Origin of the sequence: Kribbella catacumbae DSM 19601 (genome assembly GCF_000372465.1) — a bacterium.
Taxonomy (GTDB): Bacteria; Actinomycetota; Actinomycetes; order Propionibacteriales; family Kribbellaceae; genus Kribbella; species Kribbella catacumbae.
Map to the genome: position 1 here is coordinate 1 of NZ_AQUZ01000024.1, position 54,866 is coordinate 54,866.

Consider the following 54,866-nt stretch of genomic DNA (forward strand, 5'->3'; position numbering starts at 1 on the left):
ACCGAGGCGTCACCAAGAACGACCAGTGGCTCCACACCCGGATGGCCGGGCTGAACCTGCGCCGCCTGCTCAACCTCGGCCTCACCCGCCACGGCGAAAGCTGGAACCTAGCCTGACCAGCACCCCCCGGGACCTGTCCACAGCCCCCAAGCGCCGCTCACACGCCCCATCACCGCATCCGCGCGAAGAACAACCACGCTACCGACCCCAGCGAACCGACCCACCACCGCACACACAGGCCCCTCCCGCGCTTCCCGCCCCCAAACCTCCCTTGTTCAGCAGGCTCCTAGGCGCTAGTGGCCAGGCGTACGGCGTGCGGCGTGGCTGGTCGGCGTGTTCGAGGACTCGGATTCGGGGGACCTTTAGTTCGCGGCGGGCGTCGAGACCGGCGGAACGGCTCCGACCCAGTGCTTTCCTCAGCTGGGAACTGACGTCTTGAAGACCTCTTCGCCGCGCTGCCATGAGCGGAGCCAGTTGACCCGTGCCGCCTCGCCGGCGGCGGCCGGGTCTCTCGCAGTCAGCGCCTCCAACAGACCACGATGCTCTTCGTGGGCTTCCTCCTGGATACGGACATGTCCCCAGATATGACGTTCGATCCGCCGGAGCTGCTCGTCGATCGACTCGAGGAGCTCGATGAGTACCGGATTCCCGGCCCGGCGGTAGTAAACCAGGTGGAACTCCTCGTCGAGCGCGCTCAGCCGTTCGGGTGAAGAGGTCTGGCTCAGCGAGTCGAGCAGGCTCCGCATCAACTGCAGATCGGCCTCGGTCATCTGCGGGGCCGCGAGCTCGGCGGCCAGCGCATCGAGGCTGGCGCCGACCTGGAACAGATGAGGTGCGCGGTCGAGCGGGAGTCCGGCGACTCGGGTCATCCTGCTCGCGCTCGCCTCCACCAGACCCTCCTGGCCCAGCCGGATCAGCGCCTCCCGCACAGGTGTACGGCTGACGCCCAGCAGTTCGGCGATCTCGACGTCGCGCACCACCTCGTCGGGTTCCAGTACCCCGTTGAGGATCCAGCGGCGCACCTCTTCGTACGCGTACTGCTGGGCGCTGGTGTGGCGGTGGCTGGGCTTCACTCGAGGCAGAGGCACGCCTGAAATATATCGGAAACCTCGCTGCCGTGCGATCTCCGCGCCGCATATGCCACAGGGAATCAACCTCTTGTCAGCAGGCAAGCAACCGATATACTGCGGATCCCACCTCGGGACGGAGAAGGAAGGCGAGACGGTGAAACCTCGGACAACGCTCACCGCACTGGCGCTGGTTGGCCTGCTGACCGCTGGATGTGGCGGAAGCTCGGGCGCAAGCTCCCAAAATAAGGGCAATTCGGGCTCGGTGCTGCGTGTCGGCACCACCTTTACGTGCAACTCGATCAACCCGTTCGCGTCCACCGGGACGACCTGCGCGATGATCTTCCGGTACAACTACCCGTTCCTCGTCCAGTACACCGGTTCAGGTGCCTTCGAGGGTGATCTGGCGACGAAATGGACCACCAGCGGCGACAAGCTGAACTGGACGTTCGACCTGCGCCCGGGCGCCAAGTGGTCCGACGGCAAGCCGCTCACCGCCGCCGATGTGGCGTTCACCATCAACACGATCGTGAAGTTCCGCGAGGGCGCGACCGCCTCCGAGGCGTCCTCGGTGAAGAACGTGAAGAGCGCGACGGCACCAACAGCGAACCAGGTGGTCGTCACCTACCAGAAGCCAACCGCCAACGTCCTGGGCCGGCTGCTGAAGATGCCGGTGCTTCCGGCACACGTCTGGGAGAAGTACGCGACCGGTGACGGGATGCAGCTCAAGCAGACACCGAACCCCGCCCCGCTTGTCGCCGGTGGACCGTATCGGCTCGGTAAGTACACCAAGGACCAGATCGCGCTGATGGAGGCGAACCCCAACTGGTACGGCGAGAAGCCGAAGCTGAGCGGGTTCGGCCTGCAGTTCTTCACCAGCCCCGACGCGATGGTGAACGCGCTGAAGAACAACCAGATCGACTATGCCGCACCGCTGCCGATCACCGCGGCCAAGCCGGTCGAACAAGCCGGCTTCACGGTCTCGCGGCAGCCGGGATTCCGGTTCCACGACCTGATCATCAACCAGAGCCCGCACCAGAAGGCCCATCCTGAGCTGCGGAACGCAGGAGTCCGCGAGGCGTTCGAGCTCGCGGTGGACCGGAAGAAGATCATCGATGTCGCCTATCTCGGGTACGCCACGCCCGGCAGCTCGATCGTGCCGCCCGTCACCGGCGACTGGTACAACCCGGCCGTGAAGCCGATCACCTTCGATCCCGCCAAGGCGGCCAAGCTCCTCGACGAGGCCGGATATCGCCCTGGCCCGGACGGGATCCGGGTCGCCGGCGGGAAGCCGATGTCGTACGAGGTGATCATCCCCGATGTCGAGGGCGGCGAGGGCGAGCGCGCGTTGCAGATCGTCACCGAGGACTTCAAGAAGATCGGAGTGCAGCTCAAACCAAAGCCGGCCGACAACGCCACCGCCTTCGACCAGCTGACCGGTCCGGGCAAGAAGTACGAGCAGTTCACCTTGTCCCAATGGGGCTGGATCGCCCAGCGCGACCCGGACTTCCTGCTCAACGGGATGACGTGTGCGCAGTGGGGCAGCTGGAACGACACGGGCTACTGCGACGAGGAGTACGACAAGCTGTACGACCAGCAGGCCGCCGCGGTCGACGACAAGGCGCGGCAGGCGATCGTCTGGCAGATGCAGAAGATGATCTACGACGCCCGGCCGTACATCGTCACCCACTACGACGACGTGGTCGAAGGGCACTCCACGCGGTGGACCGGTTTCGGTCAGTCCCCGCTCGGCATCCTCGACTCGCAGTCCCGCCAGGGGCTGCTGTCGGCGACAACGACAGGGTCCTGAGGTCCGGATGTCACGCACCGGCCATCTGATCAGGCGCCTGCTGGCGACCATGGTGACCATCTACGTCGTGGTGACGCTGAACTTCCTGCTCTTCCGGGTGCTGCCCGGCGACGCGGTGTCGAACCTGTCCCGTGTCCCGGGCGGCTCGCCGGAACTGAGCGCGGCGCTGCGCCGGCAGTTCGGTCTCGACCAGCCGCTGTGGGAGCAGTATTGGATCTACCTAGGCCGGCTGCTGCACGGCGACCTGGGCGTCTCGTTCACTACTCAGGAGCCGGTCGGCGACCGCCTCATGGTTGCCTTTGGCAACACATTGCCGCTGGTCGCCGCCGGACTCGTCCTGGCCTTGCTGCTCGGCCTGGTCACGGGCACACTCGCGGCCTGGTTCCGGGGTGGCTGGGTCGACCGGCTGAGCACGAGCACGGCGATCGCGTTCTACTCGGTGCCGACGCACTTCCTCGGGTTGCTGCTCATCCTGCTGCTCGGGAACCAGCTGCCCACGCAGGGCATGCACGACGAGTTCCTGATCGACCCGACCTGGGCCGCCCGGACAGCTGACCTGGTCAGGCACATGGTGCTCCCGGTCGTCACGATCGCGCTGATCGTGTTCGGCCAGTACACCCTCGTGGTGCGCTCGTCCATGCTCGAGACACTCGGTGACGACCACGTCCTGACCGCGCGGGCGCTCGGCGCCGGTCCGGTGCGGACGTTGACGAAACACGTGCTGCCGAACGCGATGCTGCCCATCACCACCCTGGTCGCGCTCTCGTTGGGTGGGCTGATCGGCGGTTCGATCCTGGTCGAGACCGTCTTCTCCTGGCCGGGTGCCGGCCGGGCCATGTACGAGTCGGTGGTGCAACGGGACTACCCGATGCTGCAGGGGGTGTTCCTCGTGCTGACGATCTCGGTGGTCACCTTGAACCTGCTCGCCGACCTGCTGTCCGTGCGGCTCGACCCGAGGGTGGCGCAATGACCAGCATCCGCTCGAACCCGCGCGCCGCGGCCGGCCTCGGCGTGCTGGGGTTGCTCGTACTCATCGCGCTCAGCGCCGGGTGGCTGGCGCCGTACGATCCAGCGGCGCAGGTCGGGCAGGTGTTCGGCCGGCCCAGCGGCTCGCACCTGCTTGGCCTGGACGACGGCGGCCACGACGTCTTGAGCCTTCTGCTCTACGGCACTCGGCCGACGCTGTTCATCGGGGCCGCGGCGGCCGTCGTCGCCGTCCTCGTCGGTGGCTGCATCGGCGTGGTCGCCGGCTACTTCGGCGGTTGGATCGACGGGTTGCTGATGCGGATCACCGACTACGCCATCGTGATCCCGGCGCTGCCGCTGGGCATCGTCATGGCAGCCGTCTGGGGAACCAGCATCGGCCAGCTGGTGCTGGTCATTTCGCTACTGCTGTGGACGTCGACGGCCCGGGTCGTCCGCGCCGAGACCGCCTCGCTCAAGAACCGCCCGTACATCCGCCGCATCCGCGGGCTCGGCGCTAGCCACCTCCGGATCATCGGTCGCCACCTGGTGCCGCAGCTCGCTCCCCTGCTGAGCGCGATGGCGGCACTCACTATCGCGCTCGCGATCTTCACCGAGACCGCTCTGACCTTCCTCGGCCTGGGCGATCCGTCCACTGTCACCTGGGGGACCATGATCCGCTTCGCCTTCCAGCGCACGGCGATGTCGCAGGGCGCCTGGTGGGCTTTCGCGCCACCAGGGATCGCCGTCTCGCTGGTCGTGATGTGCTGCTACTGGGTGTCCCAGTCGCTCGAGGACACCCTCAACCCACGGCTCCGGGTCGCCCACCTGGCTCGCCGGTACTTCGAGGTGCGTGGCTCATGAGTCTGCTCAGTGTGCGTGATCTCGAGGTCGGGTTCGACGCGCCCGCCGGCGAGGTCCGGGCGGTGCGTTCGGTCAGCTTCGACCTGGCGCCGGGCGAACGGGTCGCTCTGGTCGGAGAGTCGGGCTGCGGCAAGACCACGACCATGCTCGCCATGATGGGCCTGCTGCCGGCCGGCGCGGTCGTGTCGGGCCAGGTCCTCCTGGACGGCAGGGACATCTTGGCCGGTGGCGAATCGTCGATGCGCCCGCATCGCTGGACGGACATCGCGATGGTCTTCCAGGGCGCGATGAACGCGCTCAACCCGGTCCGTCGGGTGGGCGCCCAGATCGTCGAGGCGGTGCGGATCCACGGTGGCAGCCGCCGGGACGGCCGGAGTCGTACCCGGGAACTGCTGGAACTCGTCGGCCTGCCTGCAGACTTCGCCGCGCGGTATCCGCACGAACTGTCCGGCGGCCAGCGGCAGCGAGCAGTCATCGCACTGGCCCTGGCCTGCGAGCCGCGAGTCCTGCTGGCCGACGAGCCGACCACGGCCCTCGATGTCATCGTGCAGGACCAGATCGTCACGCTGCTCAGGGAGCTGAGCGACACGCTCGGCCTTGCCGTGGTGATGGTGACGCACGATCTGGCCCTGGTGCCGCACCTGTGCGAACGGGCGGCAGTGATGTACGCCGGCTCGATCGTGGAGACTGCAGCATGTGCGGACATCGTGCAGCGCCCGGCCCATCCGTACACCCGCCGCCTGGTGGACGCCACTCCCGACCTGGCCGGTCTGCGGCCGTTGTCGTCGATTCCCGGCGTGCCACCCAGGCTGGACCAGGTCCTGTCTGGTTGCCCTTTCCAGCCACGCTGCACCGACGCCGTCGAGAGTTGCGAGACCACAGCTCCTCCGCTGCTGGATCTCGGCGCGGGCCGATCGTGTGCCTGCCATCTGACCGAGGTGGTCGCATGAGCCTGACAGTCGACAACGTCGTCGTCCGATACCGGGCACGACGCCCCTTCGCCGACGTACTCCTGCGACGACCCGGTTCTGCGCGTCCTGCGGTCGACGGGGTGCGGCTCACGCTGAACAAGGGAGAGGTGGTCGCGCTGGTCGGCGAGTCCGGGTCCGGGAAGAGCACGCTGGCCCGGTGCCTTGCCGGTATGCAGGAGCTGACCAGTGGCCGGGTAACGGCGGACGATATCGACCTGACCACCTTGCGGGGCGGCGAGCTGAAGACCTTCCGCCAACGGGTCCAGATGATCTTCCAGGACCCGTACGAGTCGCTCAGCCCCCGGCAGCGTGTCAAGGACATCGTGGCCGAGGGACTCGCGATCCACGGGGTACCGAAGGCGGCCCGCGAAGCCCGGGTGAACGCTGCCCTGGTCGCCGTCGGGCTCACACCGGTGGAGTCTTTCCTCGACCGTCGACCGTTCGAGCTGTCCGGCGGGCAGCGCCAGCGGGTGGCGATCGCCGGCAGCCTCGTACTGGAACCGGACTACCTGATCGCTGACGAACCAGTCTCGATGCTGGACGTTTCCATCCGCGCCGGCGTTCTCAAACTCCTTCACGAGCTCCGTGAGAGCAGGGAGCTCGGCGTTCTGCTGATTACCCACGACCTCGCTACAGCGGTGCATGTCGCGGACCACATCGCGGTGATGCAGGCAGGTCGGATCGTCGAGCAGGGCCCAGCCGCACAGGTGACTGGTGACCCCGCCCACGAGTACACCCGGGCGCTGCTTGCCGCCACGCCTGACCTCGATCGCGCCATCTCGGCATGAAGGAGCGGACCTCGATGCGAGTCGCCCTGTCCCAGCTGTCCTCCGGCCCCGATCGCGGGGTGAACCTCGACCGGATCGAGGCGATCATCACGCGGGCGTCTGAGGGCAGCGCTGAGCTGGTCCTCCTGCCGGAAGCATGCGCCTATCGGGGCGAGCCGGCGCCGGAGTTGGTGGAGGAACGGTCCGGACCGACCCTCACTCGCCTGAGTGCAGCGGCCGCGAGACACGGTCTGGCGGTGCTGGTCGGAGGGCTCTGGCTGGCCACCGACGATCCAGCTCGACCGCACAACGCGTCGGTCTTCATCGATCCGTCCGGCCGGATCGTCGCGGAGTACCACAAGGTGCACCTGTTCCGGCTCGAGACCACGGACGTCAGCGAGGACGAGGGTACCTACACGACACCTGGCGACCAGTTGGTGATGGTGACCTATCGGGGAATCTCCTTCGCCCTCTCGATCTGCTACGACCTGCGCTTTCCCGAGCTGTATCGAGCTCTGGCGCGGGCCGGCGCCGACGTGCTGTGCGTGCCGTCCAACTTCTCTGCCGTCACGGGTGCGGTCCACTGGGAGCCGCTGCTGCGTGCGCGGGCGATCGAGAACCTCTGCTACGTCCTGGCTCCGGCGCAGGAAGGCATGAGTGACGACGGGTTCGCGACCCATGGGCGATCACTGGCGGTCGATCCGTGGGGCCGAGTGCTCGCCGACCTCGACGACGGTACGGACCTGGTCATGGTCGACCTGGATCCGGCCGTGCTCGCCCGGTCGCGCGCCGCATTGAACGCCCCCGGCGAGGTGGTTCCGGCCGTCTACGACCGGGAGGTACTACGGGTGGTGGCTGGTGGCTGAGGCCGGTACTGCGGTCCGCGTACCGAGAGTTCTCCATGAGTTCGCCTTCGGGGCCAGGGTGGCGCCAGTCCTGGAGGTGGACAGCGGCGCCACGCTGGTGTTCGAAACCCTCGACTGTTTCTCCAACCGGGTCGAGTCTCCTGATCAGCGCTTCGCACACGAGAGCGAACTGCTGGAGCTGATCGGCGCGTTCAACCCGGTGGCGGGGCCGATCGCGATCCGTGGCGCGGTACCCGGCGATGCCTTGGCCGTCACGATCCAGGAGATCCAGCTCGGCCCGGTCGCGCCGTACGCGGTGACGCTGATCCACGCGGACGCCGGGCTCGGTGCGCCGTACGGCGACACGCGGATCTGCCCGATCGCCGGTGAAACGGTGTGGTTCCCCACGTCGCGTGGCGACCTGCCGCTCCCGGTGCGCGCGATGGTCGGCTCGCTCGGGGTCGCCCCGGCCGGGGACGGATTCCCCTCGTTGCTGTCGCATCCACGCTGCGGTGGCAACATGGACTGCCAGGCGTTACGGGTCGGCAGCACGCTCGTCCTGCCTGTCGAGGTCGACGGCGGTCTGCTCTCGTTGGGTGATGTCCATGCCCTGATGGGCGACGCCGAGATCACTGGTACCGCGCTGGAGACCAACGCAGACGTCACCGTGACGGTCGAGCTGCTGCCGGGCGCGGGCCGGCGGATGGCCGGTCCCTACCTCGACGAACCCGATCGCATCGGCACCGTAGGCTGCGCACATGGCGTCGAGATCGGGGACAACCTCCGGGCCGCGATGGGCGAACTCCGCCGGCGGCTCATTGACGACTGCGGCTACTTTCCCGCCGAGGCTCACCACCTGCTCGGGGCGGTTGCGGAGGTCACCGTGAACCAGTGTGTCCACGGTGGCTGGTCCTCCGTCCACACCGCGATCCCGCGCTACGCACTGCCGCACATGCTGGAGCCTTCCTGATGCTGTCCTGCTATGACATCGGCTGCACGCCACTGCGCGCGTCGCAGTACGACCAGAGGTTCTCGTACTGCCTGTACGTGCCGGAGGACTACGAGCAGCAGCCGGATCAGGTCTACTCGCTCGCCGTCGTGGTTCACGGGACCGAGCGAGACGTCCAGCTCTATCGCGACGCGTTCAGTGGCTTCGCCGAGGACAACGACTGCATCATCCTCGCACCGCTGTTCCCCGCCGGAATCCCGTCGCCCGGCGATCTGGACGGGTACAAGTACATCGAGGACGGCGACCTGCGGTACGACGAGTTGCTGCTGGCGATGGTCGACGAGGTGGCGGCGGTCTACCGCGTCGAGACGGGCAGGTTCCTCCTGTTCGGTTTCTCGGGCGGCGGTCATTTCGCCCACCGCTTCCTCTATCTCCATCCCGATAGGTTGCTCGCGGCATCGATCGGTGCGCCTGGAGCGGTCACGCTGCTCGATGACGGACTGCCTTGGCCCGCCGGGATCGCGGACACGGATGAAGTCTTCGGACGGAAGGTCGACCCGGCGGCGCTGCGGGCGATCCCCGTGCAGTTGGTGATTGGAGCGGACGACACCTGCACCGACGCGATCGCCGCCGATTCCGCGCATCCCGCCTGGATCCAGGGCGTCAACGATGCAGGCGTTCCCCGGACCCAGCGGATCGACGCACTCCGGGTCTGCCTCGAAGATCACGGCGTCACCGTCACCCACGACATCGTCCCGGCCGCCCGCCACCATGCCCCAGCCGTGTTCCCCGACGTCCAGGCCTTCTTCACGGCCGTCCTCCATCGCGCCCGTCAGCTGGGTGGCTGAGAGGGCTTGCCGGGTTGGGGCCGCCGTACCAACTCAGGCGGCCAGGGCGTGGAGGTCCTGGAGGGTCATGATCTCGGAGCCGTGGTGGATGAGTTCGCGGTTGAGGCGGAGGATCACGTGGCCGAAAGGTTCGGCGGCGTCGAGCTCCGTGGCCTGGCTGCGGCCGACGGTCATCGCCTCCTCCTCGTCGAGCTCGGCGATCGAGTCGCGCCATGCGTCCACCCAGTGCGCCAGCCACGCGACCGCGTCCTGGGCGTTGCCGTGCAGCGTGATGTCGGCCCGTCCTTGCCGGCTCGCCCCGAAGGTCCACTCCCAGCGCTCGAAGAACGTCTCGGTCAGATGCGCGATCAGCCACGCGATCGTCCGTGGCCCGCGGTGATCGGGCTCGTCCGGCCACTGCGCCACCCACTCACCTGAGCCGAGCGATCTGAAGCGCCCCGCGTACTGCCGCCGGACGACGGTCAGTGCCTCGCTGCTCGGTCGCCAGAAGTACTCCTCGTCCGTCAGCGCCGCCAGGCGCCCCGACAACACCATCCAGCTGAAGCCGAGCTGGCCGCGCACCATCGCCATCGCAGATGGCCGCTGCAAGATCTCCCAGTCGAACGGCTCCGGCATCACAGATCCTCACACTTCCCGATTTGGTCCAGCTCTCGAACGTATGTTCGAATTGTTCATCGAGGAAGCGAGGAAAGTCAACCGGGTCAGCGTGTTGGTCGTGGTGTCGACGGAACGGGTCTGCTAGGCGGCTCGATCTGGGTGTCGGCCGCCGGGCTGGCGAAGCGGCGTTCGAGAAGGGTGAAGGCATCGATCAGTTCAGGGGCTTCATAGACGCGGTTGCGCCGGCCATCGGTGAGTTCGCGGAGGACGGCAGCCTCGGTCAGGCGGGTGAGGGCCTGGTTGGCGGCCTGCTGTGACCTGCCGATGAGCTCGGCGGCCGCCGCGAGCGTGAGTACCGGCGCCGCCGGCAGTGTCTCGATCAGGAGGTCGACTGCCGATCCGGCGCGCACCGGCGCGGCCCGCTCGCGCCAGGCGAGCTTGAGGTCTGCCGCGGTGCGTTCGAACCGGGCAGCCTCGGCCGTCGCGTGGCTGCACGCCGTCGCGAACATGAGCAGCCATTCGTTCGCCGCAGCACGTGCGCGAGCACTCGTCGCCTTGCCGACATGCCGGAAGGCGGTGAGCGCCTCGACGTACTGCGTCGCGTGGGTGGCAAGGGACAGCGACACCGGCGGGACGCTTCGCTCGACGATGCCTTCGGCCCGCAGTACCAGGTGAATCAGTGCGCGCCCGGTGCGGCCGTTGCCATCGGCAAATGGATGGATCGTCTCGAACTGCGCGTGCGCGATCCCGGCCTTCGCCAGCACCGGCAGTCGTGACTCCCGCACGAAGGCCATCAGATCTTCGAGCAACTCGGGAACAACCTGCGCCGGCGGCGGCACGTAGTACGCCTCGGCGGGGGAGCGCCCACCGATCCAGTTCTGCAGATACCGCACCTCGCCCCCGAACTCCGGATTCGGCGAGTGCGCCATCAATCGCCGATGCGCCTCCAGCAGATGCTCGACCTCAAGCTTCTCCCCGGCCTGTACCGACTCGGTCACCCAGACCATCGCATCAACCGCCCCGAGCACCTCCTCGGCGGTCACGTCATGATGCCGAGCGCTATCCCGCAACGCCTCAGCTTTCAGCAACCGCCGAGCCCCCACCACCAGCCCCTCGATCTGCGACGACCCCACAGCCTCAGCCCGCAACAACAACCGAGCCAACGCCTCGCTATTAGTCAGTACGGCAGCAGTCGCATCCAGCCGCGCCAGATCCCCAGCCGCATCCTCCAACGCAGCGAGCACCTCATCACTGAGATCAAAATCGCGCCCAGCAAGCGGGTCCGGGAAGTACAGCTCATAAGACCCACCCAGCCGCTCAGCCCGGGTGAACCCGTCAGGGTGCCCCGGCCACCGATGCAACTCAACCCGCGCCATCTTCTTATTCAAGCTTATCCAACAATCTTGAACAAGAGGTCGCTTAGATCTTTGGTTCCCCGGTCCTCTTCGGCGGACATGCAGGCTTGCCAGGCTGGACCCCGGCGGGGCTACGTTGGCGATAGTGGTCCAGGCCGGAATTGAGGGCTTGTCAGATGAAGGTTGTGTTCGGGTTATACGCCGTGAAGCAGTTGGTCGCAGAGGTTGACGAGTTGCAGGCGGAGAGGGCGAGCGCGGTCGGCGAAGGTGCGCTGAGCGGCGGCGTACTGTGCCTTGCCGGCCGGTGTCTCGATTGGGACCGGTTCGTAGCCCAGCAAAGCGAGGTCGTACGGCGAGGCGCGCATGTCGAGCGTGCGGATGTCGCGGGCCAGTTCGAAGCAGTCCAGGAGCAACGAACTAGGTGCGAAGGGCATCAGTTTCGTCGCCCACTTGTAGAGGTCCATGTTGGCGTGCAGACAACCGCCCTGTTCCAGCAGGGGCTGGGATTCGCGGGTCGGTTGCAAGACGTTCAGCGGACGGGCCGCACCGGTGAAGAAGCGGAAGGCGTCGAAGTGGGAGCAGGCGACCTTGTGGGACTCGACCACCCGGTCGGTCGCCTCCGCGCCGAGCCGTAGCGGCCAGGCGTCGTGGCGGAGCTCAGGAGTCTGGTAGACCATCGCCCATTCATGCAGACCGAAGCAGCCGAATTGAGGTTGCCTACCAGCGGTTGCCGATAGCAACTGAGCGATCCAGGTGATCGAGTCCGAGCGCCGCGAGACCTCGGCCGGGTCCAGCCGCGCCGCGTCTTCGGAGTACAGGTAGCCGCGTTTTCCCCCGTACTGCGTTGCGCCGCGCAGACTGATGCCGGGTCCCGGGTGCCAGACGCGGAGCTGTTTCGGGCGGGTCGGGTAGTAGGTGAAGAGGAAGTCCTCGACCGGATGCTTCTCCCCACGCCGGCGCCGCTCCAGGTGACCCGCGAGCAGTTCGTCCACCCGTACTACGTGGGCCGCCCGCAACGGCTCCCACTCGTCGGGCTCGAGGCAGACGCTCACAGGTCCAGGGAGAAGGCGAACAGGTCGACACCGGGGCGGGGAGACCAGTCGCGTTCGGGAAGACGGGTGAAGCCCAGCCGCTCGTACAGGCGGTGGGCTGTGGCCATGTAGCTGGCGCTGGACAGGACCACTCGGTGGAAGCCCAGTTCACGGCTGCGGTCGATGCAGTGCTGGGACAGCGCAGTACCGGTGCCGAGGCCGCGGGCCTTGGCGGAGACGGCGAGCATGCGGAACTCGCCTTCGCCGTCGCCGCCGAGCTCACCGTAGACCGAGCCGGGCATACAGAAAGTGACTGTGCCGAGCAGTTCCGTGCCGTCGGCGGCGACCCACAGTTCCGCCTTGGCAGCGCGGTCTGCTGCATTGCCAAGGGTCAGTCCGTAGTCGGAGCCCTCGGGGATGAAGTCGTCCGCGGCGTAGGCCTCGACGGTCAGCTCGCCCACCTCGTCGTACTCCGTGGGCAGCGCCAGCCGGATGTCAGTCGTCACCATGTAACTGTCTCACCCCGGCACGGCGGTAGGCTCGGGGCCGTTCATCCAACACTCCCCTGAAGGCCTGACGTGCGCATCGCCAGATTCTCCGTCGACGACGAACCGAAGTACGGCGTCGTCGAGACCGATGACCCCGAGGGGCTCGTCGGTACCGTCGCAGTGCTCGACTCGGACCCGCTCTACCGGCCCGTCCAGTTCACCGGCGAGCAGCTGCAACTGGCTGACGTCCGGTTGCTGGCCCCGGTGATCCCACGCAGCAAGGTGGTCTGCGTCGGGCGCAACTACCGCGCGCACGCCGAGGAGCTGGGCAACGAGGTGCCGACGGAGCCGATGATCTTCTTCAAGCCGAACACCTCGGTGATCGGCCCGCGGGACGGCATCGTCTACCCCGAGCAGACCAACAACCTGCACTTCGAGGGTGAGCTGGCGATCGTGATCGGCCGGATCTGCCGCGATCTGCCCAAGGAACGCGTCAACGAGGTGATCTTCGGCTACACGGTCGCCAACGACGTGACCGCGCGGGACCTGCAGAAGAGCGACGGCCAGTGGGCCCGGGCGAAGGGGTACGACACGTTCTGCCCGCTCGGCCCGTGGATCACCACCGAGCTGGACGTGTCCGACGTCCGCGTGACGACAACCCTGAACGGCGAGCCGAAGCAGGACGGCCGGACCTCGCAGTTCATCTTCGACATTCCCGAGGTGCTGGCCTACATCACCTCGTTCACCACGTTGCTTCCCGGCGACGTGGTGCTCACCGGCACCCCCGCGGGTGTCGGCCCGATGCTGCCCGGCGACGAGGTCGCGATCAGCATCGAAGGACTCGGAACTCTGACGAACAAGGTGATCGTGCGTGACTGACAAGCCCGCCCCGACCGACGACGACGTTCTCGGTGGCTTGGCGCCGAGCCAGGTGCGAGTGCGCTTCCCACCGTCGCCGACCGGTCTGCTGACCGTCGGCAACATCCGCAGCGCGCTGTTCAACTGGGCCTTCGCCCGTCACTACGGCGGCAAGCTGGTACTCCGGATCGAGGACACCGACAGGTCCCGCAACACCCCGGAGGCCTTGCAGTACACGCTGGACTCGCTGCGCTGGCTCGGCCTGAACTGGGACGAGGGCCCTGAGGTCGGCGGCGAGTACGGCCCGTACCTGCAGTCCGAGCGGATGGACACCTACGCCGACGTCGTGGCGAAGCTGCTTGCCGCGGGCAAGGCGTACCACTGCTACTGCTCGCAGGAGGAGCTGGACCAGCGTCGCGAGGCAGCTCGCTCTGCCGGCCAGCACAGCGGCTACGACGGCCACTGCCGCAGCTTGTCGCCCGAGCAGGTGCAGGCCTACCTCGACGAAGGGCGTCGCCCGGTGGTCCGGTTGCGCATGCCGGACCGGCCGATCACCTTCGACGACCTCGTCCGTGGCGAGATCACCTTCCTGCCGGAGAACCTGGGCGACTACGTCCTGGTCCGGGCGAACGGCTACCCGCTCTACCCGCTGGTGAACCCGGTGGACGACGCGTTGATGGAGATTACCCACGTACTGCGTGGCGAGGACCTGCTGCCCTCGACGCCCCGGCAGATCGCGCTCTATGAGGCGCTGGCCGAGATCGGGATCGGCTCCGGCCGGACGCCGCGGTTCGGGCATCTGCCGTTCGTGATGGGTGAGGGCAACAAGAAGCTGTCCAAGCGCGACCCGGGCGCGGGCCTGGGTGAGTACATGGAGCGCGGCTTCCTCCCCGAGGGCCTGCTGAACTATCTCGCCCTGCTCGGCTGGTCGATCGCAGACGACCGCGACGTCTTCACCATGGACGAGATGATCAAGGCGTTCGACATCCGCAAGGTGAACGCGAACGCGGCCCGCTTCGACCCGAAGAAGTGCGAGGCGATCAACGCCTCCCACATGCGCCTGCTGGACCCCGCGGAGTACACGCGCCGTGTGGTGCCGTTCCTCGCCAAGGCCGGCGTACTGCCGGCCGAGCCGTCGGCGGAGCAGTTGGAGTTGCTCAGCGCCGCGGTACCGCTGGTGCAGGAGCGGATGAACACGCTGTCGGAGTCGGTCGAGATGCTCAGCTTCCTGTTCGTGCCGGACGAGGCCTTCTCGATCGACCCGGACTCCGCCGCCAAGGTGCTGACCGGTGACGCCGGCGCAGTACTGGAGGCGACGACCAAGGCGCTGACCGAGGTCGGCGAGTGGAAGACCGAGACGATCGAGCAGGCGCTGCGCGCGTCGCTGATCGAGGGACTCGGGCTGAAGCCGAAGAACGCATTCGGTCCGGTCCGGGTGGCCATCTCCGGTCGCCGGATCTCGCCGCCGCTGTTCGAGTCGCTGGAACTGATCGGGCGGGAGCGTTCGCTGCACCGCATCGAGCAGGCCCGCGCGGCACTTCCGGCAGACTGATGCCGTACGCCGGTACGCCGGGTCCCGGGGTGGCAGTCGACCCCCGGGACGCCGGCCCGCAGCCGTACCACCGGCTGCTGCGCAACGACATCACCCCGCGCGGCTACGTGTTCCTCGGGGCGCTCACCGTCCTGGTCGGATGGTTCGTCGCCAGCCTGGTGATCCTGACGATCCAGCAGTCGATCCGCACGGACCCCAAGGGCACGGTGTCGTGGTTCGGGCTGCTGGCGACGAACCTCTCGCTGATCGTGCTGATCCCGTTGACGATGGTGGTCGCGGCGAAGCTGAACCGGCAGACGCCGGGGTTGCTGTCGTCGGTGATCGGCACGCTGCGCTGGCGACCGCTCGCGGTGTTCGGGGCAGCCGCAGTACTGCTCGAGCTGGTGATGCTGGGGGTCATCCAGCTCGGCGGCGTCGACGTACTGGGTGACGGGCCTGATGGTGTGGCCTCGGATGCGGCCGCTGTGATCGCGGTGACGTTGCTGACCTCGACGTTCCAGGCGGCGGGGGAGGAGTACTTCTTCCGCGGCTATCTGTTGCAGGCGGTCGGGGCGTTGGTGCGCAGCTCGCTGATCGCAGTACTGGTGACGACGGTGCTGTTCACGATGGCGCACGGGATCTGGCCGTGGGAGAGCCCGGCGTTGTTCCTGGACCGGTTCGCGTTCGGGTTGGTGGCGGGGCTGCTCGTCATCCGGACCGGCGGGCTGGAGGCGTCGATCGCGGCGCATGCGGCCAACAACGTGATCACGTTTGTCTATGCGGCTCTGACCGACACCGTGGGCGACAGCCTCGGGGCGACTGACGCGCCGTGGTCGCTGGTTGCGGTCGACGTGGTGAAGTTCGCCGCCTTCGGAGCGATCGCGTTGCTGCTGGCCCGCAAGCAAGGGCTGGCGACACGGTGCGACCTGCCGTTGGCTTCGCATCCGGCGCTGGGATCCGGACCTGGCAAGAGGCTGGTGTGACGCGAGTGACAAGGGCGTACGGGGACCTCGTTTTGGTGTCTGGCGCCATGCTCGGGTAGGCTCAGCGGGCCAGGTTGTGAGGGAGGAAACGAACTCACAATCGCAGTGAAATGCCTTGGGGTATGGGGTAATTGGCAGCCCGTCTGATTCTGGTTCAGTTAGTCTAGGTTCGAGTCCTAGTACCCCAGCGAGCGATTGGACCGCACCGGTGAAAATCGGTAGAGTTCAACCTCGTTGCCCGGCCCGCAAGGACCGAGCAACAACCCTCTGGCCCCGTTGTGTAGCGGCCTAGCACGCCGCCCTCTCAAGGCGGTAGCGCGGGTTCGAATCCCGTCGGGGCTACCAGAGAAAGCGCCTCTCACCTTCTAGGTGAGGGGCGCTTGTTGTTGCGCCCCCATTCCACTTCGTGCATGCCCACCCACCCACACGGCAGTTGCGCGACTTTGGGCACCGGCCAGTCGCCTGGGTGGCGTCGGCGTGACTGATGGGTGCTCAAGGTGCCGCGCCTTGCGGTGGTGCGCGCGACTTTGGGCATGGGCCAGTCGCTTGGGTGGCGTTGGCGCGGCTGGCGGGTGCTCAAGGTGCAATGCGTCGAGGTGGTGCGCGCTGTGGTGCCACGCGCCGCGGCGCTGCTGTGTGCGCGCGACCTTGGGCACGGGGTAGTCGCTTGGGTGCGGTGGGGGTGGCTGGTGGGTGCTCAGGGTGGCGTATGTCGTGGTGGTGTGCGCGACCTTGGGCACCGGCCAGTCGCCTGGGTGGCGTTGGGGTGGCTGGCGGGTGCTCAAGGTCGCGTGGTGGAGGCGACACAGAACAGCCCGCCGCGGGGAGCGACGGGCTGTTCGTAGTACCGGGGGAGTGCTACTCGGAAGCTCGGCGGAGGGCTTCTGAGAGGCGTTCGGCGGCGGCCATGACGGCGGGGGCGTGCATGCGGCCGGGCTGGCGGGAGAGGCGCTCGATCGGGCCGGAGACGGAGACCGCGGCGATCACCTTGCCGGAAGGGGAGCGGACCGGGGCCGACACGGACGCGACGCCTTGCTCGCGTTCGCCGACGGAGTGCGCCCAGCCGCGACGCCGTACGCCGGCCAGGGCCGCGGCGTTGAAGGTGGCGTTGTGGAGGCCGCGGTGCATCCGCTCCGGGTCCTCCCAGGCAAGCAGTATTTGGGCTGCCGACCCGGCCGCCATGGTCAGCTGACTGCCCACGGGAACGGTGTCGCGCAGACCGGACGGGCGCTCGGCGGCCGCGACGCAGACGCGGTACTCACCCTGGCGCCGGAACAGCTGGGCCGACTCACCCGTGATGTCGCGCAGGCGCGCCAGTACCGGGCCGGCCGTCGCGAGCAGCCGGTCCTCGCCGGCCGCGGAGGCCAACTCGCTCAGTCGCGGCCCGAGCACGAAGCGTCCCTGCATGTCGCGCCCGACCAGCCGGTGGTGCTCGAGCGCGACGGCGAGCCGGTGAGCCGTCGGCCGGGCCAGCCCTGTCGCCGCCACGAGTCCGGCCAGGGTCGCCGGTCCGGACTCGAGTGCGGACAGAACGAGAGCTGCTTTGTCGAGAACGCCGACTCCGCTAGAGTTGTCCATGAGACGATATTGCCGTCTCGAATCGTGGAACGCAAGTCGCTTGAGCAGCCTCTTACGGAGCACTGTGAGCGATAGAACAGCTCGCCACAACCCCTGACTGGGGTGGTGGGGCCGGGAAATGTATCAAGAAGGAGAAGTGTGATGTCTAGGACGTTGTCGGAAAAGGTCTGGGATGCGCATGTGGTGCGCCATGCCGACGGTGAGCCCGACCTCCTCTACATCGATCTTCACCTGGTGCACGAGGTGACCAGCCCGCAGGCCTTCGACGGTCTCCGGCTGGCCGGCCGGAAGGTCCGCCGCCCGGATCTGACGATCGCCACCGAGGACCACAACGTCCCGACTCTCGACGTCGACAAGCCGATCGCCGACCTGACCTCGCGGACGCAGGTGGAGACCCTGCGCAAGAACGCCGCGGAGTTCGGCGTCCGGATCCACACCCTCGGCGACCCCGACCAGGGCGTCGTGCACGTGATCGGCCCGCAGCTCGGCCTGACCCAGCCCGGGATGACGGTGGTCTGTGGTGACAGCCACACATCTACTCATGGCGCGTTCGGCGCGATCGCCTTCGGCATCGGGACCAGCGAGGTCGAGCACGTGCTCGCCACCCAGACGCTGATGCAGGCGCGGCCAAAGACGATGGCGGTCACCGTCGACGGCGTACTGCCCGACGGCGTCTCGGCCAAGGACCTGGTGCTCTCGCTGATCGCGCAAGTCGGCACCGGCGGCGGGCAGGGTTACATCGTCGAGTACCGCGGTGAGGCGATCCGCGCGCTGTCGATGGAAGCCCGGATGACGATCTGCAACATGTCGATCGAGTGGGGCGCCAAGGCCGGCATGATCGCGCCGGACGAGACGACGTTCGCGTACCTGAAGGACAAGCCGCACGCGCCGCAGGGCGTCGACTGGGAAGCCGCGGTCGAGTACTGGAAGAGCCTGGCCACCGACGACGACGCCACCTTCGACCGCGAGGTCGTACTGCGCGCCGAGGACGTCGCCCCGTTCGTCACCTGGGGGACCAACCCGGGCCAGGGCGTCCCGCTGTCTGCGAACGTGCCGTCGCCGGACGACTTCGACAACCCGAACGACAAGATCGCCGCCGAGCGCGCACTGGAGTACATGGGCCTCACCGCCGGTACGCCGCTGCGTGAGGTGAAGGTGGACACGGTCTTCCTCGGGTCCTGCACCAACGGCCGGATCGAGGACCTGCGCGCCGCGGCCGGAGTACTGGCCGGGCGGAAGGTTGCCGAGGGCACCCGGATGCTCGTCGTACCGGGATCGGGCCGGGTCCTGCTGCAGGCCGAGTCCGAAGGTTTGGACCAGATCTTCAAGGATGCCGGGGCTGAGTGGCGTGGCGCGGGATGCTCGATGTGCCTGGGCATGAACCCGGACCAGCTGGCTCCGGGCGAGCGCAGCGCCTCCACGTCGAACCGCAACTTCGAAGGCCGGCAGGGCAAGGGTGGGCGCACGCATCTGGTGTCGCCGCTCGTCGCCGCCGCGACCGCAGTCACCGGCACTCTGGCCGCGCCGGCGGATCTAGAGCCGCTGGATGTCGTCGTACCCGAGAACGTCTGAGGACAAAGGAATCATGGACGCCTTCACCCAGCACATCGGCACCGCGGCTCCGCTGCGCCGCAGCAACGTCGACACCGACCAGATCATCCCGGCGGTCTACCTCAAGCGGGTCACCCGGACCGGCTTCGAGGACGGCCTGTTCGCTGCCTGGCGCAACGATCCCGCCTTCGTCCTGAACCAGCCCGAGTACGAGGGCGTCTCGGTGCTCGTCGCCGGGCCGGACTTCGGTACCGGCTCGTCGCGTGAGCACGCCGTCTGGGCGCTGATGGACTACGGCTTCCGGGTCGTCGTGTCGTCGCGGTTCGGCGACATCTTCCGGGGCAACTCGGGCAAGGCCGGACTGCTGGCCGCGCTCGTCGAGCAGGACGTCGTCGAGAAGTTGTGGGCCACGATCGAGAACGACCCGGGTACCAAGGTCACGGTCGACCTGGAGCACAAGACGCTGTCGGCCGGCGACATCTCGGCGCCGTTCGAGATCGACGACTACACCCGCTACCGGCTGCTGAACGGCCTCGACGACGTCGGCATCACCTTGTCCCACGAGGCCGACATCACCGCGTACGAGGCGACCCGGCCGGCCTTCAAGCCGGCCACCCTGCCGGCCAAGGCGTAACGCATCGCACAGTTATCCCGATAACAGCGGTGTTATCCTTGCGAAGTTGTCAGTACAAGGCCACGAGATCCTGGAGGTGGGGCGCCATGAGCAGCGAACCCTCCAGACCTACGGATCTCGCTCGGCCTTGAGGCGCTGAACTCCTTCTAGGTCAGGTCATCCTGGCGTGCGCTCGCGCGCCGGGGTGACCTGCGGCGCGGGGCCGGGCGATTAGTCGCCCGTTGATCCCACACCTCGCACCTGGAGGACTTGTCATGTCCGACCTTCGCCTGCGCACGCTCCGTGCGTTCAGCCGCACCCCATCCCTGCGCGCCGCCGCCCGCCGGTACGCCGGTACGCTCGCCGAGCCCATTCCCGCCGAGCAGCAGCCGGCCCTCCCCATCGGCCCCAAGCCCAAGGGGCACAGCGTCGTCGACAGCGCGATCTACTGCGACGGCGCGCGGGTCGCGTCGCCCGAGTCGCTGGCCGACACCTATCAGGTGCTGCACGAGTCGCCGAAAAGCCTTGCCTGGATCGGCCTGTACCGGCCGGACCGGCGCGAACTGAACTCGCTGGCGCAGGAGTTCGACCTGCACGAGCTGGCGATCGAGGACGCCATCCAGGCCCATCAGCGGCCGAAGCTCGAGCGCTACGGCGACACGTTGTTCGTAGTACTGAAGGCTGCTCGCTACCGGGACGCGACCGAGGAGGTCGAGTTCGGCGAGGTGCACCTGTTCGTCGGCCCGGACTTCGTGGTGACGGTCCGGCATGCCGAGGCGCCGAACCTGGCCGCGGTACGGCGCCGGGTGGAACGCGATCCCGAGTTGCTGCGGCGCGGTACCGAGGCTGTTCTCTACGCGATCATGGACAAGGTCGTCGACGGCTACGCGCCCGTCGTCGCGGGTCTGGAGAACGACATCGACGAGATCGAGACCGAGGTGTTCCGGGGCGACCCGAAGGTGTCGCGGCGCATCTACGAGTTGTCCCGTGAGGTGATCGAGTTCCAGCGCGCGACCCGGCCGCTGGTCGGCATGCTCGACTCGTTGCGGGCCGGCTTCGACAAGTACGGCGTCGACGAGGAACTGCAGCGATCGCTGCGCGACGTCGCCGACCACGTGACCCAGGTGGTCGAGCGGGTGGACGCTTTCCGCGAACTGCTGCGCGACATCCTGACGGTGAACGCGACGCTGGTCGCCCAGCAGCAGAACGAGGAGATGAAGAGCCTCACGGTCGCCAGCAACCATCAGAACGAAGAGGTGAAGCGGATCTCCGCGTGGGCGGCGATCCTGTTCGCGCCGACGCTGATCGGCACCGTGTACGGGATGAACTTCGACTCGATGCCGGAGCTGCACTGGCAGTTCGGGTATCCGTTCGCGGTCGGGTTGATGGCCGCGGTGTGTGTTGGTCTGCACCAGATCTTCAAGCGCCGCAGCTGGCTTTAGTCCCCTAGCCGCTGGACGGATTACGCTGCAACTCCGGATGTCTCGAGGAGGTTGTTGGCTATGTGGCTGTTCCTGCGGCGGCGACTCATCATGTGGGCCGTGCTGGCGATCGCGGTGCCTTTGCTGGAGTGGTTGCTGGGCAAGGTGAGTGAGCAACTGAAGCTGCGCAAGGGCGAGAGTGCGGTGACCAAAGGGCTCGACACGGCCCAGTCCGGCGTCCGCACCTTGCGCGGAAAGCGGCGTTGAAGCAACTGATCGACGGCGTGGCCTAGGTCACCGTTGGTCGCCGGTTCGTTGCTCTGAAGGGAATCTGGAGACCCTCCGGACCCGATTCGGGACGAAATTTGCCCCAAATCGCCTGAAACAAGGCCGAATTGCCGCGTTGGTGTTTGTGAACACGCCGAAGAGTCCATAACGTTCACGGGAGATCGAGCGCTGTGCTCGACGCAGGAGTTCACGGAGGGAAGACAGTGAACAAGAGCCAGTTGGTCGAAGCGCTCGCAGTGCACTTCGACGGAAATCGCCGTTCGGCCCAGCACGCCCTGGAGTCGGTGATCGACACCGTCCAGCGCGAGCTGACCAAGAAGGGCGGCAAGGTCGCCATCACCGGGTTCGGTGCCTTCGAGGCCATCGAGCGCGGTGCCCGGATGGTCCGAAACCCGCGGACCGGCGAGACCAAGCGTGCGAAGAAGACCGTGGTTCCGAAGTTCCGCGCGGGTGCGGAGCTGAAGGCCGTTGTCTCCGGTGCCAAGAAGCTGCCGAAGCTGGTTGCTCCGAAGCCGGCCGCCGCCACCAAGGCAGCTGCTCCGGCCAAGAAGGCCCCGGCCAAGGCCGCCGCCACCAAGACCGCCGCCAAGAAGGCGCCGGCCAAGGCTGCGGCCAAGAAGACGGTCGCCAAGAAGGCCCCGGCCAAGAAGGCCCCGGCCAAGGCCGTTGCCAAGAAGACCGTTGCCAAGAAGGCTCCGGCCAAGACCGTTGCCAAGAAGGCGCCGGCCAAGAAGGCCCCCGCCAAGAAGGCTCCGGCGAAGCGCGCTGCCGCCCGCTGACCTGTCAGCATCGCAGTAACGCACTACCGCACCATCAGCGAAGGCCGGTCACCCCACACCAGGGGCGACCGGCCTTCGCCGTGTTCGCTGGGGTGCCTTGGGCGCTGGGGTTCAGGGCAGGGTGATGAAGTGGACCTCGGCGATCGCGAGTCCCGCGCCGGAGCCGGTCGTGGTGAGGCGGACGCGCTGGCCAAGGCGGAGCATGCGCACCGGAGTACCGGTGAGGGCTTCGGCGTCGAAGGGGAGTTCGATGCCAGTGTCGGTCAACACTGCACCGGAGGCGGTGGCTGCGTCGTAGCGGCTGACTGTTGCTTGCATGGCCTTACGGTAGCGGCCTCCTAGCAAGCAAGGCCTTCAGTGCCCGTCGCGGCACCCATCACCAGCGACATCACGTCTGCTGTCCGCGGACCAACACCTAGCTGTACTGCATGCGCCAGGTCAGCTGCGGTGTCCACGTCGCGCCGCAACGACTCGATCGCTGCCAGCGCGATCGGTACCGCGCCAGATGTCTGGTGGGCGAGCGCAGAACCCACACCGAAGCGGGGATCCAGGAGAACACCGGGGACGGCGGCAAGCATCGTAGTACCGGTCCCTGGCTCGTCGATGACGAAGCTGCGGTCGGAGATACAAGCTGCTAGGGCAGCGGTCAGTTCAGTCGGCCGTAGAGCCGGTAGATCGGCAGAGAGCGCCACTACTCCAGCCTCTGGGTACTCCGCTGCCGCAACCGCTGCACCGTGCTCCAGAGCCCCATTGAGCCCTGCATCCGGCCGGTCCGGTACTACGTGCGCCCCGATCGCCGTGACGTCCGCTGCGACCACTGGATCATCCGTGACCACCAGGACGGCCCGGACCAGCCGAGACTCGAGTGCTGCGGCAGTAGTGTCGACTGCGAAGGCACGGGCGAGCTCCGGACGGTGCTGCGGGTACGCGGCAGCAAGCCGGCTCTTCGCGATCGCCGTACGCTTCACCGGGATCACCAGGGTCCAGGGAGCGACCTGTAGGTCTGCCATCAGGCAGGATTCTCCCATGACCGACGGCCACGACAGCCACCAGGAGGCAGCAGTGAACGGCCAGCGCACCGCCGAGGGTCCCCGGCCACGCCGGGGGTTCTGGTTCGGCCTGGTGGTCGCCATCGTCAAACCCTTCATGCTCACCTGGACCAAGCGGGACTTCCGCGGCCACGAGAACGTGCCACGGACCGGCGGGATGGTGTTCGTGACGAACCACATCTCGCACTTCGACCCGTTCGTGCTGGGCCTGTACATCTGGGAGTGCCGGCGGATCCCGCGGCTGCTCGGCAAGGCGTCGCTGTTCAAGCTGCCGATCGCCGGCCGGATCATCACCAGCGCGGGGCAGATCCCGGTGTACCGCGACTCGGCCGAGGCCGCGGACGCCTTCCGGGCCGCGGTCGCCGCGGTGGAGAAGGGCGAGTGCGTCGGCGTCTATCCCGAAGGCACGATCACCCGCGACCCGGACCTGTGGCCGATGACCGGCAAGTCCGGCGCCGCCCGGATCGCGCTGATGACCGGCTGTCCGGTGATCCCGATCGCGAACTGGGGCGCGCAAGAGGTCTTCGCGTCGTACGGCAGACTGCGGATCCGGCTGCTGCCGCGCAAGACGCTGCGGGTGATCGCGGGCCCGCCGGTCGACCTGAGCGCCTTCCAGGGCAAACCGATCACCAGCCAGCTGTTGCACGAGGCAACCGAGGTGATCATGCACCGGGTCGCCGACGAACTCGGCGTACTGCGCGGGGCGACTCCGCCGGCGGAACTGTTCGATCCGCGCAACCACAAGGCTGTTGAAGACGACCGTGAGGATGGGGAGACTCGATGACCAAGGTTGCGGTGTTCGGCGCGGGGTCCTGGGGGACCGCCTTCGCCACTGTCCTGGCCCAGGCCGGCAATCAGGTATCCGTCTGGGGCCGCCGTGAGTCGGTCTGCGATGCGATCAACAACCAGCACGAGAACCCGGAGTACTTACCCGGCCTGCGCCTCCCGGACGCTATCACCGCAACCCACGACCCAGCCGCCGCAGCCGACGGCGCCGAGGCGATCGTGCTCGCCGTACCGTCACAGTCGCTACGCGACAACCTGCGCGACTGGGCCGACGTGCTACCGGCCGCAGTACCGCTGGTGAGCTTGATGAAGGGTGTCGAGGTCGGTACGACGAAACGCATGAGCGAGGTGATCGCCGAGCTCACGGGTGCTGGTCCTGAGCGCATTGCTGTGGTGTCTGGGCCGAACTTGGCGCGGGAGATCGCCGAGGGGCAGCCGGCTGCTGCTGTGGTGGCGTGTGCTGATGAGGGGACCGCGGCGCGGCTGCAGAAGCTTTGCCACTCGCCTACGTTCCGGCCTTATACGAATAACGACGTGATCGGGTGTGAGCTCGGGGGCGCGACCAAGAACGTGATCGCGCTGGCCGTGGGGATGGCTGTGGGGTTGGGCTTCGGCGATAACGCGCGGGCGTCGGTGATTACGCGCGGGCTGGTTGAGACCGCGCGACTTGGGACTGCGCTGGGGGCGGATGAGCACACATTCTCGGGGCTTGCGGGTCTTGGGGATCTTGTGGCTACTTGCTCTTCGCCGTTGTCGCGGAATCGAACGTTTGGGGAGAAGCTTGGGCGGGGGATGACGGTCGCGGAGATCGCTGGGGCGACGCGTCAGGTCGCCGAAGGCGTAAAGTCCTGTGCCTCCATCACCGAACTGGCCCACCACCACGACGTCGAGATGCCCATCGTGGAACACGTGACGAAGGTGGTCTCAGGCGAAATGACCCCGAAGGACATGCTGTTCAGCCTGATCTCGCGGTCGGCCAAGTCTGAACGCTGGGGTTGATCTGCCCACGCACCCACCCCAAGACGCGGCTCCTTCGTCGCCGCTTGGTCCGCGGCTGCGGGCTGCGGACCGCCAGCACTATCCAACCCGGCGTCAAACCTCGACACACCGAGGGAAAGCGTTTGCGAGCGAGGTTGGATAGTGGTGGACGTCCGCACCTACCGCGTGGGGGCTAGGACTCCAGTGTGTGTTGCAGGACCATTGCGGCCGCTCCCCGGATGGCTGCTTGTTGGCCGGTGCGGGAGGGGAGTACCTGGAGGTTGGTGGTGGCCAGGGGCAAGGATCTGGCGTAGATGGCTTCGCGGATTCCGGCCAGGAGGCTGTCGCCGGCTTGGGAGAGGGAGCCGCCGATCACCAGTACCGACGGGTTGATGAGGCTGACGCAGGCCGCCAGTACGGTTCCGATCTCGCGGCCCGCCTGGCGTACCGCCTGGGTCGCGACGGTGTTCCCGGCGCGCACCAGGTCGACCACGTCCTGGCTGGTTTCGGCGGGTAGGCCGGTGGAGCGGAGGTGAGTGGCGATCGCTGCGGCCGAGGCGATGGCTTCGAGGCAGCCGGTGTTGCCGCAGCGGCACATTTCCGTGTGGCCCTCCGCGCGGATGTGGCCGATGTCGCCGGCCGCGCCTTGGGCGCCACGGTGGAGGCGGCCGCCGCTGATCACGCCGGCGCCGATGCCGGTGGCAACCTTCACGTACAGCAGGTGCTCGATGTCGGCGTACTGCGTCGTGTGCTCGCCGAGCGCCATGATGTTCACGTCGTTGTCGACCAGGACAGGGCCGGGCAGGTCGCTGGACAGTCGCGCGACCACGTCGTACGAGTCCCAGCCGGGCATGATCGGTGGATGGTTCGGTCGGCCCGTGCTGTGCTCGACCGGGCCTGGCAGCCCGACGCCGGTACCGGCCAGGTCGTCGACCGAGCGGCCCGCTGCAGCGAGCAGGTCGCGACCGGCGGCGGCCAGCGCGGCGAGGACGGTCTCGGGTCCCTCGGCGATGTTCAGTGCCGAGGTGCTGCTGTCGAGGATCGTGCCGCTCAGGTCGGTCAGCGCCACCGAGAGATGGGTCGCGCCGACGTCGGCCGCGAGGATCAGCCGCGCCGACGGGTTGAACCGGAACCGGGCCGGCGGTCGGCCACCACTCGACGCCGCCTCGCCGGACGGTACGACGAAGCCCGCCGCGACCAACTCCTCGAGCCGGCCGGTGACGGTGGCGCGGCCCAGTCCGCTCAGGTCGATCAGCTCGGCGCGAGTCCGCGGCTGCCCGTCGAGCAGCAGCCGCAGTACCCCGTGGGCGGGACCGAGCTCACTCATCGGCAGCACTTTCGTCTCAGGGCGCCAGGCTTTTGCTTGACGGGGAACAAAAGTTCAACATAGCGTCGCCGTCATGTCCACCACAGCGCGCAAGCTCAAGGTCGGGATCGTCGGTGGCGGCTTCATGGGGCGGGTCCACGGCAGGTCTGCGCTCGTCGCCGGCGCGCAGATCGTCGGTGCGGTCGGTTCCAGTCCGGAGCGCGCGGCGGACGCGGCTGAGGCCAGCGGTGCCGAGCGAGGCTTCGGCACGCTGGACGAGTTGCTTGCCTCTGACATCGATCTCGTCCACGTCTGTACTCCGAACAACACGCACCTGCCGGTCACGCTGCGAGCACTCGAGGCGGGCAAGCACGTCATCTGCGAGAAGCCGCTCGCCACGTCGGCGAAGGATGCGACCGGGTTGCTGGCGGCGGCGCAGGAGGCGGGCCGTGTAGCCACCGTCCCGTTCGTCTACCGCTACCACCCGATGGTGCGCGAGCTGCGGACCAGGATCGCGGAGGGTGAGGCCGGCCAGATCACCAGCCTGCACGGGAGCTACCTGCAGGACTGGCTCGCGGGCGAGAACGACCAGAACTGGCGCGTCGACGACACCGCGGGTGGACCGTCTCGCGCGTTCGCGGACATCGGGTCGCACTGGTGTGACCTGACCGAGTTCGTCACCGGCGACCGGATCGCCGACGTCAGCGCGCAGACCCGCACGATCCGCGGGACGCGCGGCGGCGTCGAAGTACGGACCGAAGATCTGGCCACCGCACAGTTCCGTACTGCGGCCGGCGTCGTAGGCACGGTCGTCGTCAGCCAGGTCGCGGCCGGGCGGAAGAACCGCTTGTATCTGGAGGTTTCCGGGACCGAGTCGAGCTTCGGCTTCGACCAGGAAGACCCGGATCGGCTGTGGGTCGGGCGGCGCGCGGCGAGCCAGATGCTGACGCGCGATCCGGACACTCTCAGCCCGCCTGCCGCGCGGGTCAACCGGCTGCCCGCCGGCCACGCGCAGGGCTACCAGGACGCCTTCGACTCTTTCGTCGCCGATACCTACGCGGCCGCGCTGGACGGCGACCTCCCGGACGGCCTACCGGACTTCGCGGCCGGTGCGCGGTCCGCCCATCTCATTGATGCCGTACTGCGGTCCGCCGCGGCCGACGGCGCCTGGACCACTGTCGAGAACTGAGGAGCTTGCACATGCCACGCCCGATCACCCTGTTCACCGGTCAGTGGGCCGACCTGCCGTTCGAGGAGGTCTGCAGTCTCGCGTCCTCGTGGGGCTACGACGGAGTCGAGATCGCCTGCTCCGGTGACCACTTCGACGTCCAGCAGGCAATCGACGACGAGAACTACATCGCCGACCGCTTGGAGATCCTCGAGCGGCACGGGCTGCAGGTCTTCGCGATCTCGAACCACCTGGTCGGGCAGGCGATCTGCGACGACCCGATCGACTTCCGGCACGAGGCGATCCTGCCGTCGCGAGTGTGGGGCGACGGCGATCCCGAGGGTGTGCGGCAGCGCGCGGCCGAGGACATGAAGAACACCGCGCGGGCAGCGGCCAAGCTCGGCGTGAAGACGGTGATCGGGTTCACCGGATCGTCGATCTGGCAGTACGTCGCGATGTTCCCGCCGGTACCGGCCGAGCGGATCGAAGCGGGGTACAAGGACTTCGCCGATCGGTGGAACCCGATCCTGGATGTCTTCGACGAGGTCGGCGTGCGGTTCGCGCACGAGGTGCATCCGTCGGAGATCGCCTATGACTACTGGACGACCGTGCTGACGCTCGAGGCGATCGGGCATCGGGAGGCGTTCGGGCTGAACTGGGATCCGAGCCACATGGTGTGGCAGGACATCGACCCGGCCGCGTTCCTGTGGGACTTCAAGGACCGGATCTACCACGTGGACTGCAAGGACACGCGGATGCGCGTCGGTGGCGGGCGTAACGGCCGGCTCGGGTCGCACCTGCCGTGGGGAGATCCGCGCCGGGGATGGGACTTCTACTCGACCGGTCACGGAGACGTGAACTGGGAGGACTGCTTCCGGGTCCTCAACTCGATCGGCTACCACGGACCGATCTCGGTCGAGTGGGAAGACGCCGGCATGGAGCGAAAGGTGGGCGCCGCCGAGGCGGTGGACGTCATCCGCAAACTAGCCTTCGACAAACCCGAGGCAGCCTTCGACGCGGCATTCGCAACAGACAAGTAACCGCCTCCGAACGCAGGCGCTGTGCCCCGGCGCTGACGGAGTGAGTTGCCGTATGGCCGAGCCCCGGACAGCAGGCGACCTTGGGCACCGTTCAGTCGGGCTTTCGCCTGGGGAGTGACTGGTGGGTGCTCAAGGTCGGTTGGGGTGGGGCTGTTCTACGGGGTGGTTGAGGTGGTGGGGAGTTCTAGTTGGAGTTCTACTATCCAGGTTGACTGGTCGTTGCCGTTGGCTTCCAGGTACTGCTCTCGCCAGGTGGAAGTGGTGGGGGAGTGGCCCGCGGACTCTGCCCAGTGGGTTAGTGCTTGGTAGGCCGTGGAGATGGTGTTCATCGGGCCGTGGTGGATGAGCGACGCGACCTCGGTGGCGGGGAGTGTGGACAAACTCAGGCCGGGCACTGTGCCTGCGATCGCGTAGCCGGCGGCTACTTCGACTGCAGGAGTGCCAGCGGCGGGGACGTAGCGGGCGATGGGAGTGGTGCGGTCCGCGGCTGCTGACTCCATCTGGGTGATGACCTGGTCGAAGAGCGCCTGTACGACGGCGCCGGTGCTCTGGCGGCTGGCGTCGGCGGCTGGGGCTGAGAAGGCTGCGATGGTCAGCGGCTCGACGTACTTGGTTTGGATGTGCGGGTTCACCTGGGTCTCCTGCTCGATCAGTCGGAGCCTCGCCTGGATTCGGTCGATAGAGCACGGCCAGTTGCGCGACGTCGTACGAGCGGCGGCGGTTGTGCGGGTCGACATCGGCCGGGATGAGCAGGCCGAGCGCGTCGTAGTGCCGCAGCATGCGCGTTGAAACGCCGCCGAGCCGGGCAAATTCTCCGATGTTCACCATGACCCTTTCACTGTCGGGCTTCACACAGTGTCAACTGCAAGCAAGCCTGGTGGTCTACTGGGGGCCGACAAGGTCGTCGCGGTAGAGGGAGTGGACTGTGGAGCTCGACTGGGGTCTGGGACGGTACGAGCCGACGGGTGAGGTGCTGCTGCCGATCTCCGAAGTCGTGGTGGCGATGTCTGAGCCACTGAACGGAAAGCGCCTCGTCGACCTGGGATGCGGGACGGGAAACGCCGCGTTGCTGGCAGCCGAGCGCGGTGCCGTCGTGACCGGCGTCGATCCGGCCAAGAGACTGGTAGAGGTCGCGCGGGAGCGAGCCGCCGAGCGTGGCTTGCAGGTTGAGTTCCTGGCCGGGAACGCGGCCTCGATCCCGGTCGAGGACGGCACCGCGGAACTCCTGTTGTCGATCTTCGCCGTGATCTTCGCCCCGGACGCCGACGCGGCGATCGCGGAGATGACACGGGTGACGGCGCCCGACGGGCTGATCCGGCTGACCTCATGGGTTCCGGGCGGATCGATGATGGCGATCAACACAGTCGCCGGCAAGTTCATGGCCGAGGTCTTCGGTGGCTCTGGCAACGGTGGCTCGGGCAACGGAGAGAGCAAGCCGTTCGCCTGGCACGACGAGGCGGCTCTCAAGGAAGCCTTCGGGCGGCACGGGTTCACGGTCGACGTGGAGCGACGCTCGATGCACCTAACGGCGGGATCCCCCGAGGAGTACCTGGAGAACTCGTCAGAGCACCCGATGGCGGTGAGCGGGGCGCAAGCACTCGCATCGCGGCCGGATGGCGACGCCTTGGCCGCTGAACTCGAGAGCCGGCTGCTGACCGCAGTACGGGAGGTCAACGAGGATCCGGCAGCGTTCAAGGTCTCCAACGAGTACGCGATTGTGACCGCCAAGCGCTCCTGATGTCGAAACGCGCCACGTGCCTTCGTACAGAAGGTAAAGGGAGCAGAAGATGCCAAAGGTATTCATCGACGGACTCGCGTACGGCGAATCGGCGCGCTGGCATGACGGGCGACTGTGGCTCGCGAACTGGGGGACCGGTGAGGTGCTCGCCGTCGACCTCGACGGCAACCGCGAAGTCATCACCACGGTGCCGCCCGAGACCATCCCGTTCTCGATCGACTGGACGCCCGACGGCCAGTTGCTGGTCATCGCGGGCGCCACGCTGTTCCGGCCTGAGCAGCGGCTGCAGAAGACGGACGACGAGCTGGACTTGAGCGGCATCGGCGACGTCTTCAACGAGATCGTCGTCGATTCCGGCGGCACCATCTTCCTCAACGGCGGATCGTCGGTGTTCACCGAACCCGGCCTGATCGCGGTCGTCACGCCCGACGGGCAAGCCCGACAAGTTGCCGACGGCATCGAGGTCGGCAACGGCATGGCGATCACCCCGGACGACTCGACGCTGATCGTCGCGGAGTCGTTCGGCTGCCGGCTGACCGCCTTCGACATCGCGCCTGACGGCAGTCTCACCAACCGCCGCGTATGGGCCGATCTCCAAGATGGTCACCCGGACGGCATCTGTCTCGATGCCGAAGGCGCCATCTGGTACGCCGATGTGCCCGCCCAGCGCTGCGTTCGGGTGCGGGAGGGTGGCGAGGTGCTCGAGACGATCGACCTTGACCGAGGCGTCTTCTCCTGCATGCTCGGCGGCCCGGACGGCACCACACTCTTCATGCTGAGCGCCCAGTGGCGCGGTTTCGAGCACATGTTGAGTCCTGAGCGCACCGGGCTGGTGTCAACCGTTGAGGTGACCGTCCCGCACGGTGGCAGGCCGTAGTACGGCGGAGAAGGCGGCGATGCCGGTGGCGAGGACCGTGACCAGGATGAACGAGATGGTGAGGTTGCTGGCCTGGGCGATGCCGCCGATGACCGATGGAGCGATCAGGCCCGACGTGTAGGTGACTGTGGCGACACCGGCGATCGCCTGGCTGGGGTTAGGCCCGGTACGACCTGCGGCGGCGAACGCCAACGGTACGACTACTGCGATGCCCATCCCCAACAGGCCGAAGCCGGCCATGGCGACCAGTGGATGACCGGCAAGCACCACCAGTACGCCGCCGAGCGTGGCGATCGCCCCACTGACTCGCACGGTCCGTACTGCGCCCCAGCGGTCGACCACCGCATCACCGGCGAGCCGGGCGACAGCCATGGTCAGCGCGAAGCCAGTAGTGGCGGCTGCGGCCACTCCGGCCGAGGTGGTCAGCACATCGCGTAGGTAGACGGCCGACCAGTCCAAGCTCGCCCCCTCGGCGAAGACCGCGCAGAAGCCGACAGCGCCTATCAGCCACGCTGACTTCGGCGGCAGCGCGAAGCGCGGCGGAGCCACCTCATCCTCGGTCGGTCGCAGGTTGAGGACGTAGTGGCAGGCCGCGATCCCGATCAGCGTCAGTACTACGGCCGCTACCGCGTGGTGCACCTGGGCGCTCACGTCGAGGTGGGCGGCGACCGTACCGATCCCCGAACCGATCAGCGTGCCCACACTCCACATCCCGTGCAGCCCCGACATGATCGACTTGCCGATCCGGTGCTCGACCTCGACGCCGAGCGCGTTCATCGCCACGTCGGCCATCCCCGCCGTCGCGCCGTACACGAACAGCGCGGCGCACAGAGTGACCAGACTGGGTGCGAGCGACGGCAGGATGAGGGCGAGTGTCCAGAGCGCGATCAGCCCGCGGAGGGCGGCTCGGCTGCCGAAGCGATGACTGATTCGCGCCGCCAGTGGCATCGACAGCGAGGCGCCGATCGCCGGGAACGCGAGCGCCAGCCCGAGTTGTCCGGGGCTGACCGAGGCATGGTCCTGGATCCACGGCACCCGGGTCGCGAACGATCCCGTCACCGCACCATGCACGCAGAAGACCGTGGCGACCGCGTACCGGGCCCGGCGAACCTCGGTCACTGACTCAACCCCTCGTCAGATCCACCATTCGAACAAACAGATTGTTTGAATGAACATGTGGATGGTAGCTTCACCCAGTGAAGAGTACGGAACGGCAGCGCGTCATCGTCGAGCGTCTCAAGGCCGCACCCCGCGTCGGCGTCGCCGAACTCGTGACGGCGACCGGCGCCTCCGACATGACGGTCCGGCGCGATCTCGACTACCTCGCCGCGCAGGGCGTGCTCAAACGCGTCCACGGCGGAGCGGTCACCGCGATGCCAACCGGGATCGAGCCGCCCTTTGCGACCCGGGCGACCGCTGACCTCGGCCCGAAGCAGGCGATCGCGCGAGCCGCCGTCGAGCACCTGAAGGACGGCGACACGATCGTTCTGGACAGCGGTACGACGGCCCTCGAGGTCGCCAAGCTGCTCCGCGACCGCACGGTCACCGTGATGCCGCTGTCCCTTCACATCGCCCAGGAACTCATCGACGCCCCGCGCGTCCGACTCCTGATGCCGGGTGGCGAACCGCGGCCGGGGGAGCTCGCAATGGTCGGACCGCTCGCGTTGGCCTCCCTCAAGGCGTTGCGGTTCGACGTGGCCGTGCTGAGCCCGTGCGCGTTCAGCCTCGAAGCGGGGATGACCGCGTTCGACCTGGGCGACGCCGAGGTGAAGCAGCAGGCGATGGCGGTGGCCACCCGATCGATGGTGCTGGCCGACGGCGCCAAGTGGGATCGCGCCGCGCTCGCCTACATCTGCCCGGCCGATCGACCTGACCTGATCATCACCGATTCCACTGCGCCCGAAGAGTCCCGCACGCTGCTCGCGCAGCGCGGAGTACTGGTCGAGGTCGCGGTTTCAACCGTGACAGTTTCAACTGGAGAAGGGCTCTCTTGAGCATCGAGACCGCCACCGTCGCGCCACCTCGCGCGGCCCGGGTGGCTACCTGGCTGTACTTCGGCCTGAACGGCTTCGCGGTCGGCATGTGGGTCGTGCACATCCCGAACGTCGAGCACGCGACCGGCATCTCCCACAGCACGTTGGGCCTCCTGCTGCTCGTACTGGGCGGCGCGGCCTTCATCGGGATGCAGGTGGCCGGCCCACTGGCTGACCGCGTCGGTCAACGCCGACTGGTGCCCGCTGCCGGCGTACTGCTCGGCATCTCTCTATTTGGCCCGGGCTTGGCCACCAACTGGTGGATGCTCGGTCTGGCGCTGCTCGCCTTCGGCTTCGGCAACGGCTCGATCGACGTCGCGATGAACTCCCAGGCAGTCGTCGTCGAACGCGCCTACCCGCGGCCGATCATGGCCGCCTTCCACGCGATGTGGTCGATCGGCGGCGCCTTCGCGGCCGTCATCGGAGCGGCGGCGCTGAAGGCCGACGTACCCACTGGTGTCTCGCTGAGCGCCGCGGGTGTGCTCTGCATCGGTATCTCCCTCGCAGCGAGTCGCTATTTGATCGAGGCGCCCGCCGAGCCGGAGCCCGCAGTAGATGAGCCAGAGCGAGTTGCGCCACCCAAGAAGCTCGTCTGGCAGCTCGGCGCGCTCGCCTTCGCCCTGATGCTCGCCGAAGGCGTCGCCAACGACTGGGCCGCACTCCAGTTCCGCGACGTCCTCGAAACGTCAACCAGTACTGCGGCCTACGCGTACGGCGCCTTCGCCGTTGCCATGACCATCGGCCGGTTCTCCACGGACCGGATCGCGGCGATCGTCGGCCCGGCGGCCATCGTCCGGTACGGCGCCCTGCTGGCTGCCATCGGTCTCACGATCGTCATCGTGGTTCCTTCGGTACCAGTGGCCCTCTTCGGCTGGGCGCTCTTCGGCATCGGCCTGTCCGGCGGCGTACCGCAACTCTTCACCGCCGCAGGCAACCTCGACCCGCGAGCCTCAGGCGCCCTGATGGCCAAGGTCGTCGGCCTCGGGTACGTCGGCCTCCTGGCGGGCCCGGCCTTGATCGGCGGCCTGACCCACTGGATGCCGCTCAACATCGCCTTCATCCTCCCGGTCGCCCTCTGCGCCATCACGGTCGCCTCGGCGTCGGTCATGAAGCGCTAGCAATCAGGCTTTCAGGGCCTGTGCCAGGTCGGCCCAGAGATCGTCCGGGTGCTCGATGCCGACCGACAGGCGGATGAGGTCTTCGGGGATCGTCGGTACTTCGATCGCCCAGCGGCGGCGGCGTTCGAGCATCGACTCGACACCGCCAAGGCTGGTGGCGTGGACCCACAGGGCGGTGCTCTCGCAGACGCGTTGAGCACCCGGGCCGTCGCCGCCGAGCTCGAAGGCGAGGATCGCGCCGAAGCCGGACATCTGCGCGGCTGCCCGGGCATGCCCGGGGTCGTCGGCCAGGCCCGGATAGCGCACCAGGCTCACGCGCGGGTGCTCCTGCAACCGCGTGGCCAGGAAGGCGGCGTTGGACTGCGCTCGCTCCAGCCGCAGTGCGAGCGTCCGCAGCCCGCGCACGGCCAGGAAGGCCTCCATCGGTCCGGGGATCGCGCCGAGGCTCCTTCGCCGCAGCTCGAGCGCAGTCCAGAGCTCGTCGGAGTCGGTGACGATCGCACCGAGTACTACGTCCGAATGCCCCGAAATGAACTTGGTCGCCGAGTGCAACACGATGTCGGCGCCCATCGAGAGCGGCTGCTGCAGGAGCGGCGTGGCGAACGTGTTGTCGACTACAACCGTGGCGCCCGCAGTACGGCCTGCTGCTGCCAACGCGGGTAGGTCGGCGACCTCCATGGCTGGGTTGGTCGGCGACTCGATCCACAGCATGTCTGCACCGACTACTGCGGCCGACACGGCTTCAGTGTCGGCGATAGCCACTCGCTCGACGGTCAGGCGACCTGTCGTCGCCTGCTGGTCCAGCAGCGCCAGTACTCCGCTGTAGGCGTGCTGCGGCGCTACAACGCGGCCGCCGACCGGTACGAGGTCGCAGACGGCAGCGGCGGCCGCCATACCCGAGGCGAAGCTCAGGCCGCGCCCACCTTCCAGTGCGCCGAGTGTCTCCTCGAGCGCCGTCCAGGCGGTGTTGCCGTAGCGGCCGTAGCCCAGGTCGCCACCCGCGATGTAGGTCGAGCTGAAGACGGGCGACTCACCCACCGGCGCATCCGGCACCCGAGAGGGCCGGCCGGCGTGGACGACAACGGTGGAGGGATCCAGGTCAGGGGTCATGCCTGCACTGTAGGCAGCGGGATCCCGCCGCCGCGGAGCAGGCCCATCGCCTCGTGTGCCAGGTCCTTGACCTGGGTGCCGTCGGGATTGTCCACCCAGGTCTGGACGACGATCTCGATGATGTTCATCGTGGTGCCCGCGGTCAGTGCGGCGGTGAACTCCACCGAGTCGCCCGCGAGCCGGCCGGCCAGTTCCACGGTCAGCTCGTTGCGCCAGCGCCAGATCGCCTCAGCCAGGTGAGCGCTCACCGACGGCGTCTTGCCGGCCAGCTCGTACACGGTCCGGACCCGGTCGGGGTTGCGCTCCAGCTGGTCGAGCACTCGCTCGATCACACTCTGCAGGCCGTCCGGCAGGTCCAGATCGGCGGGCTGTTCGCGAAACCAGTCGAGCGCCCCGAACAGGCTGTCCTCGACGAACTCCAGGACCAGCGTCTCCTTGGTCGGGAAGTACCGGTACAGCGTGCTCGGCCCGACCTCGGCGGCCGCGGCGATCTGCTCGACCGTGGTCCGGGCGAAACCGTGGTCGGTGAACAGCTCGAATGCCTTGTCCGAGATCTGCCGGCGGGTCCGTTCCCGCTTCAGTTCGCGAAGCCCCATGCCGTGCCCCTTGCTAGTGGTGTGTCGCGCGGGCAGCGTACACGGCTCACGACGCGCCGAAAGGTGATTCCAAATGACTCTCATAGTCATATGGTAGTTACTTCCAAATTCGTGTCGAAGTGAGGACCATGCCGATGACCTTCCCCACTGCCCGGCCCAGCGGCTGCCCCTTCGATCCGGCCACCGGCTATACCGCGCTGCGGGAGACCGAAGGGCTGACGAAGGTGTCCACCCCGGCCGGCGTCGACGCCTGGGTCTTCAGCCGGTACGACGAAGTGCGATCGGTACTGACCGACGCCCGGTTGAGGTCGCGATCCGCGCCGTCGGCGCACGTAGTACCGGAGGCGGATCTGGAGCGGGAAGTGGAGCCGGGGTCGATCCTGCAGAACGACGGTGAGCGGCATGCGCACCTGCGGCGGCTGCTGACGAGCGAGTTCACGGTCAAGCGCGTGCGGGAGTTGCGGCCGCGGATCCAGCAGTTGGTCGACGACCACCTCGACGCGATGCTCGCGGTCGAGGAAGGACCGGTCGACCTCGTCGAAGCGTTCGCGCTGCCGATCCCGTCGCTGGTGATCTGCGAGTTGCTCGGCGTTCCGTACGCGGACCGCGACCAGTTCCAGCGCTGCAGCGCCATCCTGGTCTCGGTCGACCGGCCCGAGGACGAGATCCTCCAGGCCAACGAGGAATTGCAGGACTACATGGCCGCCCTGGTGCTGGCCAAGCTCGATCACCGCGAGGACGACCTGCTGTCCCGGCTGATCACCCGGGCCGAGGAGCAGGGCAACCCGCTGACCATGCCCGAACTGGTCTCGATCGGTATCACGCTGCTGATCGCCGGCCACGAGACCACCGCGAACATGATCGCCCTGAGCACCCTCGCGCTGCTGCGCAATCCCGAGCAGCTAGAGGCCTTGCGCAACAATCCGTCGCTCGCGCCGGCCGCTGCTGAGGAGTTGCTGCGCTATCTGTCCGTCGTACAGTTCGGCCTTTTCCGGCATGTGCTGGAGGACATCCCGTTCGGCGACGAGACGATCAATGCGGGGGAGTACCTGATCGCCGCGCTGTCGTCGGGCAACCGGGACGAGTCGGTGTTCCCCGACCCGGACCGGATCGATCTGTCCCGCAAGGCCTCCAGGCATCTGGCCTTCGGCTTCGGTCCGCATCAATGCCTCGGGCAACAACTGGCCCGGGCGGAGCTGCAGGAGGTCTACGCCCGCCTCTACACCCGGATCCCGACGTTGCGGCTGGCGGTGCCGTTCGAGGAGATCCGTTTCAAGGACAACACCCTCGTCTACGGCGTGACCGCGCTACCCGTCACCTGGGACCGCTAAGAGACCTCCGGCTCGCCGGGCCAGCCGGTGGTGAGCGGGATGAGATGGGCCTGGCCCTGGAGAATGCAGGTAAGTGCCTAGCCCGTACGCCGGTCGAGCGGAGGCCATCCACCTCACCGCCGACACCTTCGATACCTCGGTCACCGCTCACGCTCTGCACAGGGCTGCCCGGACCGCTCGCGACAAGCTTCCGAGGACGCCCTCGCTGTGGGCCGGATACGTCCATACCGGTGCGTAACTGACAGCAATCTGAAGAGGTCTTAACTAAACCCTGGTCAAAGCCGCACTGAACTGACGCTATCGTCGAGCCGGTGAGTGAGTACTCGAGGGAAGAAAAAAGCAAGCCCCGCGTCGCTGTTGTTTTCGGTGGCCGGTCGAGCGAACATGCCATCTCCTGCGTCACCGCGGCCAACGTGCTCCAGGTGATCGACCGGGACAAGTACGACGTAGTACCCGTCGGCATCACGACCAGCGGGCACTGGGTGCTGGAGAGCGGCGATCCGGAGCGGCTGTCGATCACCGACGGCAAGCTCCCGGAGGTCGACGTGACCGCGCTACCGGTGCTGTTCGGTGCGGATCGCGAGCTCGTCGTGACCGAACCGGGCGAGGTGCCGAGCACACTCGGTGAGGTGGACGTGGTCTTCCCGCTGCTGCACGGCCCGTGGGGCGAGGACGGCACGCTGCAGGGTCTGCTGGAGATGTCGGACATCCGGTACGTCGGCTCCGGCGTACTGGCCAGCGCCGTCGGCATGGACAAGCACTACATGAAGGTCGTCTTCGCGGCCGCCGGGCTCGAGGTCACGCCGTACGTCGTGATCCGCGACCGGGACTGGACCCGCGACCCGCAGGCCTGCCGCGAGGCGGTCGACAAGCTCGGCTACCCGGTGTTCGTCAAGCCGGCCCGTGGTGGTTCCAGCCTGGGGATCAGCAAGGTGAACAGCCTCGACGAGCTGGACCCCGCCGTCGCCGAGGCGCGCGCGCACGACCCGAAGGTGATCGTCGAGGCGTCCGCGAAGAACCCGCGCGAGATCGAGGTCGGCGTGCTGGGCGGCCTGAACGGTGGTCCCGCCGAGGTCAGCGTCTGCGGTGAGATCTCGGTCTCGGGCGGTGGACACGACTTCTACGACTTCGAGACGAAGTACCTGCCGGAGGGCGAGGAATACACCGCCCTCTCGGTGCCGGCGGACCTGCCGGAACACATCGCGGCGGAGGTCCGGGCGAAGGCACTGACCGCCTTCGACGCAATCGAGGGCGAGGGCCTGGCCCGAGTCGACTTCTTCCTCGACGAGGACCAGCAGGTCATCATCAACGAGATCAACACCATGCCTGGTTTCACCCCCACCAGCATGTTCCCGCGCCTCTGGGCCGCCACCGGCGTCGACTACAAACACCTGGTAGACCGCCTCCTAACGCTGGCCATGACCCGCCCCACAGGCCTGCGCTGACCGGGGTAGCCACAGGTATCCGAGCCCACGACGGCCCGGACCCAGCGCCGAGATCTTGCGGACGACCACGACCGTCCCCATGAATCCGAGCCACCTCGGCGCTCCGTGCGGTCGAGCCGACCGGTACGCCGTACCGGTCGGTGGTGATTGCCCGTCGCAACGCCGCCCACCGGCTGGCGCCGACGACCCACCGCAGTTCTGAGCTGGTACCGGCGACCCGGCTCCGCCGTGTGGTGAGCTCGCCGGTACGCCGGTACGCCGGTACGCCGGTACGCCGGTACGCCGGTACGCCGGTACGCGGGTGCGTCGGTACGCGGATGGCCGCAGGCGGGCCGTTCGACCGGTTGGGCTCTGTAGGTGTTAGCCGTCCAACGGGCTATGGCTGGTCCGGATGGGCGGCCGGGCCTCGACTCGTTTGCTCGGTCGCCAGGCACCCACTCTGTGCACGACCTGAGCGTCACGAGCCCTTGGGGAACGCTCACGTCGGGCACAAGGTCGGCCGGTGGGACGGCAAGTCCGCCGAGCTGGGTCGCAGGCTCGGGGCCGCACATTGAGCGGGTCATCGGCGGTTGCGGGCGAGTGGCGACGAGGCGTCCGGGCGGTGCGGCGGCGACGTGGAGTGCGGCGCGTTCGGGGTGCGTGAGCTGCGAGGTGGAGAACGGCGTCCGCTACGCCGGTACGCCCTGTACTCGGATGGCTGAAGGCGGGCCGTTCGACCGGGTGGGCTCTGCAGGCGTCAGCCCGTCCGACGGGCTGTGGCGTTCGGCGCGTTCGCCGACGACCACGCCAAGGTTGATCCGGGTGGGAGGCCGGCCTCGGCTCGGATGGCTTGTCGCCAGACACTCCACTCTGTGCACGACCTGAGCGTCAGGACCCCTTGGAAACGCTCACGTCGAGCACAAGGTCGGCCGGTGGGACGGATGAGGTTGCCGAGCGAGCTGGGGATCGGCGGGGTGGGAGGCGAGGCGACGGCCTTGATCGTGCCGTAGGTGACGATCATCGCGACTTTGGGCACCGGCCAGGCGGTGTGCGGCGGGGTTGGGTGGCTGGTGGGTGCTCAAGGTCGAGGGGTGGGGCGAGATTGGGCATGAGCTAGGTACGGTACTGCGGAATTGGTGCCCGGTCCGTGCTCAAAGTAGGCGACAGAAGGGGCTGCCGAGCAAGCTGGAAGTTCGTCGGACCGGTCGCCTCCCAGCCGCCGTACTGGGATTGCTGGGGCGGGCGGCGATGAGGGGCGCGATGTCCGGGAGCGCGAGGGGCGATGACGAGCGAGCACATCCATGGCTTGTCGCCAGACAATCCACTCTGTGCGCGACCTGAGTGTCGGGAGCCCACGGGAACGCTCACGTCGAGCACAAGGTCGGCCGGTGGGACGACAAGGCAGCCGAGCCGGGTCGCAGGCTCGGGGCCGCCTAATGAGCGGGGCAGCGGCGGGCTGGTTGCGGGCGAGCGGCGACGAGGAGTCCGGGCGGTGCGGCGGCGACGTGGAGTGCGGCAGTCGGGGTGCCTGAGCGGCGATGTGGTGTACGGCGGCCGAAGTGTGACTGACGGTGGGGAGTACCGAGTCCGGGGTGTGTGAGCGGCGGGGGGAGTACCGAGTCCGGGGTGTGAGCGGCGGTGAGGAGGACCGAGTCCGGGTGTGTGAGGGGCGGCGAGGAGGACCGAGTCCGGGTGTGTGAGGGGCGGCGAGGAGGACCCGCGTCCCGGCTGTGTGAGCGGCGGTGAGGGGTTTGACGTGCGTGGGCGGAGTCTGGGCAGGCCAGTTGGTGAGGTGCTGTTCGGTGTGGTGGTTCTCTGGTTCGCCGGCCAGGTGCTGCTTGGTTGGGTGCGTGATGGGTGGGCTGCGGGTGCGCCGGGTGGGGTGTTAGAGGTTGGCGGCCTTGGTGTTGAGGTAGCGCTGTTGCGGCAGGCTGGTGGTGAGGGTTGCTGCTAGTTGGTAGGCCGTTCGGGCGGCGGGGTCGCCGGACATTTCTAGTAGGTGGGCTCGTACGGCGTGTAGGCGGTGGTCTTTGGTGAGGTGTGCGTCGCTCTCGATCTGAGCGAGTAGGGCCAGGCCGCGGGTCGGTCCTTCTGCCATTGCTACTGCGACGGCGTGGTTGAGGGCGACCATGGGGTTGTCGTTGAGTTGCAGGAGGACGTGGTAGAGCGCCACGATCTGGGGCCAGTCGGTGTCTGTCCAGGAAGTGGCCTCGTCGTGGACGGCGGCGATGGCGGCCTGCAGTTGGTAGGGGCCGACGGGGCCGCGGGGCAGGGCTTCGGTGATGAGGTCGACGCCTTCGGAGATTGAGGGCTGGAGCCAGAGGGTGCGGTCTTGCTCGGCCATCGGGATCAGTTCGCCGTTCGGGCCGGTGCGGGCTGGGCGGCGGGCGTCGGTGAGGAGCATCAGCGCCAGCAGGCCGGTCACCTCGGCGTCGTCGGGGAGCAGTGCGTGCACCATCCTGGCCAATCGGATTCCTTCCGCTGCGAGCTCGACCCGCTGCAGGCTCGGGCCCGCAGTACTGGCGTAGCCCTCGTTGAAGATCAGGTAGATGACCTTCAGCACGGCGTCGAGGCGTTCGTCGCGGTCCGGCGGTAGCGAGAAGCGAGCGCCCGCGTTCTTCACGCTCTGCTTGGCCCGGGTGATCCGCCGGGTCATCGTCGCCTCGGGGACGAGGAAGGCGCGAGCGATCTCGGTCGTGGTCAGGCCGCCGACCGCGCGCAGGGTGAGCGCGATCTGCGAGGCGGGCGACAGCGACGGGTGGCAGCAAAGGAAGAGCAGGATCAACGTGTCGTCGCCGGCTTCTGCAGGCTTGTCCGCCGATGGGGCGAGCCACTCGTCAGGAAGGACCCACTGGGCGACGACGTCTTCCCGCCGCTGCCGAGCCTGTTCGCTCCGCAGCAAGTCGGTCAGTCGGCGAGAGGCGACCGTGATCAGCCAGGCTCTCGGATTATCCGGAAGACCCTGCTCCGGCCACTGCTGCGCAGCCGCGAGCAGAGCCTCCTGTACTGCGTCCTCCGCGGTGTCGAAATGCCCGTACCGCCGGACGAGCGCCCCGAGCACCTGCGGCGCCAGTTCGCGCAGCAGGCCCTCAGGCACGGACTCAGCCATCAGAGAAGGTCAGCCGACCAGGTCTTCCCGGCTCTCCATGAGCGGTCTGATGTCGGCGTACGCCGTGGCCCGGACGTGCTCCGGCGCTGGGGTCTCACCGAGTCGCGCGGCGATCTCGGTGGCGCGGTCGAAGCTGTCGCACTCGACGATCCAGTACCCGGCGAGGACCTCCTGCGTCTCGGCGTACGGGCCGTCGGTCATCACCGCGGCGCCGTCCTTCGAGCCGAGCCGGCGGGTCAGCACCGGCGCGGCGAGCCCACGGGTCTCGACCAGTTCGCCGGACTCGGCCAGGTCGTTGTTGAACTTCTCCATGAACGCGCCCATCGCGGCGAAGTCTTCTTCGGTCCAGGCGGGCTTGCCGGTGTCCTTGCCGCCCATGCCGTCGTAATCCTGCTGCGACGCGTAGGTGAGGATCATGTATTTCATCTGAGTCTCCCGTCTCCTGGCACCAACTTTGGTGCCTCTCACCGGTTACGTCGATGCCCTCAGCAGGAACCGGACATGCACCCAGCCGGAACTGTGAAGCATCTCAGGTGCAGGGCGTGATGAGCGTGTTGTGGGCCTTGATCGCGTCGGAGACGTCCGTCAGCGCGTTGGCCTCGGGCTTGTACTTGTTCGGGACGGCCAGCTCCAGATAGACCTTCCGGCCGATCGTGGTGAAGACATAGCCGTTGGTGACCTCCTGCGCGAACCAGCCGACCCCGTTCACCTCGAAGCACTGCGACTGCGCCTGCGCCATCCCCGCGGGCGGGAGGACCCCGCACGTCACCTCGATCGGCGGATCGCCGTACGCCGTGGTCAGTGCACTCGCCGGCTCGGTCTTGCGACGCTCGGCGTCAAGCACCTTGGCCGGCATCGCCTGGATCAGCGCAGTACAGGCGTCCGCGACCTCAGGCGCCGGCGATGGCACGGCAACCGCAACCGGTCCGGGACTGCAGCCGGTCAGAACAGAGGAGAGCGTGAGCAGCGTGAAGACCAGCGCGGCTCGCCGTGGCACGCGCCGGCGTCGGACAGCGGTGATCGGGATCAGATGTGGACGACGGGGCACGTCAGCGTGCGGGTGATGCCGGGGACGTTCTGCACCTTCGCCACGACCAGCTTGCCCAGTTCGTCGACGTTGCGGGCCTCCGCGCGCACGATCACGTCGTACGGGCCGGTGACGTCCTCGGCCAGGGTGACGCCCTGGACCTCGGCGATCTGCGCTGCGACGTCGGCCGCCTTGCCGACCTCGGTCTGGATCAGGATGTAGGCCTGGACCACCACGTCGTTCTCCACTCAGTCGTCCTCAGCTGACATCGGCCACGGTACTGCAGAGCGGCCGGGCGTACTCTTCGTTGCTCGGTCACCGTACCGCCTAGACTCCGTGGAGCGATATGGGAGGTCTGTTGACGTGACAGAGACGTTGGGAAGCACTGGGGAGTTCGGCTTCATCGAGGCCGTCACCAAGAGCCTTCCCCAAGGTGAGGACGTCCTGGTAGGACCGGGCGACGACGCGGCCGTGGTGGCCGTGCCGGACGGCCGGATGGTGATCACGACCGACCTGCTGGTGGAGGGCCGGCACTTCCGCCAGGACTGGTCCTCGGCGTACGACGTGGGCCGCAAGGCCGCCGCGCAGAACCTGGCCGACATCGTCGCGATGGGCGCCCGGCCGACCTCGCTGGTGGTCGGCTTCGGCGGACCGGCGGATCTGCCGACCGCGTGGGCGATCGAGCTCACCCAAGGCATCGGCGACGAGTGCGAGCTGCTCGGCGTGAGCATCGTCGGCGGCGACACCGTGCAGTCCGACAAGATCATCGTCTCTGTCACCGCCTTCGGCTCCCTCGACGGCCGCGAGCCGGTACTGCGCTCTGGTGCGCGCCCCGGCGACGAGGTGGCCGTAGTCGGGCGGCTGGGATGGGCCGAGGCCGGCTTCACCGTGCTCAACCGGGGCTTCCGGTCGCCGCGGTCCGTCGTTGAAGCGCATCGCCGCCCCGCACCGCCGTACGCCGAGGGAGTGCGCGCGGCGCTCGGCGGAGCCTCGTCGATGTGTGACGTGAGCGACGGCCTGGTCGCCGACCTGACGCATATCGCAGTCGCCAGTGAGGTCCTGATCGACATTCGCTCGGCCGCGTTGACCATCCCGGAGCCGCTTCAGGCTGTCGCAGCCGCGACCGGCGCCGACGCGCTGGCGTTCGTTCTGAGCGGCGGCGAGGACCACGCCCTGGTCGGCACCTTCGAACCGGCCGACGTCCCCGACGGCTGGACCGTCATCGGCACAGTTGCTGTAGGCAATGAGGAGCACCCGTCGGGCACGGTCACCGTCGACGGCGCCCCGTATACGGGCGCCACCGGCCATACCCACTTCCGGAACTAGGAGACCTTCATGACCACCGCGCCGCCCAGGGTGCTCACCATCGCCGGATCCGACTCCGGCGGCGGCGCCGGAATCCAGGCCGATCTCAAGTCGATGCTGGCCAACGGCGTGCACGGCATGAGCGTGCTGACTGCGATCACCGCGCAGAACAGCCTTGGCGTGCAGGGGGCCTGGGAGCTGCCGTCGGAGCAGGTGGTGGCGCAGTTCCGGAGTGTGGTGGACGACATCGGGGTCGACGCGGTGAAGACCGGGATGCTGGCCTCTGCGTCGATGGTTCGGGTGGTGGCCGAGTTGCTGCGGACGCTGCCTGACGGCGTACCGGTGGTTGTCGATCCGGTATCGGTGTCGAAGCACGGCGACGCGCTGCTCGCTGAGGACGCGATGGTGGCGGTGCGAGAGGAGATCGTGCCGCTGGCGACTGTGCTCACGCCCAATCTGACCGAGCTGGGTCCGGTGGCGGGTGTCGAGCTGCGGAGCGTGGAGGATCGTGAGCTGGCGGCGAAGGTGCTGCTGGACGCCGGCGCCTCTTGGGTACTGGTCAAGGGCGGGCACGACACTGGCCCGCTGGCTGTCGACGTGCTGCACGGGGCCGGAGTACGGCAGGAGTTCAGTGCGCCGCGGGCCGACAACCGGCACACGCACGGCACAGGGTGCACACTGGCGAGCGCGATCGCGTCGTACCTGGCCCGCGGGTACGACGTACCGGCTGCTGTCGGTGCGGCTAAGGACTACGTCAGTGGGGCGGTGGCTGCCGGTTTCGCGCTCGGTGGTGGGATCGGGCCGGTGGAGCATGCGTGGGAGTTCCGAAACAGGAGTGACAGGTGAACAAGAGCCGCCCACCGGTGGACGGACTGTGCGACGAGTGCGGCTTCAACTACGACACCGGTGACTTGCAAGGCACAGTGACGACGCTTGTGCGGCAGTCGGCCGAGTGCAGCATGGCGCTGACGAAGGCGGCCGCGGGACCGGATGCGGACGTGGTGCGGATCCGGCCCGAGCCGGAGGTGTGGTCGGCGATCGAGTACGCCTGCCACGTGCGCGATGTCCTGGAGGTGCAGCGGTTTCGGATCGCTCAGTGCCTGGCGGAGGACCGGCCGGTGTACGCGCCGATGGACCGGACCGGCCGGGTGAAGCAGGAGAAGTACGAGGACCAGGACCCGATGGAGGTGGCGGCGGCGCTGATGCGTTTCGCCCGCGAGTTCGGGGCGGCGGCTCGTGTCCTCACCCCGCCGCAGCTCGGCAAGCTCGGCCTCTACAACTACCCGGTCCGGGCGCCCCGCTCGCTCGGCTGGCTGATCCGCCACACCGCCCACGAGATCCAGCACCACCGCCACGACATCATCAAGATCCTCGCAGTCCTCGAACCCCCGATCGTCCCGGCCCCAAAGCCAGAGCCAGCGCCCGAGTCGCCGCCCGAGGGGCTCGAGCCAGGTCCCGAGCTTGGGTCGGGTTCGGGGTTGGAGTCGGGACCGGAGTAAGCGCAGCAGCTCAGAGGTGACTCTCGGACCAGGCGGCGAGCGCGGTAGAGCTAGTGACGTGGTCGAGTCCCAACGCAGCAGCCCCCCGAAGCGCCCCAGTCTGCTGGTGGGTCGAGTCAAGCACTGCAGGCGGCTTGGCACGGTGGAACGTCATCAGACTCTCGCCATAGGCAGCGGCAAAGGTAGCGGAAGCCGCAGCCCGCAGTGGGATAGCAAGCCCACCAAGCGTCACCACATCGGGGTCATGCGCATTGACCAGACCAGCGATCCCACTAGCCAAAGCAGCAACCACCGCCTCGACCGCCCGCCCAACAGGCGGCTCAGACAGGCGCAGGAGCAAGCCCTCGGCATACGCGTAAGGCTCGTCGGGCTCCGGATCGCCAAGATGCCGGGCGAGCGCACGCCCGTCCACCTCAAGGTCCCAGCACCCCTTGGCCCCACACGGGCACGACAAGCTTCGGTCGCCGAACGGCAGATGCCCATACTCACCGCCAGCGCCAGTAGCCCCACTAGCAGGACTCCCGTCAAGGATGAGCGTCCCGCCGATCCCCACCTCGACAATGAGATGCAGCGCCGTCCCTGCCCCGGCTGCTGCACCAGTACGCGCCTCAGCAACTCCACTAAGCGTCGCGTCGTTCCCAACCAGCAGCGGCAGCCCCGTCTCGCCTACAACCGCGCTCAGATCGACAGCACTCCACCCCAGCGTCGTTGCCTGCATCAGATGGTCCCCCCGGACCGTGCCGGCCACGGCGAGACTGACCGCAAGCAACCGATCCCCGTACTCCGCCTTAGCGCCAGCAACTGCCACCCCAAGAGCAGCCAGTACTGCGTCCGGCCGGCGACTGCGGTGGCGCTTGGACCGCTGATCGAGCAGTACCCCGTCCAGTGACACCACTGCGCTTCGCCAGTCCGCCTGCCGGAGCTCCATCGCGAGTACCACCGGCCCCCGCGGATGCGGGCGCAGTACCGTCGTCGGCCGCCCGCGGCCCTGACTCGGCGCCGGCGTCTCCGTCAGCAGTTGCAGGTCGCGCAGCCGAGCGGTGACCTCCGTAGCCGAGCTGGTGCTCAGCCGCAGCTCTCGTGCCACCGCGGCCCGGGTGATGCCGGGCTGCCGGGCCACCTGGCCGAGTACGTCGGCTGCGGTCTGCCACTGGCCACGTCTTGCCGTCATGGGACCTCTCTGGCTTATGCTCGGAGTACGAGTTTAATGGAGGCGTCGATGGAGTTGCGGCAACTGCGGGCCGTGTTGTTCGACATGGACGGCACCTTGGTCACCTCGGACGCGGCTGTCGAGCGCGCGTGGACGACCTGGGCATCCGAATACGGCGTCGATCCGGTGGAGGTCCTCTCCGAGGCACACGGCGCACCCGCCGAGTCGACAGTCGACCGGATGCTCCCGCAGCTCGACCTGCCCGCTCGGACCGCTGCGGCGGCTCGCCAGTTGGAACTCCAGTACGACGACCTCTCCGGCGTCTCGGCAGCTCCCGGAGCCGCCGAGGTACTCGCCGTACTCGAACAGCGTGGGCTCCCGTGGGCAGTGGTCACTAGCGCCGACCAGCGGCTCGCCAAGGTCCGGCTGGGTGCCGCAGGGATCGACACGCCTCTACTGGTGACGATCGAGGACATCACCCGCGGCAAGCCCGACCCCGAGGGCTACCTCCGCGCCGCCGAGTTGCTCGCGGTAGACCCGCAGTACTGCCTGGTCGTCGAGGATGCCGAGGTCGGGCTCCAAGCAGGCCGCGCCGCCGGCGCCCAGACCGCAGCGCTCAAAGGTCTCGAAGGCGATATTCGACTCGGTGACCTCCACCAGCTGGCCGCGCTGCTACGGACGGGGGAGTGACGAGTCGGCAGGTCGAGATCCAGATCGGCGTCGCACTGGGGGCGCTGGGGTTTCTCCTGGCTGGGCTCGGCGCCTGTGTCGCCGTCCTCGCGCGGGACCTGGACCTGCCCGCCGACCGGCTCGCCTTGCTGTCATCGGCCTTCGCCGTGGGGTTGCTCATCATTGCGCTGGTCGGCCCGCTGCTGCTCAGGTCCCTGGCGATCAGCGTCGTACTGCGGATCGGATCCGTCGTCTGCGCGATGGGAGCCGTCCTGCTCGCACTCGCCCCGGGGTACGGCGTCGCGATCGCGGGGGGCCTGTTCATCGGGCTGGGCGGCGCCATGTTGGTCCTGATCGCGCCACTGCTGCTGAGTGGTCCGACGGCCGCGGCGCGGCTCACCAAGGTCAATGCTTTCGCCAGCGCGACCGGCATCCTGGCCCCACTCGCCATCGGCGCGATGGACGCCTTCGCCTCCACCGGACGGCTTGCGATGCTTGCCGCCGCGCCGCCACTCCTGGCACTGGCTGTACTAGCTCGACCTGCCGCTGCTCTGGTGCAACCGGCGTCTGGTGGCCTGGTGGTGCTGCAGGTCGCTCGCGGCTGGGTCCGAGTGGTACTGGCTGTGGCGGTGGAGTTCTGCTTCGTGGTGTGGGCAGTGGCCAGACTCGTGGATGCGGGGTTGCCGATGGCAACGGCCGCCTTGCTGGGTAGTGCATTCCCGATCGGAATGGCGGTGGGGCGAGGGATCGGTCCGCTGCACCTCGGTAGCTGGTCGCCGATGGTCCCGGGTGGCCTGCTGGCGATCGCCGGCACGCTTCTGGTCAGCTTGTTCGATGCACCGGTCGCGGTGACAGCCGGCCTGGTGATCGCGGGCATCGGGGTCGCGCCGCTCTATCCCGTCACCATCGCAGCCTTGGTCGCCACCCCTGGGCTCAGCCCGGCCCGACTGGCCGCGCTCGGCGCCTCGGCTTCGGGAGTGGCCATCCTGCTCGCTCCGGCCATACTTGCGGTCCTCGCAGGAGTCGTGGACCTGCAGATCGCATTCCTGATCACGCTGCCGTTGCTGGTCGCGCTGTTCCTGGTGTCCCGCCCCTTGAGCCGTGACCGCGCGGAGCTGCCCACCCAGGTTTCAGCGTGAAGTCGTCAGCCCGTGGCGTGAGAGCAGGTCGCGCAGGGCCTCGTGGCCGTCTGCGAGGTCGTACAGCTCGGCGTTCAGGCCGACGCTGAGGGCGCCCTCGATGTTGGCCTCGTTGTCGTCGATGAAGAGCACCGACGAGGCGGGCTGGTCCACCGCGGTCAGGATGGCCCGGAAGTACGCCGGGTCGGGCTTGGCCAGCTCGAGATCGCACGAGTAGAAGGTCTGGTCGAAGAGGTCCCGATAGCGCCGCTCGTCGTGCATGATCGCTCGCCGGTAGGCGTGCTGGTTCGTGGCGAGGTGGCACCCGATCCCGCCGTCGCGCAACTCCTGGATCCAGGCGACGACGACCGGATCGGCCTCGAACGCGTGCCACAGCTGCAGCACTTCCTCCAGGGACCCGGTCGACGACCACCGCGCCAGTACTTCGGCCGCCGCCTCGGGGAAGTCGCCCTTGCCGGCGATCGACGGCCGCTCCGACACCATCAGGTCGAGCACGAACTCGTCGGCCGACTCCGCGGCCACGAAGGCGGACAGCGTGGCCCGCCAATCGACGGTCGGCCGCTGGATGACTCCATCGGCGTCGAACAGAACGGTATCGATCCTCACTGGCGGCATGCCGCCATCCTGTCAGCCGTCCAGTCACCGAGACATGCGAGGGCGTCAGAGGTTGCCCCCTTGACCGGTTCAGTTGGTATGCGCTTACCTTAGGTGCGTCTGAACATTTGTCGACAAGTTCTCGCGCAAACGAACATCCGCAGGTCCCCTCCCGGTAGCGATGCGAAGGTGTAGGTGAGGCGGTTCATGGCAGTCACACGCAGGCAGTTCCTGGTGTTAGGTGCCGGGGCGATGGCCGGGCTGACCGGTTGTGGTTCACGAAGTTCGCTGGGTGGCGCCGACCAGCTCAGCATGTGGACCTGGACCGGGTCGGTCAACGACGCCCTGATCGGCGAGGCCGAGAAGGCGATCCCGGGCGGGAACGGCAAACAGCTCTCGATGACCCGGATCGGCGGCGACTACAAGACCAAGGTGCTGACCGCCCTGGCCGGCAAGTCGATGGTGCCCGACATCATCGGGATCAACGACGACGTCGCCACCTACTTCCCGAACGCCGACCAGTTCCACGACCTGCACGCGCTGGGCGCGGACAAGTTCAAGGGCGACTTCCTGGAGTGGAAGTGGAAGCTCGGCATCACGCCGGAGAACCGGATGATGGCCTACCCGATGGACACCGGCCCGACCGCGCTCTTCTACCGCCGCGACGTCTTCGACAAGGCCGGACTGCCGACCGAGCCCCAGGACGTGGCCGCCGCCGCGCCCGACTGGGACAGCTATATCCAGCTCGGCAAGAAGCTCAAGCAGGCGGTGCCCGGCTCGGCGATCACCGACAACATCACCTCGGTCTACCTCTACGCCCTGGCCCAGTTGCCGCAGCGCTACATGACCGCCGATGGCCGCTACATCGGCGACGGCGAGCACATCAGGAAGGCCTGGGAGCTGGCCATCCGAGTGGTCAAGGAAGGTCTGTCGGCGAACGCGCAGGAAGGCAGCACCGACGCCAACGCGGTCGTCACCAACGGCCGGCTGGTGGCCTTCATCGGCGCGGTCTGGTGGGCCCAGCTGGGACCGAAGAACGCCGCGCCCAAGACGAAGGGCCTCTGGCGGGTCACGCCGTCGCCCGGCGGCCCGGGCAACCGGGGCGGCTCGTTCCTCGCGATCACGAAGTACTGCAAGGATCCCGAGGCCGCCTTCGCCTTCATCAGCTGGCTCGAGTCGTCGAAGAACCAGGCTCAGTCGTTCCTCGACCCCGTGCTCTTCCCGTCCACCCCGGCCAGCTACACCGACCCCCGGCTGGCGGCCCCCGACCCGTTCTTCGGCGGTCAGCGGATCGTCGACGTCTTCGCCGAGTCCGCGAAGAAGTACCCGGGCGCCTACTTCAGCCCGTACGACTCGATCATCAACGACCCCTTGAAGGCCGAGTTGGTCAACGTGGAGATCGGCAGCAAGACCTCCGACCAGGCCTGGAAGGACGCGCAGCACCAGATCGACCGCGAACTCACCCGAGCGGGGGCGATCTGAGATGGCCGTCAGCGACGCAGTACGCAGTACCGCCGCGGTGACCACCACCAAGGACCCGGGCCCAGACAGGCCGCCGAGCAAGTTCCGCCAGGCGTTGCCGCAGTACGCCGCGGTGTCGCCGTTCTTCATCCTGTTCGCGATCTTCGGTGCCTTCCCGGTGTTCTTCTCGATCTGGCTATCGTTCCATTCCTGGGACGGGATCGGCACGATGAAGTGGGTCGGGCTGGAGCAGTACAGCTACCTGCTCACCGACCCGACGTTCTGGAAGTCGATCACGAACACCCTGATCATCTGGGTGATCTCGACCGTTCCGATGCTGCTGCTGGCCCTGGTGATCGCGAACTCGTTGCACAACGCGACGCGGTTCCGCAGCTTCTACCGGATCGCCTACTTCATCCCGAACATCACCTCGGTGGTCGCCGTGACGATGGTGTTCGGCTCCATCTTCAGCAACAACTTCGGCCTGCTGAACGCGTTCCTGCAGTCGATCGGGCTGGACAAGATCGAGTGGCTGAGCCAGCCGTGGGGGATCAAGATCGCGATCGCCAGCATCGTCGCCTGGCGCTGGACCGGCTACAACGCGATCATCTTCCTGGCCGGCCTGCAGGCGATCTCGTCCGACATCTACGAGGCCGCCAAGATGGACGGCGCCTCGCCGTCGCAGACGTTCTGGCGGATCACCGTCCCGCTGCTGCGCCCGGTGATCCTGTTCACCGCGGTCACCTCGACGATCGGCGGCCTGCAGATCTTCACCGAGTCGCAGGTGCTGTTCGGCAGCAGCGGCGCGATCGGCGGGCCGGGTGACGGCGGGCTGACCATCGTCTCCTACCTGTACGACAACGCCTTCGGCTCCAACCAGTTCGGGTACGGCGCCGCGATCGGCTGGGCGCTGTTCATCCTGATCGTGTTGTTCTCGATCATCAACTGGCGGCTGATCGGCGGCAACGACGACGAACGGATCACCAAACGGGCGGCGCGCCGGGTCCAGCGCAAGATCGCCGCCGAGCAGGTGGCTGCGGACAAGGCAGGAAAGGAGCACGCCGATGCGCACTGAAAAGGTCCGTACCGTCGTCGGTCACGTCGTGCTGATGTTCGGCGTCCTGGTCTCGATCTTCCCGTTCTACTGGATGCTGGTGATGGCCTCCAACACCACGCCCGACATCTTCACCTATCCGCCGAAGCTGCTGATCGGCTCGCACCTGTTCGAGAACATGGGCAACGTGCTGGACAACATCGACTTCTTCGGCTCGATGCTGATCACCTTGTTCGCCAGCCTCGGCGTCACCGTGCTGGTGCTCTTCTTCGACTCGCTGGCCGCGTTCGCGTTCGCGAAGTACGAGTTCCCCGGCCGCAACCTGCTCTTCGGGATCCTGCTGGCGACCTTCATGATCCCGTCCCAGCTGGCGCTGGTACCGCAGTTCGTGACGCTGGCCGAGTTCGGCTGGATCGGGTCGCTGAAGGCGCTGATCATCCCGGGCGCCGCGAACGCGTTCGGCATCTTCTGGATGCGCCAGTACGCCAAGGGCGCGATCCCCGACGAGCTGATCTCGGCCGCCAAGGTCGACGGCGCCGGCTTCTTCCGGCAGTACCTCACCGTCGGCCTGCCGGTACTGCGTCCCGGGCTGGCCTTCCTGGGCATCTTCACCTTCATCAACGTCTGGAACGACTACCTGTGGCCGTTGATCGTGATGACCGATCCGAACAAACTCACCCTGCAGGTCGCCCTGCAGCAGCTGAACGGTGTCTACGGCACCGACTACAGCATGGTGATGGCGGGCGCACTGATGAGTGTGATTCCGTTGATCGGCGTCTTCTTGATCGGCGGCCGCCACTTCATCGCCGACATCGCCGCCGGCGCCATGAAGTTCTGACCCTGACCGCACCTCGATGAGGGGAACCTCTGTGCAGAATCGCAAGCTTCGCTGGGGCATCCTGGGTACCGGCAACATCGCCTCCAGGTTCGCCAGTCAGCTCCCGTCCTCCACCACCGGCGAGCTGGCCGCGATCGGCAGCCGCAGCCAGGCCTCGGCCGACGAGTTCGGCGACAAGTACGCCATCCCGAACCGGCATGCGTCGTACGCCGAACTGCTCGCCGACGAGACCGTCGACGCCGTCTACATCGCCACGCCGCACCCGCTGCACCCGGAGTGGGCGATCAAGGCCGCCGAGGCCGGCAAGCACGTGCTGTGCGAGAAGCCGCTCGCGATCAACCGGGCCTGGGCCGCGGCGATGATCGAGGCCGCGATCCGCAACGACGTCTTCCTGATGGAGGCGTACATGTACCGCTGCCTGCCGCAGACCAAGCTGGTCGCCCAGCTGGTCCGCGACGGCGCGATCGGCAAGGTGCACCAGATCCAGGCGTCGTTCGCGTTCCAGGCGTCGTTCAACCCGGGCAGCCGGATCTTCGCCGACGACCTGGCCGGCGGCGGCATCCTCGACGTCGGCGGGTACCCGGTCTCGATGGCGCGCCTGATCGCCGGCGCCGCCGCCGGAGCGCCGTACGCCGATCCGGCGGCGGTGACCGCGGTCGGTCAGGTCGGTGAGACCGGTGCCGACGAGTGGACGGTCGCGACCCTCTTCTTCGATGGCGGGATGACCGCCCAGGTCAGCACCGGCGTCCGGCTCGGCGACGAGAACCGGGTCCGGGTGCTGGGCAGCGAGGGGTACCTCGTCATCGAGGACCCGTGGTTCGGCGGGGACGGCAAGCCGACCCACGTCACGCTGCACAAGGTGGGGGAGGAGTCGCGGGACATCTCCCCGGAGCCGGCCTTCATCTACGCGGCCGAGGCGGACGCGGTCGCGGCGGCGATCGAGCAGCGGCAGGCGCCGGAGATGTCATGGGCCGACACGCTCGGCAACCTCGAAGTACTGGACTCCTGGCGCAAGGCGATCGGGCAGCAGTACGCGAGTGAGCGCGACGACGCCCTGATCCCGACGGCGACCGGCCGGCCGCTGGCGCGACGCGAGGACGCGCCGATGACGTACGGCGAGGTGCCCGGCCTCGGCAAGCAGGTGTCGCGGCTGGTGATGGGCGTCGACAACCAGGAGACGCTCACGCATGCCGCGGCGATGTTCGACGATTTCGTGGAGCGCGGTGGGACGACCTTCGACACGGCGTACATCTACGGCGGTGGACGTGGTGAGAAGCTGCTCGGCCAGTGGATCAAGTCGCGCGGCAACCGGGACGAGGTCGTTGTCATCGGCAAGGGTGCGCACACGCCGCACTGCGATCCCGAGTCGATCACCCGGCAGCTCGAGGAGTCGCTGGAGCGGCTGCAGACGGATCACGTCGACCTCTATCTGATGCACCGCGACAACGAGGAGATCCCGGTCGGCGAGTTCGTCGACGTCTTGGACTCGCATTACCAAGCGGGGCGGATCAAGGCGTTCGGCGGGTCCAACTGGTCGACGGCTCGCTTCGACGAGGCCAACGCCTATGCGGAGACCCATGGGAAGCAGCCGTTCACGTTGCTGAGCAACCACCTCAGCCTGGCGCGCGCGTACGACGTACCGTGGGCCGGTTGCCGGCATGTCAGCGACGACGAGTCGCAGGCGTGGCTGCGCGAGCGGCAGGTGGCGCTGTTCCCGTGGTCGAGTCAGGCGCGTGGATTCTTCACCGGGCGGGCCAAGCCGGAGGACCGGTCGGACGAGGAGCTGGTGCGTTGCTTCTACTCCGATGCCAACTTCGAGCGGCTCAGCCGGGCCCGGGACCTGGCGGACAAGTATGGTGTGGAGCCGACGGCGATCGCGCTGGCCTGGTTGCTGCACCAGCCGTACCCGGTGTTCCCGCTGATCGGCCCGCGTCAGCTGAGCGAGACGCGGACCTCGTTGCCGGGGCTGTCGGTGGAGCTGTCGGGCGAGGATGTGGCCTGGCTAACAGCCGCGGAGCTCGGCTGATACCGAATTGGTAGACGCGTCAGCCGCTGTGTAACATGGTCTGTCGGTGTCTCGACCCTAATCACGGAGAATCATGTCTAAAGTTTGCGATGTTTGCGACAAGAAGCCGATGTTCGGCAAGAGCGTTGCCCGGCTGGGCAAGGGCGCGATGATCCGTCGGGTCAAGGCTCGTACGAACCGTCGCTTCAACCCCAACATTCAGCCGATCCGCGCCGTTATCAAGGGCACGCCGGTGAAGCTGAAGGTCTGCACGTCCTGCATCAAGGCAGGCAAGGTTCAGCGCG

The 54,866-nt window shown here is 67.7% G+C and carries 55 protein-coding genes, 2 tRNA genes and 1 pseudogene (1 of these 58 running past the window's edge); 38 read left to right on the forward strand and 20 right to left on the reverse strand.

The window, feature by feature from the left end; all coding sequences use genetic code 11:
* Window positions 1–416 precede the first annotated feature (416 nt).
* Window positions 417–1,088, reverse strand: coding sequence for a GntR family transcriptional regulator (locus tag A3ES_RS54215; RefSeq protein ID WP_169501796.1), 672 nt, complete (start codon window positions 1,086–1,088; stop codon window positions 417–419).
* Window positions 1,089–1,224: 136 nt separating this feature from the next.
* On the opposite strand from A3ES_RS54215, the gene A3ES_RS0123610 reads away from it, so the two are divergent.
* From A3ES_RS0123610 to A3ES_RS0123645, 8 genes are read left to right on the forward strand one after another with little or no spacing between them, the layout of a single operon-like run.
* Complete coding sequence (locus A3ES_RS0123610; protein ID WP_169501797.1) at window positions 1,225–2,877, forward strand: ABC transporter substrate-binding protein; 1,653 nt, start codon at window positions 1,225–1,227, stop codon at window positions 2,875–2,877.
* A 7-nt stretch (window positions 2,878–2,884) separates the two neighbouring features.
* A complete protein-coding gene (locus A3ES_RS0123615) occupies window positions 2,885–3,847 on the forward strand; it encodes an ABC transporter permease (protein WP_020389316.1) in 963 nt (320 codons plus the stop codon).
* The gene (locus tag A3ES_RS48165) at window positions 3,844–4,704 is read left to right on the forward strand and encodes an ABC transporter permease (protein WP_020389317.1); all 861 of its coding nucleotides are present in this window, start codon (window positions 3,844–3,846) and stop codon (window positions 4,702–4,704) included. Before A3ES_RS0123615 ends, A3ES_RS48165 begins: the two co-directional genes overlap by 4 nt.
* The gene (locus A3ES_RS48170) at window positions 4,701–5,654 is read left to right on the forward strand and encodes an ABC transporter ATP-binding protein (RefSeq protein WP_020389318.1); all 954 of its coding nucleotides are present in this window, start codon (window positions 4,701–4,703) and stop codon (window positions 5,652–5,654) included. Before A3ES_RS48165 ends, A3ES_RS48170 begins: the two co-directional genes overlap by 4 nt.
* Complete coding sequence (locus tag A3ES_RS48175; protein WP_020389319.1) at window positions 5,651–6,463, forward strand: ABC transporter ATP-binding protein; 813 nt, start codon at window positions 5,651–5,653, stop codon at window positions 6,461–6,463. The genes A3ES_RS48170 and A3ES_RS48175 overlap by 4 nt, the downstream gene beginning before the upstream one ends.
* A 14-nt stretch (window positions 6,464–6,477) precedes the next feature.
* Complete coding sequence (locus tag A3ES_RS48180; protein WP_040455356.1) at window positions 6,478–7,308, forward strand: nitrilase-related carbon-nitrogen hydrolase; 831 nt, start codon at window positions 6,478–6,480, stop codon at window positions 7,306–7,308.
* Complete coding sequence (locus tag A3ES_RS48185; RefSeq protein ID WP_020389321.1) at window positions 7,301–8,257, forward strand: acetamidase/formamidase family protein; 957 nt, start codon at window positions 7,301–7,303, stop codon at window positions 8,255–8,257. Before A3ES_RS48180 ends, A3ES_RS48185 begins: the two co-directional genes overlap by 8 nt.
* Window positions 8,257–9,084, forward strand: coding sequence for a hypothetical protein (locus tag A3ES_RS0123645; protein ID WP_020389322.1), 828 nt, complete (start codon window positions 8,257–8,259; stop codon window positions 9,082–9,084). Before A3ES_RS48185 ends, A3ES_RS0123645 begins: the two co-directional genes overlap by 1 nt.
* Before the next feature lie 33 nt (window positions 9,085–9,117).
* Here the strand turns inward: A3ES_RS0123645 and A3ES_RS0123650 are convergent, their stop codons facing one another.
* The 4 genes from A3ES_RS0123650 to A3ES_RS0123665 all read right to left on the reverse strand — a co-directional run bounded on the left by A3ES_RS0123650 (window position 9,118) and on the right by A3ES_RS0123665 (window position 12,576).
* Window positions 9,118–9,699, reverse strand: a complete 582-nt coding sequence (locus A3ES_RS0123650; RefSeq protein ID WP_020389323.1) for a DinB family protein — start codon at window positions 9,697–9,699, stop codon at window positions 9,118–9,120.
* 86 nt (window positions 9,700–9,785) lie between these two features.
* Complete coding sequence (locus tag A3ES_RS0123655; RefSeq protein ID WP_040455345.1) at window positions 9,786–11,057, reverse strand: Fic family protein; 1,272 nt, start codon at window positions 11,055–11,057, stop codon at window positions 9,786–9,788.
* Between the two features lie 173 nt (window positions 11,058–11,230).
* Window positions 11,231–12,088, reverse strand: coding sequence for a hypothetical protein (locus A3ES_RS0123660; RefSeq protein WP_020389325.1), 858 nt, complete (start codon window positions 12,086–12,088; stop codon window positions 11,231–11,233).
* Window positions 12,085–12,576, reverse strand: a complete 492-nt coding sequence (locus A3ES_RS0123665) for a GNAT family N-acetyltransferase (RefSeq protein WP_020389326.1) — start codon at window positions 12,574–12,576, stop codon at window positions 12,085–12,087. The genes A3ES_RS0123660 and A3ES_RS0123665 overlap by 4 nt, the downstream gene beginning before the upstream one ends.
* A 69-nt stretch (window positions 12,577–12,645) precedes the next feature.
* On the opposite strand from A3ES_RS0123665, the gene A3ES_RS0123670 reads away from it, so the two are divergent.
* The 5 genes from A3ES_RS0123670 to A3ES_RS0123690 all read left to right on the forward strand — a co-directional run bounded on the left by A3ES_RS0123670 (window position 12,646) and on the right by A3ES_RS0123690 (window position 16,272).
* Window positions 12,646–13,434 (forward strand): fumarylacetoacetate hydrolase family protein, encoded by a 789-nt coding sequence (locus A3ES_RS0123670; protein WP_020389327.1) that lies wholly within the window; start codon window positions 12,646–12,648, stop codon window positions 13,432–13,434.
* Window positions 13,427–14,965 (forward strand): glutamate--tRNA ligase, encoded by a 1,539-nt coding sequence (gene gltX, locus A3ES_RS0123675; protein ID WP_020389328.1) that lies wholly within the window; start codon window positions 13,427–13,429, stop codon window positions 14,963–14,965. The genes A3ES_RS0123670 and gltX overlap by 8 nt, the downstream gene beginning before the upstream one ends.
* Before the next feature lie 29 nt (window positions 14,966–14,994).
* Entirely contained in the window at window positions 14,995–15,927 is a 933-nt protein-coding gene (locus A3ES_RS0123680) for a CPBP family intramembrane glutamic endopeptidase (RefSeq protein WP_237745036.1), read from the forward strand.
* A gap of 116 nt (window positions 15,928–16,043) precedes the next feature.
* Window positions 16,044–16,115 (forward strand) — tRNA-Gln (locus tag A3ES_RS0123685).
* 81 nt (window positions 16,116–16,196) lie between these two features.
* A tRNA-Glu gene (locus A3ES_RS0123690) sits at window positions 16,197–16,272 on the forward strand.
* Between the two features lie 513 nt (window positions 16,273–16,785).
* On the opposite strand, the gene A3ES_RS0123695 is transcribed toward A3ES_RS0123690, so the two are convergent.
* Entirely contained in the window at window positions 16,786–17,505 is a 720-nt protein-coding gene (locus tag A3ES_RS0123695) for an IclR family transcriptional regulator (protein WP_012922430.1), read from the reverse strand.
* A gap of 141 nt (window positions 17,506–17,646) precedes the next feature.
* On the opposite strand from A3ES_RS0123695, the gene leuC reads away from it, so the two are divergent.
* The 5 genes from leuC (at window position 17,647) to A3ES_RS0123720 (ending at window position 22,157) form a co-directional block, all read left to right on the forward strand.
* Complete coding sequence (gene leuC / locus A3ES_RS0123700) at window positions 17,647–19,077, forward strand: 3-isopropylmalate dehydratase large subunit (protein ID WP_026163138.1); 1,431 nt, start codon at window positions 17,647–17,649, stop codon at window positions 19,075–19,077.
* Window positions 19,078–19,090: 13 nt separating this feature from the next.
* A complete protein-coding gene (leuD, locus tag A3ES_RS0123705; RefSeq protein WP_020389331.1) occupies window positions 19,091–19,690 on the forward strand; it encodes a 3-isopropylmalate dehydratase small subunit in 600 nt (199 codons plus the stop codon).
* A 254-nt stretch (window positions 19,691–19,944) separates the two neighbouring features.
* On the forward strand, window positions 19,945–21,111 hold the full coding sequence (gene corA, locus A3ES_RS0123710; protein ID WP_020389332.1) for a magnesium/cobalt transporter CorA: 1,167 nt from the start codon (window positions 19,945–19,947) through the stop codon (window positions 21,109–21,111).
* 60 nt (window positions 21,112–21,171) lie between these two features.
* A complete protein-coding gene (locus A3ES_RS0123715) occupies window positions 21,172–21,357 on the forward strand; it encodes a hypothetical protein (protein WP_020389333.1) in 186 nt (61 codons plus the stop codon).
* 224 nt (window positions 21,358–21,581) lie between these two features.
* The gene (locus tag A3ES_RS0123720; protein ID WP_020389334.1) at window positions 21,582–22,157 is read left to right on the forward strand and encodes an HU family DNA-binding protein; all 576 of its coding nucleotides are present in this window, start codon (window positions 21,582–21,584) and stop codon (window positions 22,155–22,157) included.
* A gap of 111 nt (window positions 22,158–22,268) precedes the next feature.
* Here A3ES_RS0123720 and A3ES_RS0123725 read toward each other — a convergent pair whose 3' ends face one another.
* Together A3ES_RS0123725 and cofC are read right to left on the reverse strand one after the other, a co-directional pair.
* A complete protein-coding gene (locus A3ES_RS0123725; RefSeq protein ID WP_020389335.1) occupies window positions 22,269–22,475 on the reverse strand; it encodes a hypothetical protein in 207 nt (68 codons plus the stop codon).
* A 20-nt stretch (window positions 22,476–22,495) separates the two neighbouring features.
* Window positions 22,496–23,167: a 2-phospho-L-lactate guanylyltransferase gene (gene cofC / locus A3ES_RS0123730; RefSeq protein WP_020389336.1), complete on the reverse strand. Its 672-nt coding sequence runs from the start codon at window positions 23,165–23,167 to the stop codon at window positions 22,496–22,498.
* A gap of 16 nt (window positions 23,168–23,183) precedes the next feature.
* On the opposite strand from cofC, the gene A3ES_RS0123735 reads away from it, so the two are divergent.
* A complete protein-coding gene (locus A3ES_RS0123735; RefSeq protein ID WP_020389337.1) occupies window positions 23,184–23,990 on the forward strand; it encodes a lysophospholipid acyltransferase family protein in 807 nt (268 codons plus the stop codon).
* Window positions 23,987–24,991, forward strand: a complete 1,005-nt coding sequence (locus tag A3ES_RS0123740; RefSeq protein ID WP_020389338.1) for an NAD(P)H-dependent glycerol-3-phosphate dehydrogenase — start codon at window positions 23,987–23,989, stop codon at window positions 24,989–24,991. The genes A3ES_RS0123735 and A3ES_RS0123740 overlap by 4 nt, the downstream gene beginning before the upstream one ends.
* Before the next feature lie 172 nt (window positions 24,992–25,163).
* Here the strand turns inward: A3ES_RS0123740 and A3ES_RS0123745 are convergent, their stop codons facing one another.
* Window positions 25,164–26,297, reverse strand: a complete 1,134-nt coding sequence (locus A3ES_RS0123745) for an ROK family transcriptional regulator (RefSeq protein WP_040455360.1) — start codon at window positions 26,295–26,297, stop codon at window positions 25,164–25,166.
* Between the two features lie 73 nt (window positions 26,298–26,370).
* On the opposite strand from A3ES_RS0123745, the gene A3ES_RS0123750 reads away from it, so the two are divergent.
* Together A3ES_RS0123750 and A3ES_RS0123755 are read left to right on the forward strand one after the other, a co-directional pair.
* Window positions 26,371–27,465 carry a Gfo/Idh/MocA family protein gene (locus A3ES_RS0123750; protein WP_020389340.1) on the forward strand — a complete coding sequence of 365 codons (1,095 nt, stop codon included), beginning with the start codon at window positions 26,371–26,373 and terminating at the stop codon, window positions 27,463–27,465.
* 11 nt (window positions 27,466–27,476) lie between these two features.
* Window positions 27,477–28,484: a sugar phosphate isomerase/epimerase family protein gene (locus A3ES_RS0123755; RefSeq protein ID WP_020389341.1), complete on the forward strand. Its 1,008-nt coding sequence runs from the start codon at window positions 27,477–27,479 to the stop codon at window positions 28,482–28,484.
* A 155-nt stretch (window positions 28,485–28,639) separates the two neighbouring features.
* Here A3ES_RS0123755 and A3ES_RS0123760 read toward each other — a convergent pair whose 3' ends face one another.
* Entirely contained in the window at window positions 28,640–29,116 is a 477-nt protein-coding gene (locus tag A3ES_RS0123760) for a GyrI-like domain-containing protein (protein ID WP_157630711.1), read from the reverse strand.
* 61 nt (window positions 29,117–29,177) lie between these two features.
* Window positions 29,178–29,312: pseudogene (locus tag A3ES_RS56795) on the reverse strand (MerR family DNA-binding transcriptional regulator); the annotation flags it as partial.
* Between the two features lie 97 nt (window positions 29,313–29,409).
* Here A3ES_RS56795 and A3ES_RS0123765 point away from each other — a divergent pair.
* Both A3ES_RS0123765 and A3ES_RS0123770 read left to right on the forward strand, forming a co-directional pair.
* Window positions 29,410–30,222, forward strand: a complete 813-nt coding sequence (locus tag A3ES_RS0123765; protein WP_020389343.1) for a class I SAM-dependent methyltransferase — start codon at window positions 29,410–29,412, stop codon at window positions 30,220–30,222.
* A gap of 49 nt (window positions 30,223–30,271) precedes the next feature.
* Window positions 30,272–31,099 carry an SMP-30/gluconolactonase/LRE family protein gene (locus A3ES_RS0123770; RefSeq protein ID WP_020389344.1) on the forward strand — a complete coding sequence of 276 codons (828 nt, stop codon included), beginning with the start codon at window positions 30,272–30,274 and terminating at the stop codon, window positions 31,097–31,099.
* Here A3ES_RS0123770 and A3ES_RS0123775 read toward each other — a convergent pair.
* Complete coding sequence (locus tag A3ES_RS0123775; protein WP_020389345.1) at window positions 31,058–32,218, reverse strand: MFS transporter; 1,161 nt, start codon at window positions 32,216–32,218, stop codon at window positions 31,058–31,060. The two genes, A3ES_RS0123770 and A3ES_RS0123775, sit on opposite strands and share 42 nt — an antisense overlap.
* Window positions 32,219–32,295: 77 nt before the next feature.
* Here A3ES_RS0123775 and A3ES_RS0123780 point away from each other — a divergent pair, with 77 nt between their 5' ends.
* Complete coding sequence (locus tag A3ES_RS0123780) at window positions 32,296–33,093, forward strand: DeoR/GlpR family DNA-binding transcription regulator (RefSeq protein ID WP_020389346.1); 798 nt, start codon at window positions 32,296–32,298, stop codon at window positions 33,091–33,093.
* A complete protein-coding gene (locus A3ES_RS0123785; protein ID WP_020389347.1) occupies window positions 33,090–34,250 on the forward strand; it encodes an MFS transporter in 1,161 nt (386 codons plus the stop codon). The genes A3ES_RS0123780 and A3ES_RS0123785 overlap by 4 nt, the downstream gene beginning before the upstream one ends.
* Window positions 34,251–34,253: 3 nt before the next feature.
* On the opposite strand, the gene A3ES_RS0123790 is transcribed toward A3ES_RS0123785, so the two are convergent.
* Window positions 34,254–35,360 carry a trans-sulfuration enzyme family protein gene (locus tag A3ES_RS0123790; RefSeq protein WP_026163140.1) on the reverse strand — a complete coding sequence of 369 codons (1,107 nt, stop codon included), beginning with the start codon at window positions 35,358–35,360 and terminating at the stop codon, window positions 34,254–34,256.
* Window positions 35,357–35,956: a TetR/AcrR family transcriptional regulator gene (locus tag A3ES_RS0123795; RefSeq protein ID WP_020389349.1), complete on the reverse strand. Its 600-nt coding sequence runs from the start codon at window positions 35,954–35,956 to the stop codon at window positions 35,357–35,359. Before A3ES_RS0123795 ends, A3ES_RS0123790 begins: the two co-directional genes overlap by 4 nt.
* Window positions 35,957–36,090: 134 nt before the next feature.
* On the opposite strand from A3ES_RS0123795, the gene A3ES_RS0123800 reads away from it, so the two are divergent.
* Together A3ES_RS0123800 and A3ES_RS0123805 are read left to right on the forward strand one after the other, a co-directional pair.
* Complete coding sequence (locus A3ES_RS0123800) at window positions 36,091–37,287, forward strand: cytochrome P450 (protein ID WP_020389350.1); 1,197 nt, start codon at window positions 36,091–36,093, stop codon at window positions 37,285–37,287.
* A 311-nt stretch (window positions 37,288–37,598) separates the two neighbouring features.
* Window positions 37,599–38,732 carry a D-alanine--D-alanine ligase family protein gene (locus A3ES_RS0123805; protein ID WP_020389351.1) on the forward strand — a complete coding sequence of 378 codons (1,134 nt, stop codon included), beginning with the start codon at window positions 37,599–37,601 and terminating at the stop codon, window positions 38,730–38,732.
* A 1,864-nt stretch (window positions 38,733–40,596) separates the two neighbouring features.
* Here A3ES_RS0123805 and A3ES_RS0123810 read toward each other — a convergent pair.
* The 4 genes from A3ES_RS0123810 to A3ES_RS0123825 all read right to left on the reverse strand — a co-directional run bounded on the left by A3ES_RS0123810 (window position 40,597) and on the right by A3ES_RS0123825 (window position 43,083).
* Window positions 40,597–41,820, reverse strand: coding sequence for an RNA polymerase sigma factor (locus tag A3ES_RS0123810; protein WP_020389352.1), 1,224 nt, complete (start codon window positions 41,818–41,820; stop codon window positions 40,597–40,599).
* Window positions 41,821–41,829: 9 nt separating this feature from the next.
* Window positions 41,830–42,246 (reverse strand): YciI family protein, encoded by a 417-nt coding sequence (locus A3ES_RS0123815; RefSeq protein WP_026163141.1) that lies wholly within the window; start codon window positions 42,244–42,246, stop codon window positions 41,830–41,832.
* Window positions 42,247–42,349: 103 nt separating this feature from the next.
* A complete protein-coding gene (locus A3ES_RS0123820) occupies window positions 42,350–42,817 on the reverse strand; it encodes a DUF3515 domain-containing protein (RefSeq protein WP_020389354.1) in 468 nt (155 codons plus the stop codon).
* Between the two features lie 29 nt (window positions 42,818–42,846).
* Complete coding sequence (locus tag A3ES_RS0123825) at window positions 42,847–43,083, reverse strand: Lrp/AsnC family transcriptional regulator (protein ID WP_026163142.1); 237 nt, start codon at window positions 43,081–43,083, stop codon at window positions 42,847–42,849.
* 127 nt (window positions 43,084–43,210) lie between these two features.
* Between A3ES_RS0123825 and A3ES_RS0123830 the strand changes: the two genes are divergently transcribed.
* Genes A3ES_RS0123830 through A3ES_RS0123840 form a run of 3 tightly spaced genes read left to right on the forward strand, consistent with a single transcriptional unit; the run spans window position 43,211 to window position 45,651 of the window.
* Entirely contained in the window at window positions 43,211–44,173 is a 963-nt protein-coding gene (locus tag A3ES_RS0123830; RefSeq protein WP_020389356.1) for a thiamine-phosphate kinase, read from the forward strand.
* 9 nt (window positions 44,174–44,182) lie between these two features.
* A complete protein-coding gene (gene thiD, locus A3ES_RS0123835; RefSeq protein ID WP_020389357.1) occupies window positions 44,183–44,998 on the forward strand; it encodes a bifunctional hydroxymethylpyrimidine kinase/phosphomethylpyrimidine kinase in 816 nt (271 codons plus the stop codon).
* Window positions 44,995–45,651 (forward strand): DinB family protein, encoded by a 657-nt coding sequence (locus tag A3ES_RS0123840; RefSeq protein ID WP_020389358.1) that lies wholly within the window; start codon window positions 44,995–44,997, stop codon window positions 45,649–45,651. Before thiD ends, A3ES_RS0123840 begins: the two co-directional genes overlap by 4 nt.
* A 10-nt stretch (window positions 45,652–45,661) precedes the next feature.
* Here A3ES_RS0123840 and A3ES_RS0123845 read toward each other — a convergent pair whose 3' ends face one another.
* The gene (locus A3ES_RS0123845; protein WP_020389359.1) at window positions 45,662–46,822 is read right to left on the reverse strand and encodes an ROK family transcriptional regulator; all 1,161 of its coding nucleotides are present in this window, start codon (window positions 46,820–46,822) and stop codon (window positions 45,662–45,664) included.
* Window positions 46,823–46,870: 48 nt separating this feature from the next.
* Here A3ES_RS0123845 and A3ES_RS0123850 point away from each other — a divergent pair, with 48 nt between their 5' ends.
* Both A3ES_RS0123850 and A3ES_RS0123855 read left to right on the forward strand, forming a co-directional pair.
* Window positions 46,871–47,491: an HAD-IA family hydrolase gene (locus A3ES_RS0123850; protein WP_026163143.1), complete on the forward strand. Its 621-nt coding sequence runs from the start codon at window positions 46,871–46,873 to the stop codon at window positions 47,489–47,491.
* Entirely contained in the window at window positions 47,488–48,609 is a 1,122-nt protein-coding gene (locus A3ES_RS0123855) for an MFS transporter (protein ID WP_020389361.1), read from the forward strand. Before A3ES_RS0123850 ends, A3ES_RS0123855 begins: the two co-directional genes overlap by 4 nt.
* Here A3ES_RS0123855 and A3ES_RS0123860 read toward each other — a convergent pair.
* Complete coding sequence (locus tag A3ES_RS0123860; protein WP_020389362.1) at window positions 48,601–49,224, reverse strand: HAD-IA family hydrolase; 624 nt, start codon at window positions 49,222–49,224, stop codon at window positions 48,601–48,603. The two genes, A3ES_RS0123855 and A3ES_RS0123860, sit on opposite strands and share 9 nt — an antisense overlap.
* Window positions 49,225–49,410: 186 nt before the next feature.
* On the opposite strand from A3ES_RS0123860, the gene A3ES_RS0123865 reads away from it, so the two are divergent.
* The 5 genes from A3ES_RS0123865 to rpmB form a co-directional block, all read left to right on the forward strand.
* Complete coding sequence (locus A3ES_RS0123865; RefSeq protein ID WP_026163144.1) at window positions 49,411–50,685, forward strand: ABC transporter substrate-binding protein; 1,275 nt, start codon at window positions 49,411–49,413, stop codon at window positions 50,683–50,685.
* Window position 50,686: 1 nt separating this feature from the next.
* Window positions 50,687–51,739, forward strand: a complete 1,053-nt coding sequence (locus A3ES_RS0123870) for a carbohydrate ABC transporter permease (RefSeq protein ID WP_020389364.1) — start codon at window positions 50,687–50,689, stop codon at window positions 51,737–51,739.
* A complete protein-coding gene (locus tag A3ES_RS0123875; protein ID WP_020389365.1) occupies window positions 51,729–52,556 on the forward strand; it encodes a carbohydrate ABC transporter permease in 828 nt (275 codons plus the stop codon). The genes A3ES_RS0123870 and A3ES_RS0123875 overlap by 11 nt, the downstream gene beginning before the upstream one ends.
* A gap of 31 nt (window positions 52,557–52,587) precedes the next feature.
* Window positions 52,588–54,582 carry an aldo/keto reductase gene (locus tag A3ES_RS0123880; RefSeq protein WP_020389366.1) on the forward strand — a complete coding sequence of 665 codons (1,995 nt, stop codon included), beginning with the start codon at window positions 52,588–52,590 and terminating at the stop codon, window positions 54,580–54,582.
* Window positions 54,583–54,655: 73 nt separating this feature from the next.
* Window positions 54,656–54,866: the 5' portion of a 50S ribosomal protein L28 gene (gene rpmB / locus A3ES_RS0123885; RefSeq protein WP_026163145.1), read on the forward strand. The gene runs 11 nt beyond the window's last position; 211 of the gene's 222 nt are visible here — the first part of the coding sequence; it begins with the start codon at window positions 54,656–54,658; its stop codon lies off the right edge, out of view.

What these genes read in the sequence shown, in the direction of transcription:
- A3ES_RS0123615 (WP_020389316.1), top strand. Translation starts at nt 2,885, where the DNA reads ATGTCACGCACCGGCCATCTGATCAGGCGCCTGCTGGCGACCATGGTG.
- A3ES_RS48165 (WP_020389317.1), top strand. Translation starts at nt 3,844, where the DNA reads ATGACCAGCATCCGCTCGAACCCGCGCGCCGCGGCCGGCCTCGGCGTG.
- A3ES_RS48170 (WP_020389318.1), top strand. Translation starts at nt 4,701, where the DNA reads ATGAGTCTGCTCAGTGTGCGTGATCTCGAGGTCGGGTTCGACGCGCCC.
- A3ES_RS48175 (WP_020389319.1), top strand. Translation starts at nt 5,651, where the DNA reads ATGAGCCTGACAGTCGACAACGTCGTCGTCCGATACCGGGCACGACGC.
- A3ES_RS48180 (WP_040455356.1), top strand. Translation starts at nt 6,478, where the DNA reads ATGCGAGTCGCCCTGTCCCAGCTGTCCTCCGGCCCCGATCGCGGGGTG.
- A3ES_RS0123645 (WP_020389322.1), top strand. Translation starts at nt 8,257, where the DNA reads ATGCTGTCCTGCTATGACATCGGCTGCACGCCACTGCGCGCGTCGCAG.
- A3ES_RS0123650 (WP_020389323.1), bottom strand. Translation starts at nt 9,699, where the DNA reads ATGCCGGAGCCGTTCGACTGGGAGATCTTGCAGCGGCCATCTGCGATG.
- A3ES_RS0123655 (WP_040455345.1), bottom strand. Translation starts at nt 11,057, where the DNA reads ATGGCGCGGGTTGAGTTGCATCGGTGGCCGGGGCACCCTGACGGGTTC.
- A3ES_RS0123665 (WP_020389326.1), bottom strand. Translation starts at nt 12,576, where the DNA reads ATGGTGACGACTGACATCCGGCTGGCGCTGCCCACGGAGTACGACGAG.
- A3ES_RS0123695 (WP_012922430.1), bottom strand. Translation starts at nt 17,505, where the DNA reads ATGGACAACTCTAGCGGAGTCGGCGTTCTCGACAAAGCAGCTCTCGTT.
- leuC (WP_026163138.1), top strand. Translation starts at nt 17,647, where the DNA reads ATGTCTAGGACGTTGTCGGAAAAGGTCTGGGATGCGCATGTGGTGCGC.
- leuD (WP_020389331.1), top strand. Translation starts at nt 19,091, where the DNA reads ATGGACGCCTTCACCCAGCACATCGGCACCGCGGCTCCGCTGCGCCGC.
- corA (WP_020389332.1), top strand. Translation starts at nt 19,945, where the DNA reads ATGTCCGACCTTCGCCTGCGCACGCTCCGTGCGTTCAGCCGCACCCCA.
- A3ES_RS0123715 (WP_020389333.1), top strand. Translation starts at nt 21,172, where the DNA reads ATGTGGCTGTTCCTGCGGCGGCGACTCATCATGTGGGCCGTGCTGGCG.
- A3ES_RS0123725 (WP_020389335.1), bottom strand. Translation starts at nt 22,475, where the DNA reads ATGCAAGCAACAGTCAGCCGCTACGACGCAGCCACCGCCTCCGGTGCA.
- cofC (WP_020389336.1), bottom strand. Translation starts at nt 23,167, where the DNA reads ATGGCAGACCTACAGGTCGCTCCCTGGACCCTGGTGATCCCGGTGAAG.
- A3ES_RS0123735 (WP_020389337.1), top strand. Translation starts at nt 23,184, where the DNA reads ATGACCGACGGCCACGACAGCCACCAGGAGGCAGCAGTGAACGGCCAG.
- A3ES_RS0123740 (WP_020389338.1), top strand. Translation starts at nt 23,987, where the DNA reads ATGACCAAGGTTGCGGTGTTCGGCGCGGGGTCCTGGGGGACCGCCTTC.
- A3ES_RS0123745 (WP_040455360.1), bottom strand. Translation starts at nt 26,297, where the DNA reads ATGAGTGAGCTCGGTCCCGCCCACGGGGTACTGCGGCTGCTGCTCGAC.
- A3ES_RS0123750 (WP_020389340.1), top strand. Translation starts at nt 26,371, where the DNA reads ATGTCCACCACAGCGCGCAAGCTCAAGGTCGGGATCGTCGGTGGCGGC.
- A3ES_RS0123755 (WP_020389341.1), top strand. Translation starts at nt 27,477, where the DNA reads ATGCCACGCCCGATCACCCTGTTCACCGGTCAGTGGGCCGACCTGCCG.
- A3ES_RS0123770 (WP_020389344.1), top strand. Translation starts at nt 30,272, where the DNA reads ATGCCAAAGGTATTCATCGACGGACTCGCGTACGGCGAATCGGCGCGC.
- A3ES_RS0123790 (WP_026163140.1), bottom strand. Translation starts at nt 35,360, where the DNA reads ATGACCCCTGACCTGGATCCCTCCACCGTTGTCGTCCACGCCGGCCGG.
- A3ES_RS0123795 (WP_020389349.1), bottom strand. Translation starts at nt 35,956, where the DNA reads ATGGGGCTTCGCGAACTGAAGCGGGAACGGACCCGCCGGCAGATCTCG.
- A3ES_RS0123800 (WP_020389350.1), top strand. Translation starts at nt 36,091, where the DNA reads ATGACCTTCCCCACTGCCCGGCCCAGCGGCTGCCCCTTCGATCCGGCC.
- A3ES_RS0123810 (WP_020389352.1), bottom strand. Translation starts at nt 41,820, where the DNA reads ATGGCTGAGTCCGTGCCTGAGGGCCTGCTGCGCGAACTGGCGCCGCAG.
- A3ES_RS0123815 (WP_026163141.1), bottom strand. Translation starts at nt 42,246, where the DNA reads ATGAAATACATGATCCTCACCTACGCGTCGCAGCAGGATTACGACGGC.
- thiD (WP_020389357.1), top strand. Translation starts at nt 44,183, where the DNA reads ATGACCACCGCGCCGCCCAGGGTGCTCACCATCGCCGGATCCGACTCC.
- A3ES_RS0123845 (WP_020389359.1), bottom strand. Translation starts at nt 46,822, where the DNA reads ATGACGGCAAGACGTGGCCAGTGGCAGACCGCAGCCGACGTACTCGGC.
- A3ES_RS0123850 (WP_026163143.1), top strand. Translation starts at nt 46,871, where the DNA reads ATGGAGTTGCGGCAACTGCGGGCCGTGTTGTTCGACATGGACGGCACC.
- A3ES_RS0123860 (WP_020389362.1), bottom strand. Translation starts at nt 49,224, where the DNA reads ATGCCGCCAGTGAGGATCGATACCGTTCTGTTCGACGCCGATGGAGTC.
- A3ES_RS0123865 (WP_026163144.1), top strand. Translation starts at nt 49,411, where the DNA reads ATGGCAGTCACACGCAGGCAGTTCCTGGTGTTAGGTGCCGGGGCGATG.
- A3ES_RS0123870 (WP_020389364.1), top strand. Translation starts at nt 50,687, where the DNA reads ATGGCCGTCAGCGACGCAGTACGCAGTACCGCCGCGGTGACCACCACC.
- A3ES_RS0123875 (WP_020389365.1), top strand. Translation starts at nt 51,729, where the DNA reads ATGCGCACTGAAAAGGTCCGTACCGTCGTCGGTCACGTCGTGCTGATG.